Genomic DNA, 57,671 nt, shown 5'->3' with positions numbered 1-57,671 from the left:
CTTCTCCATCTTCGTGAGCTCCGAGTACACCTGCGACGGACTCGCGTTCCAGGCCCGCTCGTCGTTGTCGTTGAAGACCGCGTTGAGCTCGTAGCCGTTCTTCGGGATGCCGCGCGAGAGCGCGGAGAGGATCGCATGCCTGAGTGCCACGGTGGACTCCTTTCCCTCGACACGACATTAGTGGGGTTCCGCTGTGTACTGCCGGACGACAGTCGCGTCCTGTGCGTCATTTTCGGACGGTGGCACCCCACGAACGGGTCGCAATGTTTCCGGCGCGTATCAGTTCCGCCCGATGTAACACCGCCGAAACAGTAGACCGGTATGACATTACAATTATGGAGTACAAAATCGCACCCACTCGAGAGAGGCCACGCACGGCTGCCCTCGGCGGGTTCACGCGCAACCGGTTCGTGCGGTTCGTCGCGGGCCGGCTCGCGTTCACGGCCGTCACCGCGATCTTCGTGGCCGTCGTCGTCTTCTTCGCGATCCGCCTGATCCCGGGAGATCCCGCGCTCCTCATCCTCGGTCTCGACAGCACCCCGGAGGAACGGGACGAGCTCCGCGGCGTCATGGGGCTCGACCGGCCGCTCATCCTCCAGTTCGTCGACTGGGCGATCCGCGTGCTCGGCGGCGACCTCGGCTACGCGTACAGCCAGTCGCGCGACGTCGTGGACGTGGTGGCTCCGGCCCTCGCCAACACCCTGCTGCTCGGCGGTGCCGCGAGCCTCCTCGCGATCGTCATCGGACTCGTGATGGGCAACCTCGCGACCTCCCGGTCCCGGATCCTCCGCCGCACGACCGACTGGTTCGAGGCGATCTTCCTCTCGGCGCCCCAGTACACGGTCGCGCTCATCCTCCTCATCTGCTTCGCCGTGCTCCTCCCGCTGTTCCCCGCCGGCGGGCTCAGCAGCCGCGGATCCGATGGCGTCGGCGCCCTCGCGGCGCACCTCGCGCTTCCCGCGATCAGCCTCGCGCTCGCGCCGGGCGCTCAGATGGCCCGCTCGCTCAAGACGTCGATCAGCGCCCTGCAGTCGACCGAGCTGCTGCCGGCTCTCGAGGCGCGCGGGCTGTCGCCGCTGCGGCTCGCCGTGCACAGCCACCACAACGCGCTGCCGCCCATGATCACGGTGCTGGGCATCCAGGTGGGCGGCATGCTCGGCGGCGCTCTCTTCGTGGAACAGATCTTCAGCATCCCGGGCCTCGGCGCCCTCATCGTGCAGTCGGTCAACCTCCGCGACTACCAGCTCGTGCAGGGCGTCGCACTCGTGATCGCCCTCATCTTCGTGCTCGTGCTGCTCGTGGCCGACGTCGTGAACGCCCTGCTCGACCCCCGCATCCGAGTCGGAAAGGTCTGACGATGATCACCGATCCCCGCACCACGTCGGCGAGTGCCCTCACGCCCACACCGGGTGCGCCGACGCCCTCGGGACCGGCCGCGACTGGTTCGCCCGCGGGAGAGGGCGGACGCTTCGTGCGCCGCCGACTCCTGTCCCGCATGCCGTTGCGTTCGCGTGTCGCCCTCGGCGCCGTGTCCCTCATCGCCCTCGGCGTCGTGCTCGCCCCCGTGCTGCCGTTCGCCGATCCGTACGCCGCCGACCTCGGCTCGCGTCTCCTCGGCTTCGGGCAGGACGGGCACCTGCTCGGCACCGATTCGCAGGGACGCGACCTGCTGTCGCGGCTCGTCTACGGCACGCGCACCTCGCTCGTCGCGGGCGTCGTCCCCATCCTCATCGCCACGGCGATCGGGCTCGCGATCGGCATCACCGCCGGCTTCTCCGGCCGCGTCGCGAACCTCCTCCTCATGCGCTTCGTCGACATCCTGTTCGCCTTCCCCGGCGTGCTGCTCGCGCTGCTCCTGGCGCTCACCCTCGGCAACGGGCTCGGGACGCTCATCCTCGCCCTCACGGCCGTGTGGATCGCGCCCGTCGCGCGCATCGCCGAGACGGAGGTGGCGCGCGTCAAGGAGCTGGACTTCGTCACGGCGGCCCGGTCGAGCGGCGCGGGGCTCGTGCCCATCCTGTGGAAGCAGATCCTGCCCGTCGCCCTGCCCGCGGTCGTCGCGTACTCGACGTCGCTCGTCGGCGCGAACGTCGCGATCGCCGGAGGGCTCGGCTTCATCGGTCTCGGCGTCCCGTCGCCGCAGGCCGAGCTCGGATCGATCCTGCAGGAGATGCAGGCCGCCGTGTACACGAACCCGTCCCTCGCGCTCGCGCCCGTCATCGTCATCCTCGCCCTCTCGGTGATGTTCCCCCTCGTCGGGGACGGCATCCGGGACGCGATCGCCGGACGCGGAAGGGAATCCTGATGACCGACACACGCACCGCCACAGCCCCCGCCGCTGGGGCGCTCCCGCCTGACGTCCCCCTCGCCCTCGACGCGACGGACGTCACCGTGAGCTTCCCCGGCCGCGGCCGCTCGATGCGCACCGTCATCGACGGCATCGGCATCGGACTCGAGCGCAGCCAGGTGACCGTGCTGCTCGGCGAGTCCGGCAGCGGGAAGACCGTCTTCGCACGCAGCATCACGGGCATGGCGCCCCACGGAGCCCGCGTGACCGGCTCGTCCCTCTTCGACGGACGCGACCTGCTCTCCGCGCCGAAGACGGTGCTGCGCGGACTCCACGGCTCGCGCATCGGCAGCGTGCCGCAGGACCCCAACGCCTCGCTCGACCCCATGCGGCGCATCGGCTCGCAGATCGTCGAGACGCTGCTCCAGCACAAGGCCGTGGCCGGGCGGGCTGCCGCGAAGGCGCGCGCGATCGAGCTGCTCGACCTCGTGGAGATCCGCGAGCCGGAGCGCGTGCTCCGGTGCTACCCGCACGAGGTGTCCGGCGGCATGCGGCAGCGCATCGCGATCGCGATCGCCGTGAGCTGCGACCCCGAACTCGTCGTCGCGGACGAACCGTCGAGCGCGCTCGACGCATCGGTCGGCGTCAAGATCGTCGAGCTCCTCGACGGCCTCCGGACGCGCCTCGGCACCGCGATCCTCTTCATCACCCACGACATCGGGATCGCCGCCCGCGTCGCGAGCGCCGACCACGACCGCGTCGCCGTCATGCTGTCCGGCCGCATCGTCGAGCTCGGCCGCGCCTCCACGGTGCTCTCCCGCCCGCTGCACCCGTACACACGAGCGCTCATCGCCGCCGAGCCGAGCGCCGACGTGGAGCGCGGGCGGCTCGCCGTGGTCTCGGACGAGCTCCGCGGTCGCCGCGACTGGGGCCCGCTCGTCGAGATCGAACCGGGCCACGCGGTCTCGAGCGACGTCGCCGCGGAACGCGATGCCGGCATCGATTCAGCGTCGCCTCTCGAAGGGAGCACCCGATGACCGTCGTCCTCGCCGCGAGCGGCGTCCGCAAGTCGTTCGGCGACTTCACGGCGCTCGACGACTGCTCGTTCCAGCTCCACGCCGGCCGCACCCTCGGTGTGGTCGGGGAGTCCGGGAGCGGGAAGTCGACGCTCGGCCGTATCGTCATGCGCCTCCTCACGCCCGACGCCGGAACGGTCCAGCTCGCGGGCGACGACCTCTACGCGATGGGCGCCTCGCGGCTGCGCACCGCCCGCCGCCGCATCCAGCTCGTGCCGCAGGACCCGCGCCACGCGCTCAACCCCGCCATGAGCGTCGGCGACAACCTGCGCTTCCAGTTCGCGGCGCAACGCCTCCCTCGTTCCACCTGGAACGTGCGCACCGACGAGCTGCTCGATCAGGTCGCGCTCTCCCGGGACTACGTGCACGCCTGGCCGTATGAGCTGTCGGGAGGTCAGGCGCAGCGCGTCGCGATCGCCCGCGCGATCGCCGGCCGACCCGACGTGCTCGTGTGCGACGAGGCCGTCTCGGCCCTCGACAAGTCCGTCCAGGCTCAGGTCCTCAACACGTTCGCCGACCTGCAGCGGGAGACGGGCGTCGCGCTCTTCTTCATCAGCCACGACCTCGCGGTCATCGATCACATCAGCGACGACGTCCTCGTTCTGAACCGCGGACACACCGTCGAATCCGGGCCCACACGAACGGTGCTCGCCGACCCGCAGGACGCGTACACGCGCGAGCTGCTCGCGGCGAGATCCGTCGTGGCGGCCGCGTGATCGGCCGCGTCACCCGCTCGACCCCTCCGCTCCACCCGACCGCACCTCAGCACCCACACTCAAGGAGTGACATGCAGCACACCCCACGCCGCTCGCGCCGCCGTCTCGGCATCGCAGCGGGAACACTCGTCGCCGCACTCGCGCTCGTCGGCTGCGCCGGCGGCGGCAGCGGTTCAGACGATGCCGAGCAGGAACTCATCATCGGCAGCCAGATGGCCTCCCTCCCGAGCCTCGATACGGGAGCGATCACCCTCGCCGGCTACGAGGGCCAGCGCCTCATCGGCAACCTCGTCTACGAGGGCCTCACGAAGCGCGACGTCTCCGACCCCAACGCCGCAGCCGGTGTCGGCCCCGCGCTGGCCGAGTCCTGGGAGATCAGCGAGGACGGCCTCACCTACACGTTCTCGCTCCAGCAGGGCGTGACGTTCCACGACGGCACCGACTTCGACGCCGACGCCGTCGTGTACAACATCAACCGCTACACGGACGAGAACGACCCCCACTACGACGCAGCGGTCGGCACCTATTACGCGGTGCTGAACTACGTCGACTCCGTCGAGGCGATCGACGACTCCACCGTGGCGTTCACCCTCACCGAGCCGTTCGCGTTCTTCCTCGCCGACCTCTACAACGTCTACTTCGCGAGCCCGACATCGCTCGACGAGGACGGCAACGAGGGCCAGGCGAAGAACCCCGTCGGCACCGGCCCGTTCGTGTTCGACGAGCTCACCGAGAACCAGTCGATCAGCTTCACGCGGAACGACGACTACTGGGGTGACGCCGCGGAACTCGACCGCATCACCGTCGAGCTCATCCCCGACCCCGCCGCCCGGACCGCCGCACTGCGCTCCGGCCGCGTGGACTGGATCGAGGCCGCCCAGCCCGACGACCTCGCGTCGCTCGAGGACGCCGGCTTCGTCGCCACGGGCAACGCCTTCGACTGGGAGTGGTCGTGGCAGCTCTTCACGGACGTCGCGCCCTTCGACGACATCCGCGTGCGCCAGGCCATGAACTACGCGATCGACCGCGAAGCGATCGCCGACGACCTCCTGCACGGCACCGCCGTTCCGGCGTACCAGTTCTTCGCCGAGGCGAGCCTGTACTACGACGAGGCCGACAACATCTACAGCTACGACCCCGACAAGGCCGAGGCGCTCCTCGCCGAGGCCGGCTACGCCGACGGTCTCGACATCACCGTCGGGTACATCACGGCGGGCTCCGGCTCGATGCAGGCGAAGGCCATGAACGAGGCCCTCCAGGCGCAGCTCTCCGAGGTGGGCATCAACGTGACGCTCGACCCCGTGGACTTCTCCGGCATGTACGCAGCCCTCGGAGAGGGGAACACGGGCTGGAACGCCGCCAACCAGGCGTTCAGCCTCGAGCAGCCGTCGAGCTGGAGCTGGTCCATGCTGTGCGGCACGAACTACTTCGGCTACTGCAACGAGGAGTTCGACGCCCTGCACGCCGAGGCGCTCGTCACGAGCGACGACGAGGAGCGCGCCGCGCTCCTCACCGAGGCCGGTCACCTGCAGACGGAGGACGCCGGCTGGATGTACGTCGTCAACGACACCGCTCCGCGGGCCATGGCCTCCTACGTGAAGGGATTCGAGCAGCCGAAGAGCTGGTGGATCGACTTCACGGGCGTCTCGATCGAGAAGTAGGCCGCGCCGCCGCCATCCCTCACAGATCGGGTCGCACAGACCGCTGCGCCCGGGTCGTCCACCCCCTCAGGACGACCCGGGCGCAGTGCTGCGCGAGTGTGTCACTCCACCGTGAAGGTCTTGTAGACACCCTGGGGCAGGGTGGCCAGCGTCGATTCGCCGTTCTGCCACGTTCCGGTGCTATCGCAGTTCTGCTGTGTCGCCATGACCGTCAGAGTCTCGAAACCGTACTCGGCGATCACGCTCTGACCGGGCTGGAGCTCCTGGCTCTTGAGGACGGTGCCAGACTCCCACGCCTGCGACGTCGTGACCGAGTATCCGAGGGTCGCGTTGACCGACGCTGCGATCGCCTCCACCGAGAATCCGACCTCGGCCGAGGTGGTGGCAGCCGTCGACTTCGTGGACGACACCGAGACGTCCAGCGTCTGGACTCCCGGGCCCGGATTGGTGGTGCGGTCGGAGCCGGCCGGTTCCTGATTGGACGACTGGTAGCTCGTCGTGATCTGTGACGTGCCGGGGTCGCACTCGCCGATCGGGCCGGCGAAGGCGCTGGTGGGGAAGGCGAGCGCGCCTCCCGTGAGCAGGGCGGCGGTTCCGAGAGTGCCGAGGGTCTTCTTGACGTTGGTACGCATGATTCTCCTTCGTCGGTGAAATCTCTGCGGGGCGTTTCCTCGCACAACCACTCGAGTGGTGGAGCCTGAGTGCTGGGGTAGAACACGTGGGAGTTTCGTGGGCGTCTCGCGCCCTCATGGGGATCGCGGCGATGGCGCCCAGGTGATGCACAGACTTCTCTCGACACGGCGCGCAGGCGGGAGTACATTCCGCCTCCGCGGGATGGGGGCGCCGGCAACGCGGCTGTCGAGGGGGTTGGGTTCGCGAGGCGGCGGACGTACCGTCGAGGGATATGAGCACCGAATCGCACACCCAGTCAGCCGTCGTCTACACCGAGACCGGGGACGCGTCCGTCCTCCACTTCGTCGAACGCGAGATCGCCGAGCCCGGCCCGGGTGAGGTGCGCGTCCGCGTCGTCGTCTCGGGCGTCAATCCCACCGACTGGAAGTCGCGCACGGGCGGTGCCCCCGGAGAGAAGCCGCCCTTCGACGAGGTCGTGCCGAACCAGGACGGCGCCGGCGTGGTCGACGCGGTCGGCGACGGAGTCGAGGGGCTCACCGTGGGTGACCGCGTGTGGACGTACCTCTCGGCGCACCAGCGCCCGACCGGCACCGCTCAGCAGTACACGGTGCTCCCCGTCGATCGTGTCATCCCGCTTCCCGACGGCGTCTCGTTCGACGTCGGTGCGAGCCTCGGCGTGCCCGCCGTGACCGCGCACCGCGCGCTCACCGTGGCGGAGGACGGACCGAGCCGCCTCGCACCCGGCGCCCTCGAGGGCCGCGTCGTCCTGGTCTCCGGCGGGGCCGGCGCCGTCGGCCACGCGGCGATCCAACTCGCGCGCTGGGCCGGTGCCACGGTGATCACCACGGTGAGCGGGCCGGAGAAGGAGGCGCTCGCGCGCTCCGCCGGAGCGGAACACGTCGTCAACTACCGCGATGACGACGCAGCCGACCAGATCCGCGCCATCGCGCCGGACGGGGTGCACCTCGTCGTCGAGGTCTCGATCGCCGCGAACCTCGCGCTCGACCTCGCCGTCATCGCGCCCCGCGGCACCGTCGCGAGCTACGCCGACAACGGCGGAGACACCGTCGAGGTGCCCATCCGTCCGAGCATGGTGCTCAATGCCCGGTACCAGTTCATCCTGCTCTACACGGTGGGCGCCGCGGCGCTCGCCGCGGGCGCGGAGGACGTGTCCGAGGCGGCCCGCCAGGGTGTTCTCGAGGTGGGGGAGGAGCACGGACTCCCGCTGCACCGCTTCCCCCTCGCCGAGACGGCCGCGGCCCACGAGGCCGTGGAGAACGACACCGTGGGGAAGGTGCTCATCGACGTGGCGTAGCGGTCCGCCAGGTGGCGGTCGGGTGCGCGTGTTCGCGTGCACCCGGCGGTAGAGGAACGCGTCGGAGCCGGGCAGGATGATTCCCGTCCGCAACGAAGCCGACCCGACCCTTGGAGGTCCCTGTGACGACGATCCACCCCGCTCCCCCGTTCGACACCGAGTTGGGCGCCGTCCTCGCGGTGGTCGGCGAGATGCTGCCGCCGACACTCACTCCGGACCTGATCGGATCGCTCCGCCAGGGCGGACTGGGCGCCCCTCCGCTCTCCGAGCTCATCGGCGACCGTCCCATCCGGCACGAGGAGCGCACGGTCCCCGGTCCCGCCGGCGCCCCCGACATCACCCTCTCGATCTTCAGCCGCGACGGTCACGTCGCCGGAGGCCCCGGGATCTACCACACCCACGGCGGCGGGATGATCATGGGAGACCGCTACACGGGGGCGGAGGAGTATCTCTCGTGGGTCCTCGAGTTCGACGCCGTCGTGGTCTCCGTCGAGTACCGGCTCGCGCCCGAGAATCCGGATCCGGCCCCCGTCGAGGATTGCTACGCCGGTCTCGTCTGGTTCTCCGAGCACGCCGCGGAGCTCGGGGTCGACCCCGGCCGCATCGTGATCGGCGGGGCGAGCGCCGGAGGCGGGCTCGCCGCGGGCGTGGCCCTCGCCGCGCGCGACAGGGGCGGCCCCGCCCTGGCCGGACAACTCCTCATCTACCCGATGCTCGACGACCGGAACGCCACCGTCTCGAGCCATCAGGTCGACGGGTTCGGTGTCTGGGACCGGGGGAGCAACGACACCGGCTGGGACGCCCTCCTGGGCGACCGACGCAAGACCGACGGCGTCTCGATCTACGCCGCGCCGGCTCGTGCCGCCGATCTGACCGGTCTACCGCCCGCGTTCATCGACGTCGCGAGCGCCGAGGTGTTCCGCGACGAGGACGTCGCGTACGCCACGAGGATCTGGGAGCAGGGTGGCATCGCCGAACTGCACGTCTGGCCCGGTGGATTCCACGGCTTCGACGCCATGGCTCCGCAGGCGACGCTCTCCCGGCAGGCCCGTGCCGCGCGCGTCGCGTGGCTGCACCGCCGGCTCGACGCCTGACACGGATCCCCTGCCCGCCGCCCTCCCGGAGCTAGAGTGGTGGGCAGGGACCCCTACCAGTGAGCGGCGAAGATGCAGGAACTCGTGGGTCGACTTACGGCGCTCGACGCCGAGGCGACGGAGACACTCAAGGTCATCTCCTACTTCGACGCCCTCGTGGACGGGCACGCGGGTATCGACGTCCTGCTGCGCGGGGCGGCCATCCTCAGCGGGTGCACGGTCGGCTTCACCGCCGACGGCCACACCGTCCGGGTCGATGCGTCGGGTTCGCGACTCCCCGCCGCGGCCGCGGTGCCCGGTCCGGTGAGTGGATCGCGGTCACACGGCTTCGGCGACGGTGGGCGGGCGTGGATCGAACGGGAGGGACCCGCGCACGCGAACGATGAGATGATCCTCGAGCGGCTGGCCCTCGCCCTCGACATCGCGGTCGAGCGCGCCTCGCCCGCCGCAGCCTCGCGTCGAGCGCTCGCCACGCTCATCGACCGGGACGTCCCGTCCGACGATCGCGTCCAGGCTGCCGCGCGTCTGCGTCTGGACACCTCGGCCCGGGCGCGATACCGCGTGGTCGTGACGCCGGCCGCGGCCGCGCCCACCGGAGTGAGCGCCGTGGTCACGACGGTGGCGGGTCGCGTCCGCGTCGTCGTGCGCGACGCCGACGACACACTGGAGGCCGGAGACGAGGCGGAGGCCGACATCACCCGGGGTGCCGCCCGGATCGGGATCGGTACGGCGGCGGCTGCCACGGGTCTCGACGACTCGTGGATCTCGGCGCTGCTCGCCCTCCGGCTCTCGTCGCCGCGGGAGCCGGTGGTGCACGCCGACCGTCTGGGGGCGCTGCTCCTGCTCGCCGAGCTCTCCGATGCGCGGGCCGGAGAGGTGCCGGATGCCGAGGCCGTCGCGTCGCTCATCCGTTCGCAGCCGCGGGCGGAGCGACTGCTGGAGGTCCTCGCCGTCACGGACAGTCTCCGGGCCGTGGCGACCGAGCTCGGTCTCCATCATTCGACCGTGCAGGCGAGGGTCGTGGCCCTCGCCGACGAGCTCGGATACGACGTCCGGTCGGCTCCGGGACGGTCGCGGCTCGCCCTCGCCCTCGCCCTGCGCCGCCTCGCGACGAACCGATTCACCTGATCGACCGGAACGCTCGCGGCCGTCCCGGAGTGCTCCGACCCGTCAGTGCCGGGAGCCGCTCCGCGAGCGCAGACGCGTCTCCTCCTGATCGAGCAGGGCCTGCGCGTCGGCGAGGATCCGCGAGGGGGTTCCGCCCACGCGCCGCAGCTCCAGGAGCTTCTCGCGTTCGGCCTCCACGACGGCGAGCCGGAGGCGCCGATAGGTGCGGTGCGGCAGGTCGTCGCCACCGTCGGCGTCCCCGTCGTCGTGCGGGCTCTCGTGGGCCCTCTCCCACGCGGCCTCTGCCCGGAGGTACGACTGCTGCCGCGCCCGCTCGACCACGTCCGGGTCGACAGGACCCGCGCCGCCGATGATCGCGTGAGGGTCGTCGAGGGCGGCGAGCCCCGCTGAACTGATGGTGTCGAGGAGCTCGGCGAGCTCCTTCCGGTCCTCGGAGTCGTCCACGCCCTGAACGCGCAACGCGCGGATGAGGTAGGGGAGCGAGCCGCCCTGGACGACGAGCGTCACGATCGCGACCGTGCACGCGATGAGCACGAGCTGCGGCCGGTAGGGCGTCTCCTCCGGCAGGGACTGCGCGGCGGCGAGCGTGACCACGCCGCGCATGCCCGACCACCCGAGGATCACGCCGCCGCGCCAGTCGATGCTCTCCCGCCGCAACTGTTCGAGATCGGCCCGACGGCGGTCGTACATGGCCTCGGCGCGCTGGCGCAGCCGCCGCTCATGCGCGTTCCGCACGGGCGTCGTCCGGTAGTGGTGCAGGGCGAGCAGGTTCCGCAGCGTGCGACTCTCCGCGTGCTCCGCGCGTTTCTTGAGCGCGTAGACGAGCGGGCCGATCCACGCGAAGCGGATCCCGACGAGCACGACGGTCGCGACGAGACCGATCCCCACGGCCTCGCCGACGCCGAGGATGTCCGGGTCGACGGCGTCGATGAGGGTGCGCAGCTCGAGTCCGATGAGGAGGAAGACGCCGTTCTCGAGGAGGAACTGGATGGTTCGCCAGTTGATCCGGTCGCTGATGCGGGACTGCGCGGAGAAGTGGGTGGGGCTCGCGTGTCCGGTGTAGAGGCCGGCGACCACGACCGCGAGCACGCCGGACGCGCCGATGGCCTCGGCGGGGACGAAGGCGACGAAGGGGACCGCGATGGACAGGGCGGTGTCGAGCACCGGGTCGTCGAGCTTCGACCGCACGAACACGGTGACGAATCCGACGGCGAGGCCGACCGCGATCGCGGCGACGACCGCGAACGTGAAGTCGGCGACGCCGCCCCACGGGGTCGCGACGGCTCCGGCGGCCGCGGCGGTGGCGGAGCGGAGCAGCACGAGTGCCGTCGCATCGTTCACGAGTCCCTCGCCCTCGAGCACCGTCAGCAGTCGCGGGGGCAGACCCAGCCGCCGGCCGATCGACGTGGCGGCGACGGCGTCCGGCGGGCTGATGACGGCGCCGAGCGCGATCGCCGCCGCGAGGTTGAGGTCCGGCAGGAGCGCGTACAGGAGCAGGCCGGTGCCGAACGCGCTCACGATCACGAGAACGACGGACAGACCGGCGATCGAGGAGACGTTGCGGCGGAAGTCGACGACCGGCACGCTGATCGCGGCGGCGTAGAGGATCGGCGGCAGGACCACGTCGAGGACGAACTCGTGCGGCACCTCGATCTCGGGAACGCCGGGCAGGTACGAGAGGGCGACGCCCACGAGCACGAGCACGATGGGGGCGGCGATGCCGAGCCGCTTCGAGAAGGCCGCGACGCCCACGATGACGGCGATCCCCACCACCGCGTAGACGCCGAGCTCCATCGATCCAGACTATCGACGCGATCCTGTCGCGCTCCGGATCGTCACGCTCTGTTCACACCCGCAGAGATCCAGCCTGAGCGGGTGTCCGAGCTCAGGAGAGGACGCCGCTCACTGCCACGACGAACGCGGCGAGCACGACAGCGCTCACGACGATGCCCGCGATGGCGAGGCCGCCGGTCTCGCCCGCCCGGCGGTAGCCGCGGAGCGCGACGACGCTCACGATGAGGCCGACGACGGAGAGAAGCGGGATCAGTCCGAGCACGATGCCGGCGATCGCGGCGTTGCGGCGGTTGCTCGACGGGGTGTCCCGGACGCTGCGCGTCTTCCCGTCGGCGTCGGTGCGGGGGATGGTCTGGCCGGCGGCCGAGCCGAGCCCACCACCGTATTCGGATCCGTTCATCGACATGGCGACTCCTTCCGGTCCGCCCACCCTATCGATGGCCGTTCGCGGGTGGAAGGTCCCCGTCAGGGGCGCCGACGCTCCCGGTCGGCGATCGCGGCGAGGAGCGCCCCGAGTGTGAAGAGCCCGGTCAGCGCGACGGCGAGCATCGAGCCGAGCGTCGGCTGGCCGGCGAACGTCGTAGCGGTGAGCAACGGGTAGAAGACGATGAGGGCGAGCCCCATGCCGATCGCGGAGCCGACGCGCTGACTGAACTGGAGGAGCGACCCGGCCACACTCGATCGGAAGTCCGGCACGGAGGTGAGCGCACGCCCCTGGTTCGATGGACCCACGAGCGCGGAGCCGAACGAGGAGACGAGCAGCACACCCGCGATGACGACCGGTGCGCTCGCGACGGGGACCACGCCGATGATGACCGCGATCACGAACAGCCCGCCCGCACCCACGGCTGTGCCGAGCACGATCGGCCGGTTGCTCGTCGCCGACGCGAAGCGCCCGGCGACCCATGAGCCCACCACCATGGAGAGCGCGGCCGGCAGCATCCACAGCGACGTCTCGAGCGCCGACTGCCCCGCGCGCTGTTGTAGGTACAGGGTGATCATGAGCGTGGACGCGGTGCCGGACGCGTGCATGAACCCCGAGATGAGCACGCCGGCGGGCAGGTGCCGGAAGCGGAACAGCCCGGGATCGACGAGGGGCTGCACTCCGCGCCCCGTGAGTCGCCTCTCATGATTGACGAAGAGCACGCCGCACGCGACGCCGATCACGACGCTCGCGAGCATCCACCACTGCGGGGGGTTCGACGAGGAGATGACGGAGACGGGTGCGATCGTGAGCACCACGGCCGGCACGAGGAGGACGACGCCGAGGCCGTCGAAGCCGCGGGTGCGGGTGCTCGGCGGCTCCCGGAGGACCGCGATCGCGACGGGGAGGATCACGGCGCCGAGGGCCACGTTGATCCAGAAGAGCACCCGCCACGCGTCGTCGCCCGGCACCCACTCCATGACGAAGCCCGCGAGCAGGGGGCCGAAGGTGGAGGTCACGGCCGTCGTCCCGGCGAGGATCGCGAGCGGCTTCGTGCGCGCCTCGGGTGGGAAGAGTCGCTGGATGAGACCGAGCACTTGCGGCATGAGGATGCCGGCGCCGGCCCCCTGCACGATGCGTCCGGCGACGAGCCACGTGGCGTCGGGGGCGAGGGCGCACAGGGCGCTCGCCGCGACGAATACAGACGCGCCCACGAGGAAGACCGTGGAGCGCGGGAGGATGTCCCCGAGGCGACCGGCGGGGAGGAGGAACACGGCGTACGCGATCGTGTAACCCACGAGCATGAGCTGGATGGTCGTCTCGGATCCGCCCGTCGACTCCTGGATCGCGGGGAGGACGACGCCGACCTTGGAGACGTCGAGGATCGTGAGCGCCGCCGTCGCGACGAGGAGCGCGAAGATCGCCCAGGTCTTCCGCGGCACCGTCGCCACGGGAGGCGTCGGTGCGAGGACGGTTGCGGACACGGGCCCTCCAGGCTCAGTTCGTCTGACGCGGCGGCGTCGTCCGCTGCACAGTTAACGCGGGCGAAACGCCGCGTCGGATATAACAATAGTGGACTATCAAAAGATAGTAAGACTTGAAGGGTTGGAAAAGTACATGAACGCCGATACCGCGGTCATCATGATCGACATGCAGAACATGTACCTCGAACAGGACAAGCGCGATCGCTTCGGCTGGCCGCCGATCGTCCGCTTCGACGAGGTCGTCGCGGAGTGCGCCGAGCTGCTGGCCGCCGCACGCGTCCAGGGGCTGCCCGTGATCTACACCCGGCAGGTGCAGCGACCGGACGGTGCGGACATGACGCCGAGCATGCGGAAGCTCCGTGCCGCGGCCCCGGCGGACGAGGCGGATCTCGTGGACACACGGCCGGACGGCTGGGCCGCCGACATCCTCGACGTCGTCGCGCCGCAACCCGGCGACATCGTGCTCGACAAGCTGCGGTGGGACGCCTTCTTCCGAACGGAGCTCGACGTGATCCTCCGTAACCTCGGCGTGCGGCGGCTCGTGGTCGCCGGGCTCCAGACGAACGTGTGCGTGGAGACCACGACGCGCTCGGCGATGATGATGGGCTTCGAGGTCGCCGTGCCCGAGGATGCCGTGTCCACGGATGGCGAGTCCCTCCACGTCAACGCGCTCGACGCGATGCGTGTGCTCTATGTGGAGGTCGCGCCGTGGCGCGAACTGCTCGAGCCGGGCGCGGAATGGAACCGCGCCACGACCACCCCGTCCTACGGCCGCACCATGCCCGTCGCCCCCTGACCCGTCGCTCCACGCACTCCGCCCGCCGCGTGCGAGTATTGCAACGACGCAGGTGTTGCAGGAACGTTCTCAGGGGGTTGGCGTGGCGGAGGCGGATCGGGACGCGGAGCGCCGCGATCGAGCGGTGACCCTGCGCGACGTCGCGGCCGCCGCGGGCGTGAGCGTCTCGACGGCCTCGCGGCTCCTCGACAAGCGGTATGAGGGCTCATCACCGGGGAACGCGCGCCGTGTCCGCGAGGCCGCCGAGCGGCTCGGCTACACCCGGGACTACGCCGCGTCGAGCTTGCGCCGGCAGGGGACGAGCACCATCGGCGTCCTCGTTCCGCGGCTCTCGGACGCCGTCATGGGCATCCTCTACGAGGAGATCGCGCGCGAATGCGAGCGTCGTGACGTGCAGGCGCTCGTCGCCACGACGCAGGACGATCCGGCCCAGGGGCGACGCGCGGCCGCCTCGCTCCTCTCGCGCAAGGTCGACGGGCTCATCATGACCACAGCGCGACTCGACGACGGCTTCGCCGAGGAGCTGAGGGCCGCGCGCGTGCCGCACGTCCTCGCCCTGCGGACGGCGGGCGACAGTCCGTCGGCGGTGACCGACGACCGTCTCGGCGGGTACCTCGCGGTGCGGCACCTCGCCGACCTCGGGCATCGACGCATCGGGATCATCGCCGGGCCTCGTTATGCGTCGAGCGCTCGGGCTCGCCTCGAGGGGGCGCTCGATGGGCTGCGGGAGGCGGGCTGCGATCTCGACGACGACCTCGTCCGCGGCGACGGCTTCTCGGTGGAGGCGGGCGAGGATGCGGCCGGCGATCTCCTCGACGCGGGGATCGCGCCGACCGCGATCTTCGCGGTGACGGACCACGCGGCGATCGGCGCGATGGCCGCGGCCGCCCGCCGGGGCTTGAGTGTTCCCGGAGACCTCTCCGTGGTGGGCTTCAACGACATCCCGCTCGCGCGTCATCTCCCCACGCCGCTCAGCAGCGTGCGCGCGTCGCTCGACCTCATCGCGCAGGCCTCCGTCCGCATGCTCGTCGATGGGGAGACGAGCAATCTCGTGTTCCCTCCGACGATGATCCCGCGGGCCTCCTCCGGTCCCCGCGCGGCCGGCTGACCGGCCGGTCCCGCCGGTCGCTCTTGACCTTTCGTGTGAGCGCGTGCACAATAATGAAAACGTTCCTAATAACGTTCGCAAACGTTTCACCCACACATCTCAACGGAGAGAGGACATCATGACGATCGACCTTCGCGGCCTCAGCCCCGCACCCGTCACCCCCTTCACGGAGGAGGGCGACATCGACTTCGCCGCCATCCAGCGACTCGGCTCGTGGCTCGGATCCATCGACGGCGTCAAGAGCCTCGTCGTGCTCGGCCACGCCGGTGAGGGCACGTTCCTCACCGTCGACGAGCAGCTCGACGTGATCCGCGCCTTCCGTGACTCCGTGGAGGGACGCATCCCGATCGTCGCCGGCATCACCGGCGAGGGGAACAAGGTCGCGGCCCTCGAGGCGAAGCGCGCCGTCGATGCCGGCGCCTCCGCCGGCCTCGTCTACCCGTCGCACGGCTGGCTCCGCTTCGGCTTCCAGCAGGGCGCCCCGCAGACCCGGTACCAGGACATCTACGACGAGAGCGGCCTCCCGCTGATCCTCTTCCAGTACCCGGACAACACGAAGGCGAGCTACGACCTCGACACCCAGCTCGAGATCGCCGGACAGGAGGGCGTGTTCGCCACGAAGAACGGCGTGCGCAACATGCGCCGCTGGTACACGGAGATCCCGGCCCTGCGCGCCGCGTACCCGGAGCTGCAGATCCTCTCGTGCCACGACGAGTACCTGCTGCCCACGATGTTCGACGTGGACGGCCTGCTCGTGGGGTACGGCAACATCGCGCCGGAGCTCCTCGTCGACCTCATCGCGGCGGGCAAGGCGAATGACTACGCGGCGGCGCACGAGATCCACGAGCGCCTCCTGCCCGTGACGAAGAACGTGTACCACCGCGGCTCCCACATGGAGGGCACCGTCGCGCTCAAGTGGGGTCTCGTCCACCGCGGTATCCTCGACCACGCCACCGTCCGCACGCCGCTGCTCCCCCTCGCGGACGGAGCGGACAAAGAGATCGCGGCGGCGTTCGTGTCCGCCGGGATCGAGAGGGTCACGGTCGACGCGTAGCGCCGACGTCACGACGACGCGGGGCCGGCTCGTCCGGCCCCGCACCCGGTCCGACCCCGTCGGACCGACGCCGCGGAAGCGGCACACCGAAGTCAATGAAGACTCCAGCGGCCCGGTTGCCGCACTCCGACGAAGGAGGCTCGCCATGAGTGAGCGCACGAAGACCCGTCACACCTCGACCACCCCCGGCACCGGCTACGGCCGCATCTCGACGGGCAACATGGAGGCCATCGTCGGCGCGAGCCGCCGACGCCGCTCGTTCTGGCAGCGACTCCTGCTGATCGGACCGGCGTTCGTCGCCGGCGCCTGGCAGTTCGGTCCCGGAAACCTGACCACGGCGGTCCAGGCCGGAAGCGGCTACCAGTACACGCTCGTCTGGGTGATCGTCGTCTCGACCATCCTCATGATCGTGCTCACGGACATGAGCGTCCGGCTCGGCATCAAGTCGCCCGTCTCGCTCATCTCGTCCATCAAGGACCACCTCGGTAAGGGCTGGGGTGTCGTCGCGGGCGTCGGCGTCTTCCTCATCACGCTCATGTTCTCCGTCGGCAACGCTGTGGGGTCGGGGCTCGGGCTCTCGATGCTCTTCGGCGGCCCACCCGTGATGTGGACGGTCGTCTGCACCGTCGGCGTCGCGACGCTGCTCCTCCTGCGGCACGTGTACCGCGTGGTGGAGAAGGTCCTCATCGCCATCGTGGCCCTCATGGCGATCGCATTCGTCGTGAGCGCCTTCATCGCCAGCCCGGACTGGGTCGACGCGGCCGCCGGCCTCATCCCGTCAGCACCCGAGGGCTCCTGGCTCCTCATCGTCGCCCTCGTGGGCACGAACTTCAGCATCAACGCGGCGTTCTACACCTCCTACGGAACGAAGGAGCGCGGGCGCACGGAGGAGGAGTACCGCGACGTCACGATGGTCGACACCATCCCCGGCATCGTCGCTCCCGGCATCATGACGGTGCTCGTCATGATGGTCGCCGCCGCGGTGCTCGGCTCGACCGGGCAGGCCGCCGGCACGATCACCGAGCTCGCCGGCATCTTCGCGCCCCTCGCGGGTGAGTTCGGCTCGACGGTGTTCGCGCTCGGCTTCTTCGGCGCGGCCTTCTCCTCGATGATCGCGAACGCGACGGCCGGCGGCACGATGCTCTCGGACGCTCTCGGACGCTCTCGGACGCGGCCCCTCCGCCGGGTCGAGGACCGCGAAGATCATCAGCGCCTCGATCCTCTCCTTCGGCATCGCGATCACGCTCATCTTCCAGTCGTCTCCGGTGCAGCTCATCGTGGTGGCCCAGGCGCTCACGGTGCTCATCGCCCCGATCCTCGCCGCGCTCATCATCGTCATGGCCAACCGTCGTTCGCTCATGGGGGAGATGCGGAACCGGTGGTGGCAGAACGCGCTCGGCGCCGTCGGCCTGGTCTCGGTGCTCGCGCTGTCGATCCGCCTGGTCATCACCCTCACCGCGGGCTGACCCACCCCGCGTCCGCGCACGCAACGGCCTTCTGCGGGTGACGTCCCACCCGCAGGAGGCCGTTTCGTGCGCACAGCGGACGGGACGCCGGGTCGGATGCGAGGAGGGGCGCCGGCGCCACCCCCTCCGGCTTCCCAGGGTGTCGCCTTACGATCGACGGATGCCTGAGGGGACGAGGAGCACGGAGAAGAGGGGCGCGCGACTGCGTTCCCTCGACGGCGTGCGCGGGATCGCGGCGATCGTCGTCGTGATCTACCACGTGAGCCTCATCGCCAAGCCGTTCGCCGCCGGCGGCACCGCGGAGGTCGTGTGGGACGGCGTCACCGAGTCGCCCCTCAAGCTGCTCTTCGCGGGCACCGAGGCCGTTCTCGTCTTCTTCGTGCTGAGCGGACTCGTCGTGGCCCTTCCGCTCCTCCGGCACTCCGTGTCGTGGCCGGCGTTCTTCGCCTCGCGTCTCGTGCGGCTCTACGTGCCCGTGTGGGGAGCCCTGCTGTTCGCCGTCGCGCTCATCGCGGTGTTCCCCCGCCACCCGTCCGCGGTCACGAGCGACGAATGGATCAGCGACGCGAACGCTTCGAGCGTCACCATCGCCTCCTTCTTCCGCGAGGCGAGCCTCACGCCCGCGAGCTACGACATCGTCAACACGCTGTGGTCGCTGCGCTGGGAGCTCATCTTCACGGCGCTCCTCCCCGTGCTCATCGGGATCGCGCTGCTCCTGCGTCGGAGTACGGTCGCTCTCGTCGTGACGGGAGCGGCCGCCGTGATCGCGACGATGCTCGGCCGCGTGCTGAGCATCGACGCCCTCGTCTATCTGCCCGTCTTCCTCCTCGGCACGCTCGTCGCCGTGCGGCTCGAGGAAATCATCGAGTGGGCGCATCGGCGGACACGACCCGTGCTCTGGACGGTCGTCGGTTCGTCGTCCGCCCTGCTCCTGGTGGCGAGCTGGATCGGCCGTCCGCTCACCCAGGGCGACGACCTGCTCTCGGAGGTGCTCTGGGGGCTCGCGGGACTCGGGGCGCTCGGCATCGTGCTCGTGAGCATCTGCTCACCCGGAGTGGAGCGCGCTCTCTCCACGCGGATCCCGCAATGGGCGGGCAAGATCTCGTTCAGCCTCTACCTCGTTCACGTCCCCGTGCTGGCGACGATCGCCTTCCTGGTGGGTGACCGCCTGTGGTGGGTCGTCGGTCTCGTCGGCGTCCCGCTGAGCCTCGCGATCGCCGCGGGGTTCTTCGCTCTCGTCGAGCGTCCGTCTCACCGCCTGGCGCGAGCGACCGGCGGAGGCGTCACCCGCCTCGTCGAGCGGTTCCGTGGGCGCCGGGGCGTCAGCGAACGCGCGGTCGGCCTCACGACCGGCGGCGCGCCCGCCGCCTGGTCCGCACCTGGGCCGCTCGGAGGTCACGAGCCCACGCCCGCGTCACCGCTTCCGGATCGAACGGACGCGCAGACCGCACCGCGTTCCGGCGCATCCGATCGAGTTCGGCGTCGGGAAGGCTGACGAGCCGATCGATCGCAGCGGAGAGCGCCTCGACGTCGCCGGCCGGCACGACGAAGCCGTTCCACCCGTCGCGCACGATGTCGGCAGGGCCGTACGGCACGTCGTAGACGATCGGGAGACAGCCCACCGCGAGGGCCTCGGGCAGCACGAGCGGGAACCCCTCAGACGTGGAGGTGAGCAGGAGGAACGAGGCCTCGACGAGCCGTTCCCGAGCGCGCGGGTCGTATTCGCGGAGACGCACGTGGTCCGCAGCGCCCTCGGTCTCGACGACCTTCTCGAGCGCCGAACGCCGGGGACCCTCACCGTAGACGTCGAGCGTGGCGGCCGGACCGGCCACCGGGCGGGCGGAGGCGATGACACGCTGACCGGCGACTCCGCGGATCGCGTGGCTCACGCGCTTCCGCTTCTCCAACGAGGCGAGCATGATCCCGGCGGCGGGGTCGGCTCGCCGGGGCGCCTCGTCGAGCAGGCGTCCCTCGCGCACGTTGCGCACCACCATGAGGTTCGCGTGACGGCCGAGCAGGGCCTCGACATCGGATCGCTGCCGCTCGCTCAGCACGGCGACGGCATCGAACGCGTCGAGGTTCTCGAACACCCGCCTGCGCGATTCCCGCAGCGTGCCGAGCGGGCGGACGGACCCCACGAGGTGGGACGCGTGCACGAGGTGCACGGTGGTGACGTGGACGCGACGGTACTCGGCCACGAACGGCGCGACCGTCTTGCTGTCCACGATGAGGAAGGTGCGCCGGCGCTTCGTGAGGCGATCGAGCCACGCTGCGTAGAGGTGCCAGATCCGACCCCACGAGCGCACGGGCTCACCCGCCGCGTCGCACAGGACGAGCGAGCGACCGGCTCCGGACGGGTCACGACGGTCGCTCAGGAGAAGGGTCCCGTCGAGCCGATAGTGGTCGGTCTGGAGCTCGCGCGCGCCGTCGGCCGACCACATCGTGCGGCTCAGCACGTGCCCGCCCCGCCGGACCTCGGTGATACCTCCGCTCTCGCCGGGTGTCACGTCCCCGTCGGGCGCCGACAGAGGAACGAAGGGGTGCCGATCCAGCCGGAGGGATCCGCCCGGGAGGGGATGCGCGCGCAGCCAGTCCCAGAGATTGAGCAGTCGCATCCCGTCGATGAACTCGCCGCGCTCCCGCAGCCGCGCTTCGCGAGCCGCATAGTCCGATTGCTCGTCGAGAGTGAGCACATCGACGGAGACGCCGCCGTGCCGCACGAAGGCGCGGGTGCGGGCGAGCATCGCCGCCGTCATCCCGCCGTAGTCGTCGGTGATGGACCAGGTGAGGGCGAGGTGTCGACCGGCGGGGAGGAGCCCCTTCGACGACCGGATACGATCGCCGATCACATGCCGGGCCCGGGCGACGACCCCCGTGGCGGCCCGCGCCGCGCGAGCGATCCGTCGTGCCGGTGCGGCGCTGCGCGTGCCGATCGATCCCATGCGTCCCCGTCTCCCTTACCCGCCGATGCGGACCCCCGCGGAGACCGGACGTGTCCGGTTCCGCCCTCAGGGTACGCGCGGCCGACTGAGCCCCTCCTGAGCTTCTCGGCGGCGCGGTGATGGGCTACCGTGGATCAACGTCCGTCGTCTCGTGGGCCGCCGACCCAGGAGGGTCTCATGTCCGTAGAACGCTTCGCCGCAGCCGTCGCCGCGCTGTCTCGCCCGACCGGGGGATCCGAATCGCTCACGGAGCCGATCCTCGGCGTCATCCCCGTGACCGGGGTGTCGATCTCGACCCTCGCGAGATCCTCGGCATCGAGTCGGTCGAGGCGAGCGACACGATCATCCGTCGCATCGACGACCTCCAGTTCGACCTCGGGGAGGGCCCCTGCTGGGACGCGGTCGACCTGGGGGAGCCCGTGCTCGAACCCGACTTCCGCAACCGGCCGAGTCGGACATGGCCGCTCTTCACCGAGGGGGTGCGACCGCACGACGTCGGTGCCCTCTTCGCGGTTCCGGTGAGTCTCGGCACGGTGAGGCTCGGTGCGATCGACCTCTACCACTCCGATCCGATCGAGCTCGACCAGGAGGCGATCGAGCAGCTCATGGTCTTCGGCGGCATCATCGGCCGCCGGGTCCTCGAGCGTGCCCTGCGGTCCTCGGCGGACATCGGTGACCCAGGCGAAGGGCGGCACTCGCGACACCGCATCCATCAGGCCGCCGGCTTCGTCATCGCGCAGCTCGGCGTCTCCGCGGAAGACGCACTGCTGCTCCTCCAGGCGCGGGCCTACTCGAGCGGGTCGAGCATGGCGGAGGTCGCCGAGCAGGTGCTCGAGAAGCGGCTCGTCTTCTCCGTCACCGGCGCCGTCATCGAGGAGCGACCGTGAACGAGGAGACGCGGGAGGACCGCCTGCTCGATGTCTTCGTGAAGCTCGCGGACACCCTCGTCGACGACTTCGACGTGGTTGACCTCCTGCAGATGCTCGTCGAGACGTGCGAGTCGACCTTCGACGTCTCCGCCGCCGCACTGCTCCTCGACGCGGGCGACGGCGAGCTCGACCTCGTCGCCTCCACGAGCCACGAGAGCCGCACGGTCGAGATGATCGTGCTCGGCGCCGAGGACGGTCCCTGCGTGGATGCGTTCCGCACGGGTGCCGCCCTCGTCGTCCCGGACCTTCGCGAGGGTTCCGGATGGGAGCGATTCCGCCGAGCGGGGCTCGAGAACGGCTTCACCTCGGTGCACGCCCTCCCGATGCGCCTGCGCCAGACGAGCATCGGTGCCCTCACCCTGTTCGAGAACGACGCCTCGCGACTGGAGGAACGCGACGTGCGCGCCGCGCAGGCGCTCGCCGACGTCGCGACGATCGGCATCCTCCAGGACCGCGCGGTGCGTGAGAGCGAAACGGTGCGGATGCAGCTGCAGCACGCGCTCGACTCCCGCATCGTGATCGAGCAGGCGAAGGGTGTCGTCGCCTACACCCACGACGTCGACATGGACGAGGCGTTCCGCCGGATCCGCGGTCATGCCCGCTCGTCGCGTCAGGCCATCAGCGAGGTCGCCCGCGCGGTCGTCGAGCGGCGCATCATCATTTGAGGGGATGGTGGCGGAGGCGGTTCGGGTCCTCGCCGCCGCCACCGGTCTAGTGGCCCCCGTGCTCCGAGAGGTCGTCGACGAGTAGATCGCCGTCGAGCGGTGTCGCGAAGACGCGGGCGCGAACGCGTTTCGTTCCGTCGTGGAGGGCGCGCACGGCGCGATGCACCTCGAGGTCACCGATCCCCGTGGCGATGAGGTTCCCGGCCTCGCCACCGAATTCGTCGCGCGTCGCAGTCCCTCCCGACTCGTCGATCCGCTGGACGGAGGCGAGGGATATCCCGGGGCCGATGAGGAGGTGCGCGGAGGTGACACCGGTGGGGGTGACGATGGGGATGTCCACCACCGCGAAACGCTGGCGTGTGCTGAGCGCCTCCGCGTAGACGAGCACCGCGCTCGCGATGGCGTCGGCCGTATCGAATCGTGACGGGCCGTAGTGGAGTGTCTGCATGCCGTTCCCTCGTTGCGACCGCCGGGTGGCGGTCGGATGATCCCGGGGTCTGGGGGACGGACGCCCCCAGGGTAGACCCCGCGCGATATCCCGACAAGAGTCCCCGAACCGGTGTCAACCGGTGGGGACGATGCGAGAGGCGTGCTCGCGACCCATTACCGTTAGATCGCCGCCGCATGCGCGATCGGTGCGCCATTCCTGCTCGAACCGCACTCGAACCCGTCCCCTGACCTGGAGGTCGCTCGTGGAAACCTGGCCCGGAACCGCCTACCCGCTCGGAGCCACGTACGACGGCGGAGGGACCAACTTCGCCCTGTACAGCGAAGCGGCGGAGCGTGTGGAGCTGTGCCTCATCGACGAGGACGGCACGGAGACGTGCGTCGAGGTCATCGAGGTCGACGCCTACGTGTGGCACTGCTACCTCCCGAACGTGCAGCCGGGGCAGCGCTACGGCTACCGCGTGCACGGCGAGTACGACCCGAAGAACGGCAAGCGCGCCAACCCGAACAAGCTCCTCCTCGACCCGTACGCGAAGGCGACCTTCGGTCAGTACGACTGGGACAACGCGCTCTTCGGCTACAACTTCGGCGACCCCGACTCGGTCAACGACGAGGACTCGGCCCCCCACTCGATGCTGAGCGTCGTCGTGAACCCGTTCTTCGACTGGGCAGGAGACCGCAAGCCGCACACGCCCTACTCGGAGACGGTGATCTACGAAGCGCACGTGAAGGGCCTCACGCAGCTGCACCCCGAGATCCCCGAGGACCAGCGCGGCACCTACGCCGGGCTCACCCACCCCGTCGTCATCGACCACCTCAAGAAGCTCGGCGTCACGGCGCTCGAGCTCATGCCCGTGCACCAGTTCGTGCAGGACTCGACCCTGCAGGAGAAGGGCCTCGCGAACTACTGGGGCTACAACACGATCGGCTTCTTCGCCCCGCAGAACACCTACTCGGCCACGGGCGAGCTCGGCCAGCAGGTGCAGGAGTTCAAATCGATGGTGCGTGCGATGCACGCCGCCGGCATCGAGGTCATCCTCGACGTGGTCTACAACCACACAGCCGAGGGCAACCACATGGGCCCGACGCTGAGCTTCAAGGGCATCGACAACGAGGCGTACTACCGCCTCGAGGAGAACGACAAGCGGTACTACACCGACTACACGGGCACGGGGAACTCGCTCAACGTGCGCCACCCGCACTCGCTGCAGCTCATCATGGACTCCCTGCGCTACTGGGCCACGGAGATGCGCGTCGACGGCTTCCGCTTCGACCTCGCCTCGACCCTCGCCCGCGAGTTCTACGACGTCGACCGCCTCTCGACCTTCTTCGAGCTCGTGCAGCAGGACCCGGTGGTCTCGCAGGTGAAGCTCATCGCCGAGCCGTGGGACGTCGGCCCCGGCGGCTACCAGGTGGGCAACTTCCCGCCCCAGTGGACCGAGTGGAACGGGAAGTACCGCGACACGGTGCGCGACTACTGGCGCGGCGAGCCGTCGACGCTCGGAGAGTTCGCGGCGCGCATCACCGGCTCGGCCGACCTGTACGAGAACTCGGGCCGCCGCCCGTTCGCGTCCATCAACTTCGTCACGGCCCACGACGGCTTCACGATGCGCGACCTCGTCTCGTACAACGAGAAGCACAACGACGCCAACGGCGAGGACAACAACGACGGCGAATCGCACAACCGTTCGTGGAACTCCGGCGTCGAGGGCGAGACGGACGACCCGGGCGTGCTCGCACTCCGGGCGCGTCAGCAGCGCAACTTCCTCGCGACGCTGCTGCTGTCCCAGGGCATCCCGATGATCCTGCACGGCGACGAGCTGGGCCGCACCCAGCACGGCAACAACAACACGTACGCGCAGGACAGCGAGATCAGCTGGGTGCACTGGGACAAGGCGGACGAGCCGCTCATCGAGTTCACCTCGGCCGTGTCGCGGCTGCGGCGCGAGCACCCCACGTTCCGTCGTGGTGGCTTCTTCGACGGCAAGCCCTACGAGCGCGAGGAGGGCGACCCCCTTCCCGACATCGTCTGGCTCGACGCCGACGGCTCGGAGATGAAGGAGGAGGACTGGGGCGCCGCACTGCAGCGCACGGTCGGCATCTACATCAACGGCGGCAGCATCCGTCAGCGCGACCGTCGCGGGAACGCGATCCACGACGACGACTTCCTCCTGTACTTCAGCGCCGACGTGGAGGCCGTGGAGGTCACGATCCCGCCGGCCACGTTCGGCGCGGCATGGGAGGCCGTCGTCGACACGGGCGAGGAGGCCGTCGACGGCCCGGCGCTGCCCGCCGGCGCGAAGCTGAGCCTCGCGGCGCGGTCCCTCGTGGTGCTGCGCGCGGCGAGCGAGCCGGAGGCGGAGCCCGACCACTCGGTGGCGGCGTCGCTCGCGATGCGCACGTCGTCGATCCCGATCGTCGGAGCCCAGGCCCCCGAGTCCAACGGCTGACCCGCCCCTCCCACCCTCTCTTTCCGACTTCGTCCCTTTTCCCCGGCTCTCTTCGACCCGGTCATGCTGCATATGGGAGTGGGGTGGGGCGACGGGGAATGGTGCCGCGTGCGGGGGAGCGCAAGGGGGCTGAGGGGTCGAATCGCGCCGGTTAGCGTGGGGAGTCCGAGGCGCCGAACGTCGGCGCCGGAACGGAACGACCATGAGCTCGATCAGCCCGGACGACATCCGCTGGAACGATGAGGCGCGCACCAAGATCCTCGAGGATTCGGACCGCGTGCTGCGTGAGGCCGTGCTCGGCGTCGCGTCGACCCACGCCGACGGCAGCTGGGAGGACGCGTTCGCCGAACTGAACGCCCGCCTGAAGGACCAGTTCATCGACTTCGAGCCGGGACCGGACCTGCGGAAGTACGCCGAGGCGATCGTCGCGGGTGAGATCGACGGGGCGGGCGGGGCGTCGAGCGACGCTGACGCGAGCTCCTCGGACGACAGTGCAGACGCCGGATCCTCCGACACCGCGACGACGGATGCGGCCGCCACCGGCGAGGAGCGAGCGTCGGACATCGCGGCCGACGCGGGCGCGAGCGAGCCCGCGACCCCCGAGACGGACGGCTCGGCTGACGAGGCATCGACCGGGACGGGCGACTCCGACTCTTCCTCGGACTCGGACTCGGACTCCGACTCCGGCACCGAGGACCCCGCGTCCGGCGACACATCCGACGGGAACGAAGCCCCCAACGAGACGATCGACGACCCGAGCGACCCCACCGTCACCGACGAGCCCAGCGCGTGAGCCGCGGAGTCGCCGTCGTCACGGGCGGAACGGCGGGTCTCGGTCGCGCCATCGTGCGCGAACTGGCGGAGCGGGGCTGGGACGTCGCCGTGCTCGCCCGTGGTGAGGACGGACTCGCCGGGACCGTCGCCGACGTCGACCTCGCCGGCCGTCGTGCCCTCGGCATCGTCACCGACGTCGCCGATCGCACCGCGGTGGAGAGCGCGGCGGATCGGGTGGAGTCGGAGCTCGGCCCCATCGACCTGTGGGTGAACAACGCCATGACGGGCGTCTTCGGCGAGTTCCTCGATGTCGATCCCGAGGACTTCGAACGCGCGACGAGCGTCAATTACCTCGGCTTCGTGAACGGGACGCGCGCTGCGCTCTCGCGGATGAAGCCGCGCGACCGCGGGCACATCATCCAGATCGGCTCGGCGCTCGCGCACCGGGGGATCCCGCTCCAGTCGGCGTACTGCGCCGCAAAGCACGCCGTGCAGGGATTCACCGAGTCGCTCACGACCGAGCTCATCGCGAGCGGCAGCCGGGTGCGACTGTCTACGGTGGACATGCCGGCGCTCAACACGATCCAGTTCAACTGGGTCCGCTCGCTGCTGCCCGACCACCCGCAGCCGGTCGCGCCGATCTACGAGCCCGAGGTGGGAGCGCGTGCCGTCGCCGATGTGGCCGACAAGCCGCGGCGCCGCACGTGGGTGGGTGGATCGACCGTGCTCACGGTTCTCGGCAACAGGGTCGCGCCGTGGTTCATGGATTCGTACCTCGCGAAGACGGGGTACGACGGCCAGCAGGCGCCCGACAAGGACGAGCCGATGCTGCCGGACAACGTCTACTCGCCCGTTCCCGGCGATCACGGTGCCCGCGGCATCTTCAGCGACACGGCCACGATGGGCGGCCCGCAGATCTGGGCGATCGGTCATCGCGGTGCTGCGACCGCGATCGCGGCCGGATTCGCGGCGTTCGCCGTCGCGGCCGTGGCGCACGTGGCGGCCCGCGCCACGCGCTAGCCCCCAGCCCCCCACCCCTAGCCCGCCTCTCGACGTCGTGCGTTTGCGCCGAGATGCTGCGCTGGACCGCCGCGTATCGGCGCAAACGCACTACAGGGTGGGCGGGGCGGGATCGAGGGGTACCGCGCGGACTCGACGAGAGACAGGATTGACCACATGAGAATCGCTGTCACCGGAGGATCCGGGAAATTGGGCCGTACCGTCGTCGCACGACTGCGAGGCGACGGCCACGAGGTCGTCAACCTCGACCAGGCCGGGGAACGCGGAGCGGGCTTCGTCCGCGTCGACCTGTCCGATTACGGCCAGGTGATCGACGCGCTCGCGGGCGTGAACGACCGGCACGACGGCATCGACGCCCTCGTGCACCTCGGCGCCATCCCCGCACCGGGCATCATGAGCGACATCGCCACGTTCCACAACAACATGAACGGCACGTTCCACGTGTTCTGGGCCGCTCACCGTCTCGGCATCCAGAAGATCGTGTACGCATCGAGCGAGACGGTCCTCGGCCTGCCGTTCGACGTCCCGCCGCCCTACCTCCCCATCGACGAGGAGTATGCGGCCCGTCCGGAGAGCGTCTACTCGCTCGTGAAGCACCTCGAGGAGCAGCTCGCGATCGAGCTCGTCCGCTGGGACCCGGAGCTCTCCATCACGGCCCTGCGCTTCTCCAACGTCATGGACCCGGAGGACTACGCCGAGTTCCCGTCGTTCGACGCGGATGCGCGTGCCCGCAAGTGGAACGCGTGGGGCTACATCGACGGTCGTGACGGCGCACAGGCCGTGGCCCGCGCCCTCGAGGTGGCCGGTCCGGGCTTCGACCGCTTCATCATCGCGGCGGCCGACACGGTCATGTCGCGCCCGAACGCGGAACTCGTCGCCGAGGTGTTCCCCGACGTGCCCGTGGTGCGCGACCTCGGCGTGAACGACACGCTCCTGTCGATCGACAAGGCGCGGAAGGTGCTCGGCTTCGACCCGCAGCACAGCTGGCGCGACCACGCCTGACCCGGCGAGTCCATCCCGCGGCAGGGGCAGGCGGTGGGAACCGCTCGCGTTCCTATGCTGGGTGCATGAAGCACACGGACTACATCGAATCGGTGAGTGCGTCGTCGCGGGCGTTCGCCCAGGTGCTCGCGACGGCGCCCCTCGACGTGGCGATCCGGTCGTGTCCTGGGTGGACGCTCGCGGATCTGACGCGTCACCTCGGCGACGTGCACCGGTGGGCGCGATCGAAGGTGACGGGGGCCGGCGCCCAGGAGGACGAGCCCGCTCCCGACGACCCCACCGACCTGATCGCCTGGTTCGAGGACGGTGCTGACGCGCTCGTCACCGCGCTGCGAACGCGCGATGCCGACGCGCCGTGCTGGACGCTCTACCCGCCGGCCGTCGTGGGCACGTGGGCTCGACGTCAGGCGCTCGAGACGGCTATCCACCTCTGGGACGCCGCCGAGGCGATCGGTCGTCCCGCCGAGATCCCCGTGGCCCTCGCGGTTGCGGGGGTGGGGGAGGTGGTCGGCGACCTGTACCCGCGGCAGGTGGGCCTCGACCGGATCGCGCCGCTGCGGTCGTTCGTCGAGATCCGCGTCCTCGACGCAGGCGGTGAGCGGGTGTCCTTCCCGCTCGGGGCGGTCGACGCGCCGGACGGCGACCGTGTGACCGTGGAGCTGGCCGCGGCCGACGCACTCCTTCTGCTGTGGAAGCGCCGAACGCTCGACGAGGTCGATGTGCACGTCTCCGGATCCGAGTCGGTGCTGCGTTCCGCTCTGAGGACGGCCCTGGTTCCGTGACCGCGCGTCTGCGCCGAACCCAGGGAGCGCAGGGCCGGCGCTGGTAGCCTGATCGCGTGATCGCCTTCCTCGAGATGCTCGCGCGGTTCGTCGCCGCGGCGTTCGAGACGGTCGTGTCCACGTCGCCCGTCGTCGCCGCGCTCGCGTCCTCGTTCGCGCCATCGACGGTGTCGGCGCTCATCGCCCTGCTCGGTGTCATCGCACTCGCCGGTGGCGCGGCCGTGGCGGTGCGCGCCGTGGTGAGGCTCGTCGCCGCATTGCTCGACGGTGTGCCGACGGAACGTTCCGACCGGCCGGCGCCCGCACCGTTCCTTCGCACGCAGGACGATCCCACGGCCGAGGGCCACCCTCGCCCGCGAGCACCGGGACGTCGCGTCCCGGTCGCCGTTCGCTGACCCGACCCTCCGCCATGCACCGCTCCGCGTGAGCAGTGCGCCCCGCCGTCCGCGGCGGCGGAGGGATGTCGGCTGCGCCGACCATACGATCCCCATTCGTATGACGCGCGCCATCCCGGCCGCAGGCAGGACTCTCGCTCCCCCATGAACCCCTACGAATTCGGCCCCATCGCGGCCGTGCTCGACGCCGCGTACGGCGTCGTGATGTCCCTCAGCTCGCTCCTCACCCCCGTCGCCGGTACCGCCTCGGCCGCTGTCGCCGTCGTGCTCGTCACGCTCATCGTGCGGGCGCTCCTCATCCCCGTCGGCGTCTCGCAGGTCAAGGCGGCCAACGCGCGCAAGCGGATCGCCCCTCAGCTCGCGGCCCTGCAGAAGAAGCACGGCAAGGACCGCGAGACCCTCCAGCGGAAGACGCTCGAGCTGTACCAGCGGGAGAAGGTGTCGCCCACCGCCGGGTGTCTCCCGATGCTCCTGCAGATCCCCGTCGTCTCGACGATCTACGGGCTCTTCATCATCACGACGGTGAACGGGCACCCGAATGCACTCCTCGCGGAGCACCTCTTCGGAATGCCGCTCGGGAAGAGCTTCGCGAGCCTCGCGAGGACCGGCTCGCTCGATCTCCCGTCCATCGTCATGGCGGTCGTGATCGTGGTCGTCATCGCCGTGGTGGCTCAGCTGTCGCGGAAGCTCCTCGCCGAACCGCTGCCGGGCACGCCCGGCGGTCCGCCCGCCGCCGCTCCGACGCCCGGGGTGCCCGACCTGTCGGGGATGATGAAGACGCTGAGCTTCCTGCCGTTCATGACCGCGATCGTCGCCCTGTTCGTCCCGCTCGCCGCGGCCCTCTACCTCGTCGTGACGACGGTGTGGACGTTCGCGGAGCGGTCGATCCTCAAGCACATGCTGCCGCCGGCGCCGTCCGCGTCGACCGGAGCGGTGCCCGCCTCGGCGTGAGGCCGGCGCGTTCGTGCGTTCAGGCGGGGCCCGGGAGCCGCGCAGCCCACGCCGAGACGGAGCGCGCCGTCGCCGCGAAGAACGGCTCGGAGAGCTCATGGCCGAGCAGCGGGTGTTCCGCCGTCGTGAGCGTGGAGTGCGGCGGGAGGAAGTACGCGACCCGCTGCACGTCCATGAGGGTGTTGCTCTCGTCGCGCAGCCCCCGCATCCAGAACACGGGAGGGCGCACGTCGAGGAGTTCGTCGTCGCCCGGTTCGTCGCCGACGCCGAGGAAACCCGCGAGGATGACGGCGGTGTCGACGGACCGCGGCGCTCGCCGCAGCACGTGGATCGCGACGGCGCCGCCCTGCGAGTAGCCGACGAGCGCGACGGGGCGGCGGCCAGCCGCGTCCGGATCGTCCGGGTCGCTCGGGTCGCTCGTGAGCGAGCGCGTCAGCGCGATGAGGGCGTCGGCTGCGGGAGCGACGTGCTCGGCCGTCGCCTCGCGGACACCTTCCGGGGTCACGAACCAGGAGAAGCCCGCACCGTCGGGATGCGTTCCGCGCAGCGACACCGCGACGACCTCCGGCGGGAGCAGCGGGAACACCGGCGCGAGGTCGCGTTCGGTTCCGCCCTGCCCGTGCAGCAGCACGACGAGGGGAGAGGTGCCGTCGTCGTCCCGCGACCAGAGCGCATCGTCCATCGGGGTGCTCATCGGTCCAGCCTGCCAGACGGGCCGTGGAGGTCTTCCCTCGAGTGGTCGCATTGTGCGTGTTTCGCAGCGGAACATCCGCCGTCTGCGTCAACTCGCTGGGAAGGGGTGGCGGGGTGGACGCAGGAGGCGGATGTCGGGCACTGGACACCCGCGGGATGTGACAACTCGGGAGGGGGCCGTCATACAGGGGTCGCGAGGCGGTAGCCGCGCTTGATCACCGTGGCGACGAGCCGCGGCTCGGGCAGGGCCTGTCGGAGGCGACTGATGGCCACGTCCACGGCGTGGTCGTCGAGGGCCTCGGGGGCCGAGGCGGCGAGCACGTTCCGGGCGACGGTCGAACCCTCCGCGGCGACGAGGGTGCGGAATAGCGACAGCGCCACCGGGGTGAGAGAGACCTGGTGTCCGTCGAGGGACACGATACGCCCCCGCAGCTCGAGCGCTCCGAACGCGGTCTCGATGCGTGGAGTGTTCTGCTCCAGGTGCTCGCACAGGAGACGGATGAGCGCGCCCATCCGGAAGCGGTCCGGAACGATCGGGAGGATCCCAGCGGCCACGAGCGGCGCGGCCGTCACCGGGCCCACGGCCGCCGCGACCACGGATTCCCGGAACGCCGTCTGCACCGCGTCGAGCCGGCCGGCCTCCTCCGCCACGGAGAAGAGCGCCTCCACGGCTGGCGCGCTCGTGAACGTGACGGCGTCGAGGCCGCCCGTGCAGATCGCGTCGAGGAGGCGCACGACGCGCGCCGTGTCCTCGTGCACCGTCCAGCGGTAGGGCGCCGCGGTGAGCACGGTGGCGCCCGCCTCCTGGAGGCGCGCGAGCTGCGCCGGATCGGTGAAGCCGTGGAGCTGCACCGCGATGGTCTGCCCGTCGACCCCCGAGCGCAGCACGAGGTCGACGAGAGAGGTCGTCGTCTCCCGTTCGCTCATGCCGTGGTCGTCGAGCCCCGCCGCGCGGATCGCCCCGCGTGCCTTCGGGCCGCGGACGAGGATGCGCGCCTCGGACAGCGCCTCGGTGAGCTCGTCGCCGATGCCGGCCGCGTCGGCTGCCTCGAGCCAGCGCCGGACGCCGTACGACGTGGTCGCGAGGAGCACATCGGGCCGCGCGGCCACGATCGCCCGCGTCTCCGCCTCGAGCACGCCCTCCGTGTCGACGCCGCGCATGCGGATCGTGGGGGCGTGCGTCACATCGGCGCCCCGCCGCTCGAACGCCGCGATGAGGTCCTCCGAACGGCGATCGGAGGTCACGCCGATGCGGAAACCGACGAGCTGATCCGGCCGGAACCCGGGAAGCGAGGCATCCGACTCGGGAGGTTCGGTCGTGGTCATGGGCCCCTCGGTCTACGTCGTCAGATCGCTGTATGGCGCGAGCGCATCGACCGCGTGGGCGATGCTCTCGGGATCTTCGGCATTCTCGCACGTCGCCTGCCGGACGACCTCGCCGATGACGATCACGGCGGGTGAGCGTGGCGCGAGTCGCGGCAGCAGCTCGCGCACAGCGCCGACCGACGAGACCGTGGTGCGCTGAGCGTCCGACCAGCCACGCTCGACGATCGCCAGCGGCATGTCCGCGCTCATCCCTGCGCGCTGCAATCCCGCGACGAGGTGCGGGAGCGTGCCGACGCCCATGAGGACGACGAGGGTCCCGCCGATGCCGGCGAGATGTCCGAGCTCCTCGTCGGAGAAGGGCGCGTGCCCGGAGACGACGGTGAACGAGCGGCTCACCTCGCGGTGCGTCACGGGAATGCCCGCGGCGGCGGGAACGGAGACGGCGCTCGTCACGCCGGGCACGATCGTGAACGGCACGCCTGCGGCGCGGCACGCGCGTACCTCCTCGGAGCCGCGCCCGAACACGAACGGGTCGCCTCCCTTGAGCCGCACGACGTCGAGGCCGCGGAGAGCACGGTCGACGATGAGCCGCTCGATCTCATCCTGGGGGACGGCGTGGTGTCCAGGCGTTTTGCCCACGTCGATGAGCTCGGCCCCCGGTGCCCACCCGGCGATCCCGTCCTGCGGGCCGAGGCGATCGAACAGGACGACGTCCGCTTCGGCGAGGGCGCGTCGTGCGGCGAGGGTCATGAGGTCGGGGTCGCCCGGTCCGCCCCCGACTATGCTCACGTGCCCACGCGAGCGGACGGGAGCCGGGTCCTCGCGCGTCGACCACGCACCCACGGCGCTCGCCGCGTCGGTCACCGCTGCGCCGGCCGCCGCGTCGCCGGCCGCATCCGCGATCACAACGAGGGAGGGCACGTCCACGCGTGTCATGCCGGCGGAGCGGAGGATCGAGAGCGCGATCGGGGCGTCGACGCGCTCGACGCGCGCCCCGGCGGCCCGGTAGCGCGCGAGGATTCGGCGGGCGCCGGCCGGCGTTCCGACGACCAGGACCCGTCGTCCCGTGAGATCGATCGAGAGCTGCATCAGGACGCCCCGCCGGAGGTTCCGACGGAACCCGGCCCGACGGGGATCGTCGCCCCCGCCACGAGCACGGTGCCGCCGGCACGCTCGCCGTCGCCGGCCGGGCGGCTCTGGCCGCGCTCGCGCACCGTGCTCACGTGCGGATCGGCCGTGTCGGGGGCATTGACGAACGAGCGGAACCGCTTCAACCGCTCGGGGTCGGCGAGCGTCGCAGCCCACTCGTCCACGTACGTGTCGACGTGGGTGGCCATTGCCGCCTCGAGCTCCGCGGCGATGCCGAGCGAGTCCTCGACGACGACCTCGCGCACGTGGTCGAGCCCTCCGGGCAGATCCTCCTGCCAGCGCGCCGTCCGCTGCAGCCGCTCAGCGGTGCGCACGTAGTACATGACGTAGCGGTCGATGTAGCGGACGAGGGTGTCGTCGTCGAGGTCCTGCGCGAGGAGCTGGGCGTGGGCCGGCTGGTAGCCGCCGTTGCCGCCGACGTAGAGGTTCCAGCCGGACTCGGTGGCGATTACACCGATGTCCTTGCTGCGTGCTTCCGCGCACTCGCGGGCGCAGCCGCTCACGCCGGCCTTGAACTTGTGCGGAGAGCGCAGCCCGCGGTAGCGCTCCTCGAGGAAGATCGCCATGGCCACGGCGTCCTGCACACCGTAACGGCACCACGTGGAGCCGACGCACGACTTCACGGTGCGGAGCGACTTCCCGTACGCCTGACCGGACTCGAAGCCGGCGTCGACCAGGATGCGCCAGATCTCGGGCAGCTGCTCGAGCCGAGCCCCGAACATGTCGATCCGCTGGCCGCCGGTGATCTTCGTATAGAGGCCGTACTGCTCGGCCACCTCGGCGATCACTTTGAGCTTCGCCGGCGTGATCTCTCCACCCGCGATGCGCGGCACGACCGAGTACGTGCCGTCCTTCTGCATGTTGGCGAGCGCTCGGTCGTTCGTGTCCTGAAGCGGTCCCTGGCCCTTGTCGAGGATGTAGCCGTTCGTCTGCGTCGCGAGGATGGAGGCGATGACGGGCTTGCAGACGTCGCAGCCGAGACCCTGCCCGAAGCGCTCCAAGACCTGCTCGGCCGAGCTGAGTCCGAGGATGCGCACCGATTCGAAGAGTTCGCTGCGGCTGAGGGACACGTGCTCGCAGAGCGCCCGCGAGACCTCGACGCCGGCCTTCGTGAGCTCGGTGTCGAGGAGTTTCTTCACGAGGGGAACGCACGATCCGCACTGGGTGCCGGCGCGCGTGCACGCCTTCAGCTCGCCGAGGTCGGTGCATCCGTCCGTGATCGCGTGGCGCACGTCGCCGACGGAGACGTTGTTGCACGAGCAGAGCTGGGCGTCGTCGGGCAGCTCGACGCCGGCCGGGGCCTCGGCGCCCGCCGCGGCGAGATACGCGCTCGGCTCACCGGGCAGCTCGCGCCCGAGTAGTGGACGGAGGGAGGAGTAGGGGGCGGCGTCGCCCACGAACATGCCGCCGAGGAGCGTGCGGGCGTCGTCCGAGACCACGACCTTCTGGTACAGCCCCCTGGCCGGGTCGGCGTAGACGACCTCGAGAGCGCCGGGCGCAGTTCCGAGTGCGTCGCCGAAGCTCGCGACCTCCACACCCGAGAGCTTGAGCTTCGTGGCGTCGTCGACACCGGGGAAGGTCGCGTCGCCGCCGAGGAGTCGGTCGGCGACGACCTCGGCCATCGCGTTCGCGGGGGCGACGAGACCGACGGTGCGGCCGTCGATCGCCGCGACCTCGCCGATCGCCCACACATGGGGGCTGCTCGTCCGGCATGCCTCGTCGACGACGACGCCCCCGCGCGACGCGGTCTCGACGCCCGCCGCACGCGCGAGCTCGTCACGCGCCGTGATGCCGATGGAGAAGACCACCATGTCGGCGTTCACGGAGGAGCCGTCCGTCAGCGCGACACCGAGCACCTTTCCGGTGGGGGACGTGATGACCTCGGTGGGCCGGCACCCGAGGTGCAGCTCGATGCCCTGGCCGCCGATGATGCGGCCGAGCGCCTGGCCGGCGCCCTCGTCGAGCTGCGCGCTCATGAGCCAGCGACCGGAGTGGACGAGGACGGTGCGGGCGCCGAGACGGTGGGCGCCGCCGGCGGCCTCAAGTCCGAGAAGGCCTCCGCCGACCACCACGACGTTCGCCGCGCGACCCCGCCGCTCCCGGAACGATGCGAGGTCGGTCACGAGGGAGTCGACGTCCTCGAGCGTGCGGTAGACGCGGCCGTGCTCCGCGCCGGGGATGGGCGGGACGGTCGCCGAGGACCCTGTGGCGAGGACGATCTCGTCGCCGGCGAACGTGCGGCCGTCGGCGAGCGTGATCGTGCGGCTCCCGGTGTCGAGGCCCGTGACTGTCGAGCCCGTGACGAGGGTGGCGCGCTCCCAGAGCGAGCCGTCGCCGAGCGTGAGGTCGATCGTGCCCTCGAGCCGCCTGGAGAGCGCCACGCGGTCGTAGGGGCGGTGGACCTCCTCGCCGACCACGACGATGTCCAGGGGCATCGCCCCGGCGATCGGATCCGCGGCGATGCGGGCATCGAGTGCATCGACGAGGCGGTGGGCGGCGGGGCCAGCCCCCACCACGAGGATGCGGCGGCCCCGAGCCGTGCTCTCCGTGCCGCTCACGGCGTTCCCGATCGTGCTCATGAGGCACCTTCTTCCGTCATGGCCCCAAGCTACGGACGGGCGGTTTCGCCGCCGTTGCCCCGACGTAACGCCGTGTGACCGGCACCTCACGCCCCCGATCCGGGCCCGAGAGGCCTTCGTTACGCCGGTGACACCCACCGCGTCACTGCCCGAAACGTCGCGCACATATCGTGGCGTCACCGCATCGAGAACCGACACCCCATCGTGAAGGCGAGACCATGACACTCCTCGACCAGCTGGCCCCCGCGCCGAGCACCGTGTGGGCGCCCGTCTGCAATCGCCTCGAGCTCGAGCCGCTCTGGGGAGAGGCCGCGATCGTCGGTGGCGTGCAGCTCGCCCTGTTCCTCCTGCCCGACGGGCGGGTGTTCGCGGTGTCGAATCACGACCCGGCCACGGGTTCCGCCGTGATGTCTCGCGGAATCGTGGGCTCGAAGGCGGTGGACGGACACCAGCGCGCGACGATCGCCTCGCCCCTGCACAAGGACGTCTTCGACCTCGAGACCGGCCACTGCTACACGAAGCCCGACCTGCGGCTCCCCGTGTGGTCGGTGCGAGACAACGACGGTGTGATCGAGGTGGTCCAGCGCACCGCACTCGTCGCCGCCTCGCACGGAACCTCCGATCCCGCCGGTCGCGCGGCCGTCGCAGCTCTCGTGGACGCGGTGCGCCGCCTCAACCCCGCGATCGACGTTCTCGACTCCTTCGTGGACGTGCAGGAGCCCGACGTGCCGTCGACCCTCGCGACGCTCGAGCCCCACCGCCCGGCCGTCGTCGTCCCTCTCCTGCTCTCGGCCGGCTACCACGTGCACGTCGATCTCGCGGAGGCCGCGCAGGAGGCCGAACGTCCCATGCGGGTCACCGGGGCGCTCGGTCCCGACCCGCGGCTCGCCGACGTGCTCGCGCGAAGGCTCGCGCAGGCCGGGCTCGGCCCCGACGACCGGATCGTGCTCGCCGCGGCCGGGTCGAGCGACGCGTCGGCGGTGGCCGACTGCCACACGACCGGTCGGCTGCTCGCGGCACTCCTCGACCGTGACGTGACGGTCTCCTTCATCTCCGCCGCCGAACCGCGCCTACCGGAGGCTGTCGCCGCCGAACGGCTCGCACACCCCGGTGCCCGCGTCGCCGTGGCGAGCTATCTGCTCGCCCCCGGCTACTTCGCCGGACTCGCGGTGGCGGCGGGCGGCGACGTCACGAGCGCTCCGCTCCTCACTGCGGAGGACGCCCCGCCCGTCGAACTCGTCTCCATCGTCTCCGAGCTCTTCGGACGGAACGCGTGAGCGACTCGACCCCGTCGGCGGTTCGTGACCGCCGCGTTACCTGACCCGCCCCCGTCCACCTCTCACCGTCCGCACGTCACTCACCGTCCGCACGTCACTCACCGGAGGACATCATGACCGCTGCTCCGCCCACCATCACCGCCCCCACGACCGCCCCGCCCAGCGCTCCCACCGCGCCGTCCGGGTCGGGCATCACCCGCCGACCCGGACGGTGGATCGACGGCTGGGACCCGGAGGACACCGCCCAGTGGGACTCGGAGGGAAAAGCCGTCGCCACGCGGAACCTGCGCTGGTCGATCTTCGCCGAGTTCCTCGGATTCGTCGTCTGGCAGCTCTGGAGCGTCGTCGTCGTCTCGCTCCCCGCCGCGGGCTTCCAATTCACGACCGGCGAGATCTTCTGGCTCATCTCGATGCCGAGCCTCGTGGGGGCGACCCTTCGCATCCCGTACACGTTCATGGTGCCGCGCTTCGGCGGACGGAACTGGACGATGGTCTCGGCCGCCCTCCTCCTCATCCCGAGCATCGGGCTCGCCGTGGCCGTCTCGAACCCGGAGACGCCTTTCGGCGTGATGCTCCTCATCGCGGCGCTCGCCGGATTCGGCGGCGGCAACTTCGCGAGCTCGATGGCCAACATCACCTTCTTCTATCCGCACGCGCAGAAGGGCTGGGCGCTCGGGCTCAACGCCGCGGGCGGCAACCTCGGCGCGTCCGTCGCGCAGCTCGTCGTGCCCATCGCCATCACGATCGGCGCGGCCGCGACCCTCAACCTCCCCCTCGCCGGCCTCGTCTGGATCCCCCTCATCCTCATCGCGATCGTGGGGGCGTGGAAGCGGATGGACAACCTGTCCACGGCGAAGGCGGACGTGGCCGCGTCGCTCTCGGCGTTGCGGGAGCCGCACCTGTGGATCCTCGCGGTGCTCTACATCGGCACGTTCGGCTCCTTCATCGGCTTCGCCGGGGTGTTCCCGAAACTCATCGCCGACACATTCCCCGAGTTCTCGGCCTTCGCCGTGGGCTCCGCGACGCTCTCCCTCGCGTTCCTCGGCTCGCTCGTCGGTTCCGTCTCGCGGCCCTTCGGCGGGCGTCTCGCCGACCGTTTCGGCGGCGCGGCGATCACGATCGGCTCCTTCGTAGCGATGGGGATCGGCGCCTCGAGTGTCATCGTGACCCTGCCGCTGCAGAACTTCTGGATCTTCCTCCTGTGCTTCCTCGTGCTGTTCGCCGCCGCCGGGATCGGGAACGGGGCGACGTACCGCATGATCCCGACCGTATTCGCGCTCCGGGCCCGCGCCCGTGGCGGCGACGGGGTTGGCGCGCAGCGCACCTCGGCTGCGGCGCTCGGTCTCATCTCCGCGATCGGGGCGTACGGCGGCTTCGTCATCCCCCAGCTGCTGAGCCTGTCGAAGACGACTTTCGGCGACTACTCGACAGCCCTCGGCTGGTTCGTGATGGCCTACGCGGGGATGCTCGTCATCACCGCCGGCGTCTACCTGCGGCTCGCCCGTCGCACCGGGACGCGGATCTAGATGGCCACTCCGCTCGCGACGGCCCCGGCCGACACGCACTGCCCCTACTGCGCGCTGCAGTGCGCGATGACGCTCACTCCGACCGTGGACCCCGCGCCCGGCACGACGCCGGTGACGGTGACGGGTCGCGCCTTCCCCACGAACCGCGGCGGACTGTGCGCCAAGGGATGGACGTCGGCCGAGCTGCTCGCGAGCGGACAGCGCCTCACCGCCCCGCTGCTCAAGCAGGCGGATGGCACGTTCGTCGAGGCGTCGTGGGAGCACGCGCTCGACACCGTCGCGGCGGGCGTCCGGTCCGCTCAGGAGCGCCACGGCTCGGACGCCGTCGCGGTGTTCGGCGGCGGCGGTCTCACGAACGAGAAGGCCTACCAACTCGGGAAGTTCGCCCGGGTCGCCCTCGGCACGTCGCGCATCGACTACAACGGGCGGTTCTGCATGTCCTCGGCCGCTGCGGCAGGCAATCGCGCCTTCGGGGTGGACCGCGGCCTCCCGTTCCCCGTCTCCGACCTCGACACCGCTGACACGATCCTCCTGCTCGGCTCCAACGTGGCGGCCACGATGCCGCCGTTCATCGGTCACCTGAGCGGAGCCCGGTCCCGTGCGGGCCTCGTCGTGGTGGACCCACGGCGCTCCGCGACGGCGCGGCTCACGGAGGACGGCGGCGGCACGCACCTGCAGCCGGCCCCCGGAACCGACCTGGCCCTCCTGCTCGGCCTCACCCACCTCGTCATCGCGGAGGGTCTCGCCGACACGGCCTACCTCGCCGATCGCACCAGCGGCTATGACGCCGTGCGGCGCAGCGTCTCCGCGTGGTGGCCGGAGCGCACCGCCGCGACCACGGGTGTCCCCGTGGAGCTCCTGCGGTCCACGGCTCGCCGACTCGCGGGCGACAGCGTCTACATCCTCACGGGGCGCGGCGTGGAGCAGCACGTCGATGGAACCGACACCGCCACGGCCGCCATCAACCTGGCGCTCGTCCTCGGCCTCGTCGGCCGCGAGGGGTCGGGCTACGGCACGCTCACCGGCCAGGGCAACGGGCAGGGCGGGCGCGAGCACGGGCAGAAGGCCGACCAGCTGCCCGGCTACAGGTCCATCCGCGACCCCGAGGCGCGAGCTCACGTGGCCAGCGTGTGGGGCGTCGACCCCGAGTCGCTCCCGGGAGCGGGTCTTCCGGCCGTCGCGCTCCTCGGCGAACTCGGCGGCTCCGTGCACTGCCTCCTCGTGCACGGCTCGAACGTGGTCGTCTCCGCCCCCGACGCGGACGCCGTCCGGGCCGGTCTCGCGGAGCTCGACACTCTCGTCGTGTGCGACTTCTTCCTCTCGGAGACGGCGGCGCTCGCCGACGTCGTCCTGCCGGTCACACAGTGGGCGGAGGAGGAGGGGACGATGACCTCGCTCGAGGGGCGCGTCCTCCGGCGGCGGCGCGCGCTCGCGGCCCCGGACGGCGTGCGGAGCGAGCTGTGGATCCTGAGCGAACTCGCGCGCCGGCTCGACGCGCCGTCGACGTGGTCGACCGAGCCGGCTGAGGTCTTCGACGAGCTCGCTCGTGCCTCCGCCGGCGGCGTCGCCGACTACTCCGGTCTCTCTCACGCCCTCCTCGATACGGGGGTGGAGGCGTATTGGCCGTTCCCCGTCGGCAGCGCCGGAACACCCCGCCTCTTCGCCGACCGTTTCGGCCACGCGGACGGCCGCGCGCGGCTCGTCGCCGTGACACCGGACCCCGCGCGCACCGACGTGACGGATCGGGGCGGCGAACTGACCCTCGTGACGGGGCGCTATCTCCAGCAGTACCAGTCGGGGACGCAGACGCGGCGCGTGCGCGAGCTCGATGACGCGCGGCCGGAGGCGCGCCTCGAGATCCACCCGGCCACGGCGTCTCGGCTCGGCATAGGCGAGGGGGCCGTCGTCGCCGTCGGCAATGCGCGCGGCACCGTACGGGCGCGAGCGACGGTCACGGCGGACATCCGCCACGACACCGTGTTCCTCCCGTTCCACTACGCCGGCGAGCAGTGCGCCAACCTGCTCACCGAAGCCGCGGTCGACCCCGTCTCGTCGATGCCCGAGTTCAAGCGCACGCGCGTGTGGGTCCGACCGGACGGAGCGATCGATGCGTGACGCCGTCTTCCCCGCGGCACGTCCCGAGCGGGTCGTGCTCGTCGGCTACGGTCCGGTGGGCGCGCGGCTCGTGGAGGGGCTGATCCCGGCCGTGCGCGCGGGCATCGTCGCCCTCACCGTGGTGGGGGCGGAGGTGGAAGACGCCTACAACCGGGTGCTTCTCGCCGAGTACGCCGTGGGTCGCGCCGACCGGGAGCGCCTCGACATGGGCGACCGAGCTGTCGCCGAAGACGCCGGAGTCGTGTTCCGGCTCGGAGCCGCGGTGGTGGGGATCGACCGCGCCCGCCACGTCGTGCGCCTGCACGACGACGAGCGGATCGCCTACGACCGACTCGTCTTCGCCACAGGCGCGCGCGCCAACGTCCCGACGCTCGCCGGGATGGAGAGGGCGCGGCGCGATCGCCGCGTCCGCTCCCTCACCCCTGACGGACTCGACAGGGGGGCGTCACCGCTGCCCGGGAACGTCGTCGCGCTGCGCGACCTCGACGACGCGCGCACCGTGCGATCGGCCGTCGCCGCCGGTTCGCGCATCGTCGTCCTCGGTGCGGGCGTCCTCGGTGTGGAACTCGCGCTCGCCGCTGCCGAGCAGGGCGCAGAGGTGGTCGTCGTCTACCACGGCGACATCCCGATGGGCCGGAATCTCGACACGGGCGGCGGGCGGATGCTCGCGGCGGCGGCGCGTGCGGCCGGCGTCGACATGGTCGCGCACGCGCGATCGGAGAGCGTGCTCCTCTCCCACGACGACGACGGACACGCGCGATTCGACGCCCTCGTGTGCGCCGACGGGAAGCAGATCCACGGCGACCTCCTCGTACTCTCGTGCGGGGTCGGTGCACGCACGGAACTCGCGGCGTCCGCCGACCTCGCCGTGTCCACCGGAATCCTGGTGGATGAAGAGCTCCGCAGCTGGACCGACCGCGACGTGTACGCGATCGGCGATTGCGCCCACGTGGCGCCGCGCGGTTCGGCGCTCCCCGACGGCCGGGTGCCGGGCGGACCGAGCGGGCTCGTCGGTCCGGGATGGCGACAGGCCGACTGGCTCGCCGCACGGATCGCGGCCGAGGCCGCGAGTGCCGCAGCCGCGACCCCCGCACTCGCCGATGCTCGGCCGGCCGTCGTGATGCTCAAGGCCGAGGGTGTCGACCTCGTGGCCGCCGGGGACACGAGTGCCGAGCTGTGGGACGCCGCGCCGCACGCGCCGGGCTGCGGCGACCACCCCGAGGTGACGGTGTGGGCCGATCCGGCGCGCGGCGGATACGCGAAGCTCGTCACCGTCGGGGGCGTGCTCTCAGGCTTCGTCACCGTCGGCTTCCCGCGCCTGGCCGCCGAGTTGACCCTTCTGTTCGAGCGGGGGTCGGAGCTGCCCGCCGACCGCTCGAGCCTCCTGCGCCTCGACGCTCCCGACGCGGGGGCCGCGGTGACGGGCGACCCCTTCGCGCCCGACGCGACAGTGTGCTGGTGCAACGGCGTCTCCGTCGCCACCATCACGGAGGCGGCCGCTGCGGGCAACGACACCGTGGCGTGCATCGGATCGGCGACGCGCGCCGGTACCGGCTGCGGCGGCTGCACTGGTCGCATCGCGGAGATCCTGGCCCGCACGGCCGTCCCGGTCTGACGAGGCGCCTCACCAGGGCAGAGGCAGGGTCTCCACGGTCTCGTCGGCGGCGACGCCGCCCGGCGGCACGACCGCGACGGCCTCCGCCGATGCGAGCCCGCGGAGCATCGCCGAGTCCTGCCGCCCGAGCGCCAGCACGCGCGCCGGGCCCGCGGCATCGCCGCTGTCCGCCCTCACACACGCGACGAGGCGCGTGGATCGCGTCGGATTCGGCAGTGCGTCCGCCGCGACGGCCGTCCCGAGCGCGGGGAGGGGACGCCCGAGGGCCCCGGCGAGAAGCGGTCCGCCGAGAGCGACGAGGCACAGCAGCCCCGCCAGCGGATTGCCCGGAAGCCCCAAGACCACGCGGCCGTCGGGAAGCACCGCGAGCATCACCGGGTGCCCGGGTCGCACGGCGACCCCGTCGATGACGATGCGCGCACCCACCAGACCGAGCGCAGCCTGGAGATGATCGCCCGTGCCGTGCGCCGTGCCCCCGGTGGTCACGACGATGTCCGCCCGCGGGCCCCCGAGTCCGCCGATGGCCTCCTCGAGGGCGGCGACGGTGCCGTCGAGATCGTCCGGCACGGCACGCGCGGGCCCGGCCTCCGCTCCGAACGCGACGATGATGGGCGGAACGGACGGGCCGAACACGTCGCGCACCGAACCGGGCCTCGGCACACCCCGCCCGTGCACCTCGTCGCCCAGGGTGAGCGCGGCGACGCGGGGACGGGCGCGCACGCGCACGGCGTCGTGGCCGCCCGCCGCGAGGAGGGCGCACCGCGGGGGAGTGAGGAGGTCGCCGGAGCGCACGAGCACCTCGCCGCCCGCCGATTCCTCCCCGGCGCGACGGATGTGGGCCCCGGGGGAGGGAACCCGCGTGGCCCGGAGGAGTCCTCCGTCCGCGACGCCGTCCTCGCTGCGGAGCACCGCGTGGGTGCCGGCGGGCACAGGGCCGCCGGTCGTGAGGGGGCGCGCGGTCCCCGCGGCGAGGACGACGGGATCGGGCGCACTCCCCATCGGGATCGCGTCGCCGATCCGCCATGGACCGTCTCCGGGTCCGAGCGCCCACCCGTCCATCGCGGCGGAGTCGAAACCGGGGAGCGGCGCGAGAGCGCGGGCGACGTCCGTCGCCACGCGACCGGAGGCTGAGGTGATGTCGACGGTCTCGATGCGGACGGGCGCGGCCGCTCCGAGAGCCCACGCGATGCGGCGTGCCTCGTGCCAGTCCACACCCACCCCACGGTGCCCTCGACCCGCGGTGGCCGTCGCCGACGCCTCGTGAACGCGCCCGTCCACCGGTGAGAGCAGTGTCACGGCAGCTCCTCGGTGATGACGTCCGCGAGCCGTTCGAGCTCGGCGGGCGAGGCCGTTCCCCTCCCGAGCGCCAGCCCGAGGAGGAACGTCGTGAGCGGCGCGGCCGGCCTAGCGACCCCGTGGGCGGCGTCGCGGGCGAGGTCCAGGACGAGGGGTGTGTCGACGAGTTCGCGGGGAAGGTCGAGCACGGGGACGATGCGGTCGAGCCACGCGTCGATCGCGGCGGAGTCGTCAGGCGACACGCTCGACCCCCGCGGCTCCGTCGGGGAGCGAGAGTCCGAAGCGGCGCACGTCGTCCGGGGTGTCGACGTCGGCGCAGGACGCATGCGGCACCGTGATCGCCGCGAGAACGAGCGGGGAGAGGAGGGCGCGCACTGAGGCGCCGTCGATCGCCGGGAGCGCGTGGAGCGCCCGCTCGAGCGCCGTCGTGCGGTACAGGCCGAGGAGCGGTTGAACGCGCCCGCCCCCGTCTGCGGCGACGACACCGTCGACGGCGGCGGGGAATCGCGGGCGACCGAAGGCCGCGAGCAGGAGGGGAACGGCCGAGCCGACCTCCGGCAGGTCGCCGGCGAGAACGAGCGTCCACGGTTGGCCGTCGAGGGAGGCGAGGCCCGCCGCGATCGCCGCGACGGGGCCGCCGAAGCGCGGAGTCTCATCGACGTACCGCACGCGTGTCGCGCTCTGCGTGACCGTGCCACGGCCGACGATGACGGTGTCGACCGGTCCGGCGGCCAGGAGCGCGCGCTCGAGGAGGCTCGTGCCGTTCCCCTCGAGAGCGCACTTGTCGATTCCCCCGAGTCGGGATGCACGCCCGCCCGCGACGACGATCGCCTGTCGGTCCGGCCGTCGTTCCACGACAGGTTCCGGTTCGGGCTGTCGAGTCATCAGGTTCTCCGTCCGTCCGTACTCGACGCTAATCGCCCGCCGTTTCCGCACCGTTGCCCGGCCGTCACCGTCGTGTGTCCTCCGCCTCACGGGCCGCGGGGATCGCCGAGAGGTGGGCAGGAGCGAGGATGGGGTCGAGCAGCCCGAAGCGCGCCACCTCGCCGAAGACGATGACGGCGGGGTTCCGCACGCCGACGCGCGTGGCCGCGCCCACGATCGCCGAGAGCGGCGCGCGTGTGGACCGCTGCTCCGCCGTGGTGCCGTTCTCGACGATCGCGACGGGCAGGGCTTCGTCGACGCCGGAGGCGAGGGCGCGCTCGACGATGAGCGGCAGCGCGGCGACACCCATCAGCACGACGACGGTGGTGCGTCCGCCCCGCATGAGCGCGAGGGCGTCGTCGTCGACCGCCTCGTGTCCTGTGACGGTGAGGAAGCCGCGCGCGACGCCCCGGTGCGTCACGGGGATGCCGGCCGCCGCCGGGACGGCGAGCGCGCTCGAGATGCCGGGGACGACCTCCACGCGGATCCCGGCCTCGCGGCAGGCGACGAATTCCTCGCCACCGCGACCGAACACGAACGGGTCGCCGCCCTTGAGCCTCACCACGACGTCGCCGCGCGACGCCCGGTCGACGAGAATGCGGTTGATCTCCTCCTGCGGGACGGGGTGGTGGTGCGGCGTCTTCCCCACGTCGATGATCTCGACGCCCGGGGCGAGGTCGTCGAGCACCGTCCGCGGTCCCAGCCTGTCGGCGACCACGACGTCCGCCTGCGCGAGAGCCATCCGCGCTCGCACGGTGAGGAGATCGGGGTCGCCGGGGCCGCCGCCCACGAGGACGACCCGGCCATCGGCGGCGGACCCGCGACGGACGCGGCGCAGGTCGACGCCCCCCGTCGAGACGTGGTCTGCGAGGGCGTCGCAGATCGCGCGCGTCCGGCGGGGATCGGAGCCGTGCGCCGAGGAGACGCCGACGGTGACCTCGCCGGCCCGCGCGGTGGCGACGCTGCGCGCGCTCCCGTCGGTTCCGCTCCCCGCGTTGATGCACCAGATCCGGCGCTCGTCCGCCCAGCTCGCCACGAGGAGATCGACCGCTGGATCGCCCGTCGCGGTGTGCACGATCCAGGCTCCGTCGAGGTGGGTCGGCGACACGAACCCGTCGATCCAGGTGACGAGTCCGCCGTCGATGAGCGCTCGCAGCTCGACGTCCACGACCGGCGCCACGACGATCACGTCCGCGCCCTCGTCGACGTACGAGCGGGCGCGACGCGCGCTCACGCGGCCGCCACCCACGAAGACGACGCGACGCCCGCTCACGGCGAGGGAGAGGAGCGCGCTCACGCCGACACCCCGGCTGAATCGTGGTCTCGCCGTTGTCGGTCTGTCATGCGGTCACGGTACTCGTGGCGTGTTTCGGTCGGATGGCCGCGGTGTTTCGGGGTGGACCCGACCGCTACCCCGACGGTCGGACGACTGCAAGGCCGTGCGTGGTGTCGGTGGTCGTGCCTACCGTGGAGTCATGACTGATCAGAGCAGCACAGGACCGGAAGGCGTCGACCCGGAGCTCGCTCCCGAGGGGCTCGGCACGGGTGGCTTCGGAGACGAGGGGCTCGGCACCGACCTCGGTGACGACGATGCGCGTCCGAGTGAGGGGGCCGACCGCACCGACAGCGCGACCCCCGGTGGTGCCGGATCGGACGAGACCACGGGCGGCCACGGCCCCATGGTGAGCGATGCGGCGATCGACTGGTCGGCGTTCGAGGGCGGGTCGGCGCCCGCCGGAGTGCCCACCGAACCCGAGCCGACGGACGGCGACGCCCCCGCACCGTGACGAGCGACAGTGTGACGAACGACACCGTGACGAGCGACAGCGTGACCGCGAGCATCCCCCTGTCCACGGTCGACGCGTGGTGGCGTGCCGCCAACTACCTGAGCGTCGGACAGATCTACCTCATGGGCGACCCGCTGCTGCGGAAGCCGCTGGATCGCGAGGGCATCAAACCCCGTCTCCTCGGGCACTGGGGCACGTCGCCCGCGCTGAGCCTCGTGTACGCGCACCTCAACCGCGTCATCGTGGAGAAGGGCGTGCCCACGATTTACGTCTGCGGTCCGGGCCACGGTGGTCCCGCGATGGTCGCGAACACGTGGCTCGACGGCACCTACTCCGAGCTCTTCCCCGACGTCACGCCCGACGAGGCCGGCCTGCGACGCCTCGTGCGACAGTTCTCGTTCCCCGGCGGCATCCCGTCGCACGCGGCACCCGAGACACCAGGATCCATCAACGAGGGCGGGGAGCTCGGCTACTCCCTCATGCACGCCTACGGTGCGGCACTCGACAACCCCGGCCTCGTCGTGGCGTGCGTCATCGGCGACGGTGAAGCGGAGACGGGACCGCTCGCCACGAGTTGGTGGGGCAACGCGTTCCTCGATCCCCGCACCGACGGCGCGGTCCTTCCGATCCTGAACCTCAACGGCTACAAGATCGCGAACCCCACCCTGTTGGCCCGGATCCCCGAGGAGCAGCTCGTCGAGTTCTTCCACGGCCACGGCTACGAGCCGATCCTCGTGACCGGCGGCTTCGACGGCGAGGACCCGATGCGGGTCCACGAACGGATGGCGGCGGCCCTCGACGAGGCGTACGACCGCATCTGCCGCATCTGGACGAGTGCGCGCGACGCCGAGACGCTCGCCGACCGCACCACCGAGAAGCCCCCGGTGATCGTTCTCCGCACCCCGAAGGGGTGGACGGGGCCGGTCGAGGTCGACGGCGCGCCGGTGGAGAACACGTTCCACGCCCACCAGGTGCCGTTGTCGGGCGTGCGGGATGACCCCGACCACCTCGCCCAGCTCGAGAGGTGGCTGCGGTCATACCGCCCGGAGGAGCTCTTCGAGGCGGACGGCACACCCACGTCGGTCCTCGACGCGTTGCGGCCGGTCGGAGGCATGCGCATGAGCGCGAGCCTCCACACCAACGGGGGCACCGTCGCGCCGCTCGACCTCCCGGAGATCACCCCGCACGCCGTGCCGTCCGACCGCGAGGGCGGCGCCGACGTCGGTGCCACGGGCGTCTTCGGGGAGTGGCTCCGCCATGTGGTCGCCATGAACCCCAGCACCTTCCGTCTCTTCGGGCCGGACGAGGTCGCGTCCAACCGCCTCCAGGCCGTATTCGAGGAGACGGACAGGGCGTGGCAGCTGCCCACCCTCCCGACCGACGAGCACCTCGCCACCGACGGCCGTGTCATCGAGGCGCTCAGCGAGCACCTCATGCAGGGCATGCTCGAGGGCTACCTCCTCACCGGGCGTCACGGGCTCATCACGTCGTACGAGGCGTTCGTGCACATCGTCGACTCGATGTTCAACCAGCACGCCAAGTGGATCGAGTCGGCGTCGACGGTGCGGTGGCGGAAGCCCATCCCATCTCTCACGTACCTGTTGTCCTCCCACGTGTGGCGGCAGGACCACAACGGGTTCTCCCATCAGGACCCCGGCTTCCTGGGGGTCGTGGTCAACAAGAGCGCAGAGGTCGTCCGCGTGTACCTCCCGCCCGACGCCAACACCCTGCTCGTCACGATGGCGGACGTGTTCCGTACCGAGAACCGCGTCAACGTCGTGGTGGCGGGCAAGCAGGAGCAGCCGTCGTGGCTGTCGCTCGAGGAGGCCAGGGCCCACGTGGCGGCGGGCGCCTCCGCGTGGGACTGGGCGGGTACCGCCGCTCCGCTCGGTCTGCCCGGTGCCGAGGATCCGGACGTCGTCATCGCCTGCGCCGGCGACGTCCCCACGTTCGAGGCGATCGCCGCCGCGCAGCTCCTCCGGGAGCGCGTGCCCGAGCTGCGGGTGCGCGTGGTGAACGTGACCGACCTCATGAAGCTGCAGGATCCCGATCATCACCCGCACGGTCTGTCGGACGAGGACTTCGACGCCCTCTTCACGACCGACCGTCCCGTGATCTTCGCGTTCCACGGCTACCCGTCGCTCGTGCATCAGCTCACCTACCGCCGGACGAACCACGCGAACATCCACGTGCGCGGTTTCATCGAGAAGGGCACCACGACGACGCCGTTCGACATGGTGCATCTCAACGACCTCGACCGGTACCGCCTGGCACTGGACGTTCTGCACCGCGTGCCGGGGCTCGAGGCGAAGCCCGGAATGCGTCGACTCGCCGACGAGTGGAACCAGGCGCGCACCGAAGCCCGCGCGTATGCGTACGAGCACGGCGAGGATCCGAGCTGGATCACCGATCGGCGCTTCGAGCGCTAGCGCCCCTGGGGGGTCGGCAGGTTGACGCGCGCCCAGCCGCCGAGCTGCTCGAGGATGGGGAGGAGTTCGACGGCCTTGTCGGTGAGCTCGTAGGTGACGGAGACCGGCGGTCCCGGCGTCACGACGCGCGTCAGGAGATCGACCTCGGCGAGTTCGGTGAGGCGGTCGGAGAGCATCGCATCGCTGATACCGCCGACCGCACGACGGAGGGCCGCGAACGACAACGGGCCGCCGCCGAGGACGTCGATGATCATGCCGTTCCAGCGCTTGCCCAGGATGGAGAAGGCGAGTGTGACCGACGCGTCGCACGCGTGCGCATCATTGCTCGGGGTCGCCATCGCATCATTCTACCGTGCTAGCGTTATCTGAGTCGCTCTGAAAAACAGAGCGTATGATCTCGATTCGATTGGACTCCTCCGTGACCCTGTTCCGCCTCGATGCCAGCATCATGCCCCAGACCTCCGCGAGCCGCGAACTCGCGGATCTCGTGGAGAAGGAATGGACGGACGCGCACCCGACGTCCCCCGTCGTGCGCCGCGACCTCGCGGCCGACCCCATCCCGGCGACGGCGTGGCAGAACGCCGTGACCGGCGGATTCACGCCCGAGGAGAACCGCACGGATGCGCAGCGCGAGGCCCGTGCGCTCGCGACGACCCTCGCGGACGAACTCGTGAACGCGGACGCGATCCTCTTCGCCATCCCCCTGTACAACTACGGGGTCTCGCAGCACGTCAAGACGTGGTTCGACCTCGCGTACACGGACCCGCGGATCGACCCGCAGGGCACCGCCCTCCGCGGCAAGCCGGCGACTCTTGTGACGGTCCTCGGCGGCAACTACGCGGAGGGCTCGCCGAAGGCGGGCTGGGACCACTCGACGCCGTGGCTGCGTCGCGCGTTCGCCGACGTGTGGGGCCTCGATCTCCGCGTAGTGGAGCGTCCGTTCACCCTCGTGGGCGTGAACCCGGCGCTCGACCAGTTCACCGAGGTCGCCGCCGACCTCAAGGAGCAGGCCGAGGAGCACGCACGACGCTCCGGCAAGGAGATCGCCGACCGTCGCGGGCAGGGTTCCGCCGCCTGAAGCCCCGCGGAGCCGCGTCGAGGGCTGCAGATACCGAACGAGGGCGCCAGGTATAGCTGGCGCCCTCGCTCGGGAGTAGCCCTTTCGGGGTGGGGTGGGGTGGGGTGGGGCGGGGTCAGAGGGCGAGGGTGAGGCGGTCGAGGTTCAGGTAGTTCGAGCTTCCCGTGTCGTATGAGACGGTGATCGTGTTGTGGCCGGGGGTCAGCGTCACCGTGGTGGGGACACTCGCCCACTGGTCCCATCCCGAGGTGCCGGGGAAGGAGACGGACGTCGCCGACCCTCCGTCGACGATCACCGAACGGGTCGCGTCGCCCGCCCCGGCCGCGTAGCGCAGGTCGACCGTGTATGTGCCGCCGTCCACGACGTTCACGTGGAACACGACGCTCGTGCCGCTCGTGTTCCAGCCGGCGAGGTACCCGCGCCCGCTCTTCCCGGCCGCCGTGCTCTCCGAGTCGACGCCGTTGCGCACGGCGTTCTCGGCCTCGTACACGCCGGAGCCCTCGATCACGCCCGTGTAGCCGTCGGGTGACGCCTGCTGCAGCACCGCGACGGTCGCTGCGGCTGCGAGGCTCTGGAGAGCGGTGCTCGAGAGTTCCGGCGTGGGCGCCGTCCAGTCGTAGCCGCCGATGCCCGCGGAGTTCACGTGATTCGCCGCCTGCGTGGCGTTGTCGGTGAGGAACTGCTCGTACTGCGTCTGCCCGGCCTCATCGACGAGGTGGCGGATGTTGCGGGTGAGGATCGCCTTGAACCCGCCCGTGTCGTCGATGCCCTCGCGCAGGAGCGTGCCGGACGACGTCATGTTTGCGACGGCCCAGTCGACGGCGTCGGTCGCGTCGCTCAGGTAGGCGGCCGATCCGGTGTCGAGCCACAGCTCGAGCGCGGCTCCCGCGAAGTTGCCCTCGTTGTACGTCCAGTCCCAGTCGGTGTACTGACCGGTGCCGGCGACGTGGTCGCGCAGGTGTCCGGCGTTGTTGAAGTTGGCGTCGAGCCAGTCGTAGATCCTCACGGCCGTCGCCCGGTAGGTGGTGTCGCCCGTCGCGGCGTAGAGGCGCATCGCCGTGTACACCGCCGTGGCGTTCGTGGCCACGTTCTTCTCGTTGCGCGTGCCGTCACCCACGTCGATGTTCTTCCACCAGATGCCGCCGCCGTATGTCGTGTCCTCGTACGGCGCGATGAAGGCGAACATCTCCTCGGCCGCGGCGAGGTAGTCGGCGTCACCCGTGAGCTCGTAGGCGCGGATGCTGCCACGGGCCCACCACCCGATGTCGTCGTTCCAGTCGTTCTCGCGGAAGTCGGGATACTGCGCCTGGAAACCGGCGAACACGTCGTCGATGAGCGCGCGGGACTGCGCGTCGCCCGTGCGCTCGTAGCGGTCCATCACCATCTCCCAGAGCTGCGCCTCCCACCAGTAGTCGGTGTAGAGGCCGCCCTGAGGTCCGTGCGCGTGCTCCGCGTGGATCTGGTGGTCACTGTACGTGTAGAAGTAGTCGGCCGCGTCGTCCCAGTACACGTCGAGGAAGTCGTCGAACGCCTCCGTCGCCTGGGTGGATGTGAAGGCCGCGGCCGGCGCGGGCGCCTGGAGTGGCGCCACGAGCGCCGCTCCGGTGATCGCCGCGATGGCGAGCAGAGGGATCTTCTTCTTCATCGTTCCTCCTCGAACAATAAAAGTATATTGAATGCTCAGTGTGCTCCCGGGTGAACGAGATGTCAACGAATGCGCCGGAACGGGGCGGGCGGAGTCTGCTGTATCCGCGGCTATCGACGTGGAGATCGGACGGATGTCGAACGAATCTGACCTGATTGCTTGCTCAAACATATTTAACATGCACAATAGGAGGACGGCGATGCGGCCTCGAACGGTGGACCGCGAGCCCACTCGACGAGGAGGAACAGCGTGAGCACGACCGATGGTGACTGGATCCCCGACCTGGTGCGCGACGCGAGCGATGCCGTCGCCGAGCGGCTCGGCGAGCGCATCGCCGAGGTGTTCCGCCGGTGCTTCGCCGACACCCTCGAGGCCACGATGACGGCGCTGCCCGACGGCACCGTCTTCGTGCTCACGGGCGACATCCCCGCGATGTGGCTGCGCGACTCGACGACGCAGCTCGCCCCGTACCTTCACTTCGCGAGGGAGTACCCGGGTCTCGCCGACCTGCTCGTGGCGATCAACCGGCGCCAGCTCGACGACGTCGCCCACGACCCCTACGCGAACGCGTTCAACGCGGAGCCCAATGGTGCCGGCCATCAGGGCGACCTGACGGATTCCTCGCCCCGCATCTGGGAGCGGAAACACGAGATCGATTCCCTCTGCTACCCGTTGCGCCTCGCGAGCGACATCCACCGCGTCACCGGACGGACGGACCACCTCGACGAGCGCTTCGTGGACGGGGTCCGTCGGGTGATCGAGCTGTGGCGCATCGAGCAGGACCACGAGAACCGCTCGACATACCGCTTCGAGCGGCACGACGCCCCGCTGAGCGACACCCTCGTGCGCGAGGGGCGTGGGCCGCTCACGGCGCCGACGGGGATGTCGTGGTCGGCGTTCCGCCCGAGTGACGACGCGTGCGCCTACGGCTACAACGTGCCGGGCAACGCCTTCGCGGCGACGGTCCTCGAGGATGTCGAGCACCTCGCGAGCGACGTCTTGGGCGATGCGGATCTCGCAGCGGACGCCGCGGCCCTCCGCTCCGAGATCGAGGAGGGCATCAGGGCCCACGGCGTCGTCTCGACGCCCGGACACGGGGAGGTCTACGCCTACGAGGTCGACGGCCTCGGCGGGCGGCTGCTCATGGACGACGCGAACGTGCCGAGCCTGCTCTCGCTTCCCCTCATCGGCTGGTGCGCCTCCGACGACCCGCTCTACCTCGCGACGCGCGCGTTCATCCTGAGCCCCGACAACCCCACCTTCACCGAGGGCCTCGCGGCCCGCGGGCTGGGCAGCCCGCACACCCCCGATGGCTACATCTGGCCGATCGGCCTTGCGATCGAGGGGCTCACGAGCTCCGACCCCGACGAGAAGCGGCGCCTCATCGACACGATGCTCCGCACGGACGCCGGCACCGGAGTGATGCACGAGTCGTTCCACAAGGACGACCCGTCGCTCTTCACCCGGCCCTGGTTCTCGTGGGCGAACGCGATGTTCTGCGAGCTCGTGCTCGACGTGGCCGGGCTCCGCACCCTCGACCGCGACCCCGCGATCGCCGGGGGCGTCCGGTGAGCGTGCAGGCGACGACTCCGGGCGCTCTGCCGCCGGGGGCGCTGCCGGCGGACGTCGTCGAGTCTCCCTCCGCCGGGGCCGGGACACGCCGACGGCGCGACGCTGCGAACGGGAAGCGCCCGCCGCACCCGACCTCTCGCCAGATGCGGCGGAACGCGTGGATCTTCCTCGCCGTGCCGCTCGCCCTGTTCCTCGTGTTCATGCTGCTGCCGATGGTCATCGCCGCCGTCATCAGCTTCACGGACTACGCGATCGTGGGCGACACCGAGTGGGTGGGGCTCGAGAACTACACACGCATCTTCCAGGACTCGTTCTTCTGGATCTCGCTGCGCAACACCGCCTGGTACACGCTGCTCTACGTGCCGCTCGGCCTCGTGATCGCGCTCGGCTCCGCGATCCTCCTGAACCGCAGCCACCGGGCGGTGCGACTCTTCCGCACCCTCTTCTACATCCCCGTCGTCTCGTCCACCGTGGCGACCGCGACGATCTGGTACTGGCTGCTCAACCCGCAGAAGGGCCTGCTCAACGTGGCCCTCGGGTGGATCGGGATCGACGGCCCGGCGTGGCTCTACGACTCGCAGTGGGCGATGCCCGCGATCGTGCTCATGAGCGTCTGGGCCGGCTTCGGCGCCAACATGATCATCTTCCTCGGCGGGCTCCAGGGCGTGCCGGGCGACCTGTACGAGGCGGCGCGGCTCGACGGCGCGAACGCATGGCAGCAGTTCCGTTACGTGACCCTGCCATCGCTCTCGCGTACGACGTTCCTCGTGTCGACCCTCCTCATCATCGGGGCCTTCCAGGTCTTCGATCAGGCCTACGTCCTCACGAAGGGCGGGCCGGGGAACTCGACCGTCACGATGGTCTATTACATCTACAACAAGGGCTTCGGGGCCCTCGAGATGGGTTACGCGTCGGCGCTGTCCTTCGTGCTCTTCGTCATCATCCTGATCTTCTCGCTCGCGAACGCGCGACTGAGCAACCCGCGCAGCGATGCGGCCGACCGTCGTCGAGCGCGCCGCCATGACCGGAAGGCGGTGAGCGCGCGATGACCGCGATCGACTCGGAGAAGGTCCGCACGACCACGACCACGACCACGACCACGACCGGGGCGGGGGCGTCCGCCGCGGCCTCTGCTCGACGCACGCCCACGCCGACCCCGGTGTCCGAGATCCGTGCTCGCCGCCCGCAGAGCGCACGCTCCCGGATCGGGACGATCGTCTGGTACGTCGCCGTGACCGTTCTGAGCGTCATCACGATCGCTCCGCTCGTGTGGACGCTGTCGACCTCGCTCAAGCCGGCGACCGAGATCCTCGCGGGGGCGCTCAACCTCATCCCGTCGAACCCGACGCTCGACAACTACCTCTCGGTGTTCGAGGACGTGCCCTTCGGGCGGTACTTCGTGAACTCGCTCATCCTGGGCGGCGGCGGCGCGATCACGAACGTGTTCTTCGGCAGTCTCGGCGGCTACGCCCTCGCCAAGCTGCAGTTCCGCGGGCGGGCCGGGGTCTTCGCACTCTTCCTGTCGTCGCTCATGATCCCCGGGATCGTCACGATGATCCCCACGTTCCTCATCCTGCGCGGCTTCCCCCTCTTCGGCGGGAACGACCTCTTCGGCCAGGGCGGCCTCGGGCTCCTCAACACGTACGCGGCCGTCATCGTGCCGGGCGCAGCCGGGGCGTTCGCGGTGTTCTTCATGAAGCAGTTCTTCGAGACCCTCCCCGACGAACTCGGCGAGGCCGCGCGCATCGACGGTGCGAGCGAGTTCCGCATCTTCGCCCAGGTCTACTTCCCCCTCGCGAAGGCGGGCATGGCGGTGCTCGCGATCCTGAGCTTCCAGGCCGGGTGGAACAACTTCCTGTGGCCGCTCATCGTGCTGAACAACCCCGACATGATGACCGTCCAGGTGGGACTGTCCTCGTTCGTCACCAACTACGAGACGAGCTTCGGCCCGCTCATGGCCGGCACGGTCGTCGCGAGCCTGCCCGTCCTCGTCATCTTCATCGTCGCCCAGAGATACATCATCGAGGGCGTCGCGCACGCGGGGGGCAAATGAGCCTCCGCGCCCCTGCTTCCCCGTCATCCCCCACCCGATCCACCCCGCATTCCCGTACAGCACCAGCACCAGCACACCAAGGAGACATTCGATGAAGAAGATCACCACCATCGCCGGGATCGCCCTGGCCACAGCGAGCGTCGTGGCGCTCTCGGGCTGCGGCTCGAGCGGCGGCGACACCGCCGCGAACGGCGCAGAGAAGGTCGTCATGTGGGGCTCGTGGTCCGGCGAGCAGATCGACCAGCTCGAGGAGCAGGCGGCCGCGTTCAACGAATCGCAGGACGACTACGAGGTCTCCTACGTGGCGCAGGAACTCGTGGAGGAGAAGCTCCTCACGGCGCTCGCCGGTGGCGAGGTGCCCGACGTGGTCCTGTGGGACCGCTACCAGACCTCGCTCTATGCACCGAAGGGCGCGCTCGCCTCCATCGACGACTTCGTCGCGGAGGACTCCGTCGACCTCGACGCGTTCTACGCGCCGGCCCTCAGCGAGATGGAGGTGGACGGCGAGCTCTACGGGCTGCCCCTCCTCGTGGACAACCGCTCGCTCTTCTACAACCAGACGCAGCTCGACGAGGCCGGCATCGAGCCGCCCACCACGTGGGACGAGCTCAAGACGGCGGCCGTCGCGCTCACGGAGAAGAACGGCGGAACGCTCGAGCGGGCCGGTTTCGACATGAGCGACCCCGGCCTGTTCAACCAGTACCTCGCGCAGGCCGGCGGCTCGCTCCTCAACGAGGACGAGACGGCGACCGCCTTCAACAGCCCTGAGGGCCTCGAGGTGCTCGAGTTCTGGCAGGAGCTCCTCGACGAGGGAGTCTTCCAGCAGGGCTTCGGCGAGGGGGCGACCCCGTTCGCCGAGGGCACGATGAGCATGAAGTACGACGGACCGTGGGCCCTCTCGACGCTCGACCAGGTGGACGGTCTCGAGTACGGCGTCACCCCGCCCGTGGCCGGACCGAACGGCGACACCGGCGCCTACATGGGCGGCTTCGGACTCGTCATCCCCGAGGGCGCCAAGAACGCCGAGGGCGCGTGGGAGTTCATGAAGTGGTGGACGACGCAGCCGGAGAACGGCGTGAACTTCGGGAAGATCGCCGGCTGGATCCCGGCCAACATCGAGGCGGCGAACGACCCGTACTTCACCGAGGACCCGCACTACGCGGCGTTCATCGAGACCCTCGAGTACGCCGACGTGCGCCCGAGCGTCGAAGGCTTCTCCGACGTCGAGGGCAAGGCGCTCGTGCCCGCGCTCGAGCAGTTCATGGCCGGTGAGCTCACCGCGCAGCAGGCGCTCGACCAGGCGCAGGAGCAGGGCGACCAGATCCTCGCCGACGCGCGGGGCTGATCGACCTCGACGGCGGCCCGGGCTCGATGGGCGCGAGCCGAGAGCCCCGGGCCGCCGTCCGCCGCACAGCCACGCACCCCTTCCCCCTCGAACGGAGAACCCATGACCACCACCAGCACCGCCGTCACCCCGTCCACGACCGCCGCCGATTGGTCCGAGCGCGCCGACGTCGCCCAGCGCAGCCTCGACCACTACTTCGGAACGGCATGGCCGCAGTTCCTCGAGAACAGCCACCCCGCCGGGACAGGAGTGCCCGAGACGTTCAACTACTGGTGGCTCGCCCACGTGATGGACGCCCGGCTCGACGCGTTCGAGCGCACGGGCGACACCGCATGGCGGGACCAGGCGGAGGAGACGTACCGCAACATCGTCGAGCGGAACGGCGGTCAGCTGTTCAACGACTACTTCGACGACATGCTGTGGTTCGCGCTCGCGATCCTCCGGCTGCACCACGCGACGGGTGCCGACTCCTACCGGGAAGACGCCCTCGCGATCTGGGACCACGTGATCGCGGAGGGCTGGAACGACGCCGGGGGAGCGAGCCTCGCGTGGAGGAAGCAGCAGCTCGAGTACAAGAACACGCCGGCGAACGGTCCGCTCGTGATCCTCGCCCTGCGGCTCGAGCGCGACGTCCCGGAGGCGGTCCTGCAGGGTCGCGACCTGCGCGGCCACGCGACCACGGCGCTCGCGTGGCTCGAGCGCACCCTCGTCGGCCCCGACGGCTTCGTGGAGGACGGCGTCAACCGCGAGGGGGACGGCCGCGTCGACACGCAGTGGCGGTTCACCTACAACCAGGGGCTCTACATCGGGGCCGTGGTGGAGCTGGCCCGCAGCACGGGCGACCGTGCGCTGCTCGAGAGGGCCGTGCG

50 protein-coding genes and 1 pseudogene (2 of these 51 running past the window's edge) are annotated in these 57,671 nt (G+C 70.8%); 34 read left to right on the top strand and 17 right to left on the bottom strand.

Annotation, left to right across the window (positions count from 1 at the left end; translation table 11 throughout):
- On the bottom strand, nt 1-150 hold the start of the coding sequence (locus CLV49_RS06860; RefSeq protein WP_106562874.1) for a PadR family transcriptional regulator. It extends 429 nt beyond the left edge of the window; only the first 150 of its 579 coding nucleotides appear in the window; its start codon is at nt 148-150; its stop codon lies off the left edge, out of view.
- 185 nt (nt 151-335) lie between these two features.
- Here CLV49_RS06860 and CLV49_RS06855 point away from each other — a divergent pair, with 185 nt between their 5' ends.
- From CLV49_RS06855 to CLV49_RS06835, 5 genes are all read left to right on the top strand, one after another.
- Nucleotides 336-1,355 (top strand): ABC transporter permease, encoded by a 1,020-nt coding sequence (locus CLV49_RS06855; RefSeq protein WP_158261926.1) that lies wholly within the window; start codon nt 336-338, stop codon nt 1,353-1,355.
- Between the two features lie 2 nt (nt 1,356-1,357).
- Complete coding sequence (locus CLV49_RS06850) at nt 1,358-2,305, top strand: ABC transporter permease (RefSeq protein WP_106562872.1); 948 nt, start codon at nt 1,358-1,360, stop codon at nt 2,303-2,305.
- Nucleotides 2,305-3,324: an ABC transporter ATP-binding protein gene (locus CLV49_RS06845; RefSeq protein ID WP_106562871.1), complete on the top strand. Its 1,020-nt coding sequence runs from the start codon at nt 2,305-2,307 to the stop codon at nt 3,322-3,324. Before CLV49_RS06850 ends, CLV49_RS06845 begins: the two co-directional genes overlap by 1 nt.
- Nucleotides 3,321-4,079, top strand: coding sequence for an ABC transporter ATP-binding protein (locus CLV49_RS06840; protein WP_106562870.1), 759 nt, complete (start codon nt 3,321-3,323; stop codon nt 4,077-4,079). Before CLV49_RS06845 ends, CLV49_RS06840 begins: the two co-directional genes overlap by 4 nt.
- Nucleotides 4,080-4,150: 71 nt before the next feature.
- Entirely contained in the window at nt 4,151-5,740 is a 1,590-nt protein-coding gene (locus CLV49_RS06835) for an ABC transporter substrate-binding protein (RefSeq protein ID WP_106562869.1), read from the top strand.
- A 101-nt stretch (nt 5,741-5,841) separates the two neighbouring features.
- Here the strand turns inward: CLV49_RS06835 and CLV49_RS06830 are convergent, their stop codons facing one another.
- Entirely contained in the window at nt 5,842-6,372 is a 531-nt protein-coding gene (locus CLV49_RS06830) for a hypothetical protein (protein WP_106562868.1), read from the bottom strand.
- 272 nt (nt 6,373-6,644) lie between these two features.
- On the opposite strand from CLV49_RS06830, the gene CLV49_RS06825 reads away from it, so the two are divergent.
- The 3 genes from CLV49_RS06825 (at nt 6,645) to CLV49_RS06815 (ending at nt 9,910) form a co-directional block, all read left to right on the top strand.
- Entirely contained in the window at nt 6,645-7,688 is a 1,044-nt protein-coding gene (locus CLV49_RS06825; RefSeq protein WP_106562867.1) for an NADPH:quinone reductase, read from the top strand.
- Nucleotides 7,689-7,810: 122 nt separating this feature from the next.
- Nucleotides 7,811-8,782 (top strand): alpha/beta hydrolase, encoded by a 972-nt coding sequence (locus tag CLV49_RS06820; protein ID WP_243696661.1) that lies wholly within the window; start codon nt 7,811-7,813, stop codon nt 8,780-8,782.
- Nucleotides 8,783-8,854: 72 nt separating this feature from the next.
- Entirely contained in the window at nt 8,855-9,910 is a 1,056-nt protein-coding gene (locus CLV49_RS06815; protein WP_106562866.1) for a helix-turn-helix domain-containing protein, read from the top strand.
- A 42-nt stretch (nt 9,911-9,952) separates the two neighbouring features.
- Here CLV49_RS06815 and CLV49_RS06810 read toward each other — a convergent pair whose 3' ends face one another.
- The 3 genes from CLV49_RS06810 to CLV49_RS06800 form a co-directional block, all read right to left on the bottom strand.
- Nucleotides 9,953-11,704 carry a cation:proton antiporter gene (locus tag CLV49_RS06810; RefSeq protein WP_106562865.1) on the bottom strand — a complete coding sequence of 584 codons (1,752 nt, stop codon included), beginning with the start codon at nt 11,702-11,704 and terminating at the stop codon, nt 9,953-9,955.
- 91 nt (nt 11,705-11,795) lie between these two features.
- Nucleotides 11,796-12,110: a hypothetical protein gene (locus CLV49_RS06805; protein ID WP_106562864.1), complete on the bottom strand. Its 315-nt coding sequence runs from the start codon at nt 12,108-12,110 to the stop codon at nt 11,796-11,798.
- Nucleotides 12,111-12,169: 59 nt separating this feature from the next.
- Nucleotides 12,170-13,612: an MFS transporter gene (locus tag CLV49_RS06800; protein WP_158261925.1), complete on the bottom strand. Its 1,443-nt coding sequence runs from the start codon at nt 13,610-13,612 to the stop codon at nt 12,170-12,172.
- A 133-nt stretch (nt 13,613-13,745) separates the two neighbouring features.
- Between CLV49_RS06800 and CLV49_RS06795 the strand changes: the two genes are divergently transcribed.
- From CLV49_RS06795 to CLV49_RS18535, 5 genes and pseudogenes are all read left to right on the top strand, one after another.
- A complete protein-coding gene (locus CLV49_RS06795; protein WP_106562862.1) occupies nt 13,746-14,408 on the top strand; it encodes a cysteine hydrolase family protein in 663 nt (220 codons plus the stop codon).
- An 82-nt stretch (nt 14,409-14,490) separates the two neighbouring features.
- On the top strand, nt 14,491-15,516 hold the full coding sequence (locus CLV49_RS06790) for a LacI family DNA-binding transcriptional regulator (RefSeq protein WP_243696662.1): 1,026 nt from the start codon (nt 14,491-14,493) through the stop codon (nt 15,514-15,516).
- A gap of 118 nt (nt 15,517-15,634) precedes the next feature.
- Nucleotides 15,635-16,570 carry a dihydrodipicolinate synthase family protein gene (locus CLV49_RS06785; RefSeq protein WP_208019816.1) on the top strand — a complete coding sequence of 312 codons (936 nt, stop codon included), beginning with the start codon at nt 15,635-15,637 and terminating at the stop codon, nt 16,568-16,570.
- Nucleotides 16,571-16,715: 145 nt separating this feature from the next.
- Entirely contained in the window at nt 16,716-18,077 is a 1,362-nt protein-coding gene (locus CLV49_RS06780; RefSeq protein WP_424978682.1) for an Nramp family divalent metal transporter, read from the top strand.
- A 119-nt stretch (nt 18,078-18,196) separates the two neighbouring features.
- Nucleotides 18,197-19,246: pseudogene (locus CLV49_RS18535) on the top strand (acyltransferase family protein); the annotation flags it as partial.
- A 133-nt stretch (nt 19,247-19,379) separates the two neighbouring features.
- Here the strand turns inward: CLV49_RS18535 and CLV49_RS06770 are convergent.
- Nucleotides 19,380-20,978: a glycosyltransferase gene (locus CLV49_RS06770; protein WP_106562859.1), complete on the bottom strand. Its 1,599-nt coding sequence runs from the start codon at nt 20,976-20,978 to the stop codon at nt 19,380-19,382.
- Nucleotides 20,979-21,097: 119 nt separating this feature from the next.
- On the opposite strand from CLV49_RS06770, the gene CLV49_RS06765 reads away from it, so the two are divergent.
- Together CLV49_RS06765 and CLV49_RS06760 are read left to right on the top strand one after the other, a co-directional pair.
- On the top strand, nt 21,098-21,865 hold the full coding sequence (locus CLV49_RS06765; RefSeq protein WP_106562858.1) for a GAF and ANTAR domain-containing protein: 768 nt from the start codon (nt 21,098-21,100) through the stop codon (nt 21,863-21,865).
- Entirely contained in the window at nt 21,862-22,572 is a 711-nt protein-coding gene (locus tag CLV49_RS06760; RefSeq protein WP_106562857.1) for a GAF and ANTAR domain-containing protein, read from the top strand. The genes CLV49_RS06765 and CLV49_RS06760 overlap by 4 nt, the downstream gene beginning before the upstream one ends.
- Before the next feature lie 46 nt (nt 22,573-22,618).
- On the opposite strand, the gene CLV49_RS06755 is transcribed toward CLV49_RS06760, so the two are convergent.
- Nucleotides 22,619-23,020, bottom strand: coding sequence for a hypothetical protein (locus CLV49_RS06755; protein WP_106562856.1), 402 nt, complete (start codon nt 23,018-23,020; stop codon nt 22,619-22,621).
- A gap of 244 nt (nt 23,021-23,264) precedes the next feature.
- On the opposite strand from CLV49_RS06755, the gene glgX reads away from it, so the two are divergent.
- From glgX to CLV49_RS06720, 7 genes are all read left to right on the top strand, one after another.
- A complete protein-coding gene (gene glgX, locus CLV49_RS06750) occupies nt 23,265-25,469 on the top strand; it encodes a glycogen debranching protein GlgX (RefSeq protein ID WP_106562855.1) in 2,205 nt (734 codons plus the stop codon).
- Between the two features lie 202 nt (nt 25,470-25,671).
- Nucleotides 25,672-26,262, top strand: a complete 591-nt coding sequence (locus CLV49_RS18530; protein ID WP_243696663.1) for a hypothetical protein — start codon at nt 25,672-25,674, stop codon at nt 26,260-26,262.
- Nucleotides 26,259-27,263, top strand: a complete 1,005-nt coding sequence (locus CLV49_RS06740) for an SDR family oxidoreductase (protein ID WP_106562854.1) — start codon at nt 26,259-26,261, stop codon at nt 27,261-27,263. Before CLV49_RS18530 ends, CLV49_RS06740 begins: the two co-directional genes overlap by 4 nt.
- A gap of 156 nt (nt 27,264-27,419) precedes the next feature.
- Nucleotides 27,420-28,265 carry an NAD-dependent epimerase/dehydratase family protein gene (locus CLV49_RS06735; RefSeq protein WP_106562853.1) on the top strand — a complete coding sequence of 282 codons (846 nt, stop codon included), beginning with the start codon at nt 27,420-27,422 and terminating at the stop codon, nt 28,263-28,265.
- 65 nt (nt 28,266-28,330) lie between these two features.
- Nucleotides 28,331-29,047: a maleylpyruvate isomerase family mycothiol-dependent enzyme gene (locus CLV49_RS06730; RefSeq protein WP_106562852.1), complete on the top strand. Its 717-nt coding sequence runs from the start codon at nt 28,331-28,333 to the stop codon at nt 29,045-29,047.
- A gap of 56 nt (nt 29,048-29,103) precedes the next feature.
- The gene (locus CLV49_RS06725) at nt 29,104-29,442 is read left to right on the top strand and encodes a hypothetical protein (protein WP_243696664.1); all 339 of its coding nucleotides are present in this window, start codon (nt 29,104-29,106) and stop codon (nt 29,440-29,442) included.
- A 144-nt stretch (nt 29,443-29,586) separates the two neighbouring features.
- On the top strand, nt 29,587-30,393 hold the full coding sequence (locus CLV49_RS06720; RefSeq protein WP_106562851.1) for a YidC/Oxa1 family membrane protein insertase: 807 nt from the start codon (nt 29,587-29,589) through the stop codon (nt 30,391-30,393).
- Between the two features lie 19 nt (nt 30,394-30,412).
- On the opposite strand, the gene CLV49_RS06715 is transcribed toward CLV49_RS06720, so the two are convergent.
- The 4 genes from CLV49_RS06715 to nirB all read right to left on the bottom strand — a co-directional run bounded on the left by CLV49_RS06715 (nt 30,413) and on the right by nirB (nt 36,140).
- Nucleotides 30,413-31,087 (bottom strand): alpha/beta hydrolase, encoded by a 675-nt coding sequence (locus CLV49_RS06715; protein WP_158261924.1) that lies wholly within the window; start codon nt 31,085-31,087, stop codon nt 30,413-30,415.
- A 179-nt stretch (nt 31,088-31,266) separates the two neighbouring features.
- Nucleotides 31,267-32,412 (bottom strand): uroporphyrinogen-III synthase, encoded by a 1,146-nt coding sequence (locus CLV49_RS06710; protein ID WP_106562849.1) that lies wholly within the window; start codon nt 32,410-32,412, stop codon nt 31,267-31,269.
- Nucleotides 32,413-32,424: 12 nt separating this feature from the next.
- Entirely contained in the window at nt 32,425-33,501 is a 1,077-nt protein-coding gene (gene cobA, locus CLV49_RS06705) for a uroporphyrinogen-III C-methyltransferase (protein ID WP_106562848.1), read from the bottom strand.
- Nucleotides 33,501-36,140, bottom strand: a complete 2,640-nt coding sequence (nirB, locus tag CLV49_RS06700) for a nitrite reductase large subunit NirB (RefSeq protein ID WP_106562847.1) — start codon at nt 36,138-36,140, stop codon at nt 33,501-33,503. The genes cobA (CLV49_RS06705) and nirB overlap by 1 nt, the downstream gene beginning before the upstream one ends.
- A 218-nt stretch (nt 36,141-36,358) precedes the next feature.
- On the opposite strand from nirB, the gene nirD reads away from it, so the two are divergent.
- The 4 genes from nirD (at nt 36,359) to CLV49_RS06680 (ending at nt 42,673) form a co-directional block, all read left to right on the top strand.
- Nucleotides 36,359-37,417, top strand: a complete 1,059-nt coding sequence (gene nirD / locus CLV49_RS06695) for a nitrite reductase small subunit NirD (RefSeq protein ID WP_106562846.1) — start codon at nt 36,359-36,361, stop codon at nt 37,415-37,417.
- 113 nt (nt 37,418-37,530) lie between these two features.
- Nucleotides 37,531-38,943: an MFS transporter gene (locus CLV49_RS06690; RefSeq protein WP_106562845.1), complete on the top strand. Its 1,413-nt coding sequence runs from the start codon at nt 37,531-37,533 to the stop codon at nt 38,941-38,943.
- Nucleotides 38,944-41,058 carry a molybdopterin oxidoreductase family protein gene (locus CLV49_RS06685; protein ID WP_106562844.1) on the top strand — a complete coding sequence of 705 codons (2,115 nt, stop codon included), beginning with the start codon at nt 38,944-38,946 and terminating at the stop codon, nt 41,056-41,058.
- The gene (locus tag CLV49_RS06680; protein WP_106562843.1) at nt 41,051-42,673 is read left to right on the top strand and encodes an FAD-dependent oxidoreductase; all 1,623 of its coding nucleotides are present in this window, start codon (nt 41,051-41,053) and stop codon (nt 42,671-42,673) included. Before CLV49_RS06685 ends, CLV49_RS06680 begins: the two co-directional genes overlap by 8 nt.
- A gap of 9 nt (nt 42,674-42,682) precedes the next feature.
- On the opposite strand, the gene CLV49_RS06675 is transcribed toward CLV49_RS06680, so the two are convergent.
- The 4 genes from CLV49_RS06675 to cobA (CLV49_RS06660) form a co-directional block, all read right to left on the bottom strand.
- Entirely contained in the window at nt 42,683-43,969 is a 1,287-nt protein-coding gene (locus CLV49_RS06675) for a molybdopterin molybdotransferase MoeA (protein ID WP_106562842.1), read from the bottom strand.
- Nucleotides 43,966-44,211, bottom strand: a complete 246-nt coding sequence (locus CLV49_RS06670; RefSeq protein ID WP_208019863.1) for a DUF6457 domain-containing protein — start codon at nt 44,209-44,211, stop codon at nt 43,966-43,968. Before CLV49_RS06670 ends, CLV49_RS06675 begins: the two co-directional genes overlap by 4 nt.
- Nucleotides 44,201-44,854, bottom strand: a complete 654-nt coding sequence (gene mobA / locus CLV49_RS06665) for a molybdenum cofactor guanylyltransferase (RefSeq protein WP_106562841.1) — start codon at nt 44,852-44,854, stop codon at nt 44,201-44,203. The genes CLV49_RS06670 and mobA overlap by 11 nt, the downstream gene beginning before the upstream one ends.
- 64 nt (nt 44,855-44,918) lie before the next feature.
- Nucleotides 44,919-46,190: a uroporphyrinogen-III C-methyltransferase gene (gene cobA / locus CLV49_RS06660; RefSeq protein ID WP_106562840.1), complete on the bottom strand. Its 1,272-nt coding sequence runs from the start codon at nt 46,188-46,190 to the stop codon at nt 44,919-44,921.
- Nucleotides 46,191-46,368: 178 nt separating this feature from the next.
- On the opposite strand from cobA (CLV49_RS06660), the gene CLV49_RS06655 reads away from it, so the two are divergent.
- Both CLV49_RS06655 and CLV49_RS06650 read left to right on the top strand, forming a co-directional pair.
- A complete protein-coding gene (locus tag CLV49_RS06655; RefSeq protein WP_106562839.1) occupies nt 46,369-46,680 on the top strand; it encodes a hypothetical protein in 312 nt (103 codons plus the stop codon).
- A gap of 11 nt (nt 46,681-46,691) precedes the next feature.
- Nucleotides 46,692-49,109, top strand: a complete 2,418-nt coding sequence (locus tag CLV49_RS06650; RefSeq protein ID WP_208019817.1) for a phosphoketolase family protein — start codon at nt 46,692-46,694, stop codon at nt 49,107-49,109.
- Here the strand turns inward: CLV49_RS06650 and CLV49_RS06645 are convergent.
- On the bottom strand, nt 49,106-49,447 hold the full coding sequence (locus CLV49_RS06645; protein WP_106562838.1) for a winged helix-turn-helix transcriptional regulator: 342 nt from the start codon (nt 49,445-49,447) through the stop codon (nt 49,106-49,108). The genes CLV49_RS06650 and CLV49_RS06645 overlap by 4 nt on opposite strands.
- Nucleotides 49,448-49,527: 80 nt before the next feature.
- Between CLV49_RS06645 and CLV49_RS06640 the strand changes: the two genes are divergently transcribed.
- Complete coding sequence (locus CLV49_RS06640) at nt 49,528-50,187, top strand: FMN-dependent NADH-azoreductase (protein WP_106564930.1); 660 nt, start codon at nt 49,528-49,530, stop codon at nt 50,185-50,187.
- A 115-nt stretch (nt 50,188-50,302) separates the two neighbouring features.
- Here CLV49_RS06640 and CLV49_RS06635 read toward each other — a convergent pair whose 3' ends face one another.
- Entirely contained in the window at nt 50,303-51,832 is a 1,530-nt protein-coding gene (locus CLV49_RS06635) for a glycoside hydrolase family 76 protein (protein ID WP_158261923.1), read from the bottom strand.
- A 249-nt stretch (nt 51,833-52,081) separates the two neighbouring features.
- Between CLV49_RS06635 and CLV49_RS06630 the strand changes: the two genes are divergently transcribed.
- From CLV49_RS06630 to CLV49_RS06610, 5 genes are all read left to right on the top strand, one after another.
- A complete protein-coding gene (locus CLV49_RS06630; RefSeq protein WP_106562836.1) occupies nt 52,082-53,404 on the top strand; it encodes a glycoside hydrolase family 125 protein in 1,323 nt (440 codons plus the stop codon).
- Complete coding sequence (locus CLV49_RS06625) at nt 53,401-54,453, top strand: carbohydrate ABC transporter permease (RefSeq protein WP_243696665.1); 1,053 nt, start codon at nt 53,401-53,403, stop codon at nt 54,451-54,453. Before CLV49_RS06630 ends, CLV49_RS06625 begins: the two co-directional genes overlap by 4 nt.
- Nucleotides 54,450-55,457 (top strand): carbohydrate ABC transporter permease, encoded by a 1,008-nt coding sequence (locus CLV49_RS06620; RefSeq protein ID WP_106562835.1) that lies wholly within the window; start codon nt 54,450-54,452, stop codon nt 55,455-55,457. Before CLV49_RS06625 ends, CLV49_RS06620 begins: the two co-directional genes overlap by 4 nt.
- Before the next feature lie 91 nt (nt 55,458-55,548).
- Entirely contained in the window at nt 55,549-56,802 is a 1,254-nt protein-coding gene (locus tag CLV49_RS06615) for an ABC transporter substrate-binding protein (RefSeq protein ID WP_106562834.1), read from the top strand.
- A gap of 102 nt (nt 56,803-56,904) precedes the next feature.
- Nucleotides 56,905-57,671, top strand: partial view of a glycoside hydrolase family 76 protein gene (locus CLV49_RS06610; RefSeq protein ID WP_106562833.1) — the 5' portion only. 331 nt of this gene lie beyond the right edge of the window; the window shows 767 of its 1,098 coding nt (coding positions 1-767); its start codon is at nt 56,905-56,907; its stop codon lies off the right edge, out of view.

This window comes from Labedella gwakjiensis, from assembly GCF_003014675.1.
Classification (GTDB): Bacteria; Actinomycetota; Actinomycetes; order Actinomycetales; family Microbacteriaceae; genus Labedella; species Labedella gwakjiensis.
The sequence above is the reverse complement of the archived record's forward strand: the minus strand, read 5'-3'. Positions and strand labels throughout refer to the sequence as shown.

What these genes read in the sequence shown, in the direction of transcription:
- CLV49_RS06830 (WP_106562868.1), bottom strand. Translation starts at nt 6,372, where the DNA reads ATGCGTACCAACGTCAAGAAGACCCTCGGCACTCTCGGAACCGCCGCC.
- CLV49_RS06850 (WP_106562872.1), top strand. Translation starts at nt 1,358, where the DNA reads ATGATCACCGATCCCCGCACCACGTCGGCGAGTGCCCTCACGCCCACA.
- CLV49_RS18530 (WP_243696663.1), top strand. Translation starts at nt 25,672, where the DNA reads ATGAGCTCGATCAGCCCGGACGACATCCGCTGGAACGATGAGGCGCGC.
- cobA (WP_106562848.1), bottom strand. Translation starts at nt 33,501, where the DNA reads ATGCAGCTCTCGATCGATCTCACGGGACGACGGGTCCTGGTCGTCGGA.
- CLV49_RS06680 (WP_106562843.1), top strand. Translation starts at nt 41,051, where the DNA reads ATGCGTGACGCCGTCTTCCCCGCGGCACGTCCCGAGCGGGTCGTGCTC.
- CLV49_RS06730 (WP_106562852.1), top strand. Translation starts at nt 28,331, where the DNA reads ATGAAGCACACGGACTACATCGAATCGGTGAGTGCGTCGTCGCGGGCG.
- CLV49_RS06780 (WP_424978682.1), top strand. Translation starts at nt 16,716, where the DNA reads ATGAGTGAGCGCACGAAGACCCGTCACACCTCGACCACCCCCGGCACC.
- CLV49_RS06690 (WP_106562845.1), top strand. Translation starts at nt 37,531, where the DNA reads ATGACCGCTGCTCCGCCCACCATCACCGCCCCCACGACCGCCCCGCCC.
- CLV49_RS06710 (WP_106562849.1), bottom strand. Translation starts at nt 32,412, where the DNA reads ATGACCACGACCGAACCTCCCGAGTCGGATGCCTCGCTTCCCGGGTTC.
- CLV49_RS06615 (WP_106562834.1), top strand. Translation starts at nt 55,549, where the DNA reads ATGAAGAAGATCACCACCATCGCCGGGATCGCCCTGGCCACAGCGAGC.
- CLV49_RS06815 (WP_106562866.1), top strand. Translation starts at nt 8,855, where the DNA reads ATGCAGGAACTCGTGGGTCGACTTACGGCGCTCGACGCCGAGGCGACG.
- CLV49_RS06835 (WP_106562869.1), top strand. Translation starts at nt 4,151, where the DNA reads ATGCAGCACACCCCACGCCGCTCGCGCCGCCGTCTCGGCATCGCAGCG.
- CLV49_RS06645 (WP_106562838.1), bottom strand. Translation starts at nt 49,447, where the DNA reads ATGGCGACCCCGAGCAATGATGCGCACGCGTGCGACGCGTCGGTCACA.
- CLV49_RS06810 (WP_106562865.1), bottom strand. Translation starts at nt 11,704, where the DNA reads ATGGAGCTCGGCGTCTACGCGGTGGTGGGGATCGCCGTCATCGTGGGC.
- CLV49_RS06765 (WP_106562858.1), top strand. Translation starts at nt 21,098, where the DNA reads ATGGGCTACCGTGGATCAACGTCCGTCGTCTCGTGGGCCGCCGACCCA.
- CLV49_RS06685 (WP_106562844.1), top strand. Translation starts at nt 38,944, where the DNA reads ATGGCCACTCCGCTCGCGACGGCCCCGGCCGACACGCACTGCCCCTAC.
- CLV49_RS06770 (WP_106562859.1), bottom strand. Translation starts at nt 20,978, where the DNA reads ATGGGATCGATCGGCACGCGCAGCGCCGCACCGGCACGACGGATCGCT.
- CLV49_RS06735 (WP_106562853.1), top strand. Translation starts at nt 27,420, where the DNA reads ATGAGAATCGCTGTCACCGGAGGATCCGGGAAATTGGGCCGTACCGTC.
- nirD (WP_106562846.1), top strand. Translation starts at nt 36,359, where the DNA reads ATGACACTCCTCGACCAGCTGGCCCCCGCGCCGAGCACCGTGTGGGCG.
- CLV49_RS06655 (WP_106562839.1), top strand. Translation starts at nt 46,369, where the DNA reads ATGACTGATCAGAGCAGCACAGGACCGGAAGGCGTCGACCCGGAGCTC.
- CLV49_RS06635 (WP_158261923.1), bottom strand. Translation starts at nt 51,832, where the DNA reads ATGAAGAAGAAGATCCCTCTGCTCGCCATCGCGGCGATCACCGGAGCG.
- CLV49_RS06755 (WP_106562856.1), bottom strand. Translation starts at nt 23,020, where the DNA reads ATGCAGACACTCCACTACGGCCCGTCACGATTCGATACGGCCGACGCC.
- CLV49_RS06825 (WP_106562867.1), top strand. Translation starts at nt 6,645, where the DNA reads ATGAGCACCGAATCGCACACCCAGTCAGCCGTCGTCTACACCGAGACC.
- nirB (WP_106562847.1), bottom strand. Translation starts at nt 36,140, where the DNA reads ATGAGCACGATCGGGAACGCCGTGAGCGGCACGGAGAGCACGGCTCGG.
- CLV49_RS06840 (WP_106562870.1), top strand. Translation starts at nt 3,321, where the DNA reads ATGACCGTCGTCCTCGCCGCGAGCGGCGTCCGCAAGTCGTTCGGCGAC.
- CLV49_RS06805 (WP_106562864.1), bottom strand. Translation starts at nt 12,110, where the DNA reads ATGTCGATGAACGGATCCGAATACGGTGGTGGGCTCGGCTCGGCCGCC.
- CLV49_RS06720 (WP_106562851.1), top strand. Translation starts at nt 29,587, where the DNA reads ATGAACCCCTACGAATTCGGCCCCATCGCGGCCGTGCTCGACGCCGCG.
- mobA (WP_106562841.1), bottom strand. Translation starts at nt 44,854, where the DNA reads ATGACTCGACAGCCCGAACCGGAACCTGTCGTGGAACGACGGCCGGAC.
- CLV49_RS06845 (WP_106562871.1), top strand. Translation starts at nt 2,305, where the DNA reads ATGACCGACACACGCACCGCCACAGCCCCCGCCGCTGGGGCGCTCCCG.
- CLV49_RS06795 (WP_106562862.1), top strand. Translation starts at nt 13,746, where the DNA reads ATGAACGCCGATACCGCGGTCATCATGATCGACATGCAGAACATGTAC.
- CLV49_RS06620 (WP_106562835.1), top strand. Translation starts at nt 54,450, where the DNA reads ATGACCGCGATCGACTCGGAGAAGGTCCGCACGACCACGACCACGACC.
- CLV49_RS06855 (WP_158261926.1), top strand. Translation starts at nt 336, where the DNA reads ATGGAGTACAAAATCGCACCCACTCGAGAGAGGCCACGCACGGCTGCC.
- CLV49_RS06785 (WP_208019816.1), top strand. Translation starts at nt 15,635, where the DNA reads ATGACGATCGACCTTCGCGGCCTCAGCCCCGCACCCGTCACCCCCTTC.
- CLV49_RS06715 (WP_158261924.1), bottom strand. Translation starts at nt 31,087, where the DNA reads ATGAGCACCCCGATGGACGATGCGCTCTGGTCGCGGGACGACGACGGC.